The organism is Fodinicola feengrottensis (genome assembly GCF_010993775.1).
GTDB lineage: Bacteria > Actinomycetota > Actinomycetes > Mycobacteriales > HKI-0501 > Fodinicola > Fodinicola feengrottensis.
The window spans coordinates 1-55,661 of record NZ_WOTO01000015.1 but is presented as its reverse complement, the minus strand read 5'-3'; the positions used below and the strand labels follow the sequence as shown (position 1 = coordinate 55,661).

At 67.8% G+C, this 55,661-nt stretch carries 54 protein-coding genes, 1 tRNA gene and 14 pseudogenes (1 of these 69 running past the window's edge); 47 read left to right on the top strand and 22 right to left on the bottom strand.

What is annotated here, in order from left to right; all coding sequences use genetic code 11:
* From GNX96_RS63660 to GNX96_RS15825, 14 genes and pseudogenes are all read left to right on the top strand, one after another.
* A pseudogene (locus tag GNX96_RS63660) lies at window positions 1–49 on the top strand (cytosine permease); its annotated part reaches 215 nt to the left of the window's first position; the annotation flags it as partial.
* Window positions 49–736: pseudogene (locus tag GNX96_RS63655) on the top strand (cytosine permease). The pseudogenes GNX96_RS63660 and GNX96_RS63655, both read left to right, overlap by 1 nt.
* The gene (locus GNX96_RS52180; RefSeq protein WP_279580485.1) at window positions 709–1,227 is read left to right on the top strand and encodes a hypothetical protein; all 519 of its coding nucleotides are present in this window, start codon (window positions 709–711) and stop codon (window positions 1,225–1,227) included. The pseudogene GNX96_RS63655 and the gene GNX96_RS52180 overlap by 28 nt, the downstream one beginning before the upstream one ends.
* Window positions 1,228–1,340: 113 nt before the next feature.
* Window positions 1,341–1,733 carry a DUF485 domain-containing protein gene (locus tag GNX96_RS15870; RefSeq protein ID WP_163568676.1) on the top strand — a complete coding sequence of 131 codons (393 nt, stop codon included), beginning with the start codon at window positions 1,341–1,343 and terminating at the stop codon, window positions 1,731–1,733.
* Window positions 1,730–3,395: pseudogene (locus GNX96_RS15865) on the top strand (solute symporter family protein). Before GNX96_RS15870 ends, GNX96_RS15865 begins: the two are co-directional and overlap by 4 nt.
* A gap of 106 nt (window positions 3,396–3,501) precedes the next feature.
* Entirely contained in the window at window positions 3,502–4,227 is a 726-nt protein-coding gene (locus GNX96_RS15860; RefSeq protein WP_163568675.1) for an alpha/beta fold hydrolase, read from the top strand.
* A 2-nt stretch (window positions 4,228–4,229) separates the two neighbouring features.
* Window positions 4,230–4,391, top strand: coding sequence for an alpha/beta fold hydrolase (locus tag GNX96_RS15855; RefSeq protein WP_163568674.1), 162 nt, complete (start codon window positions 4,230–4,232; stop codon window positions 4,389–4,391).
* On the top strand, window positions 4,392–4,784 hold the full coding sequence (locus tag GNX96_RS15850) for an arginase family protein (protein WP_163568673.1): 393 nt from the start codon (window positions 4,392–4,394) through the stop codon (window positions 4,782–4,784).
* Complete coding sequence (locus GNX96_RS15845) at window positions 4,765–5,067, top strand: arginase family protein (RefSeq protein WP_163568672.1); 303 nt, start codon at window positions 4,765–4,767, stop codon at window positions 5,065–5,067. The genes GNX96_RS15850 and GNX96_RS15845 overlap by 20 nt, the downstream gene beginning before the upstream one ends.
* A gap of 22 nt (window positions 5,068–5,089) precedes the next feature.
* The gene (locus GNX96_RS15840) at window positions 5,090–5,545 is read left to right on the top strand and encodes a GNAT family N-acetyltransferase (protein WP_163568754.1); all 456 of its coding nucleotides are present in this window, start codon (window positions 5,090–5,092) and stop codon (window positions 5,543–5,545) included.
* Between the two features lie 171 nt (window positions 5,546–5,716).
* Complete coding sequence (locus GNX96_RS52175) at window positions 5,717–6,190, top strand: DUF4140 domain-containing protein (RefSeq protein ID WP_279580483.1); 474 nt, start codon at window positions 5,717–5,719, stop codon at window positions 6,188–6,190.
* Window positions 6,187–7,209: a DUF4139 domain-containing protein gene (locus GNX96_RS52170; protein WP_279580482.1), complete on the top strand. Its 1,023-nt coding sequence runs from the start codon at window positions 6,187–6,189 to the stop codon at window positions 7,207–7,209. The genes GNX96_RS52175 and GNX96_RS52170 overlap by 4 nt, the downstream gene beginning before the upstream one ends.
* Before the next feature lie 255 nt (window positions 7,210–7,464).
* Window positions 7,465–8,901, top strand: a pseudogene (locus GNX96_RS15830) (magnesium chelatase).
* 1 nt (window position 8,902) lies between these two features.
* Window positions 8,903–10,839: pseudogene (locus GNX96_RS15825) on the top strand (vWA domain-containing protein); the annotation flags it as partial.
* 1,202 nt (window positions 10,840–12,041) lie between these two features.
* On the opposite strand, the gene GNX96_RS15820 reads toward GNX96_RS15825, so the two are convergent.
* Complete coding sequence (locus GNX96_RS15820; RefSeq protein WP_279580481.1) at window positions 12,042–12,479, bottom strand: hypothetical protein; 438 nt, start codon at window positions 12,477–12,479, stop codon at window positions 12,042–12,044.
* 637 nt (window positions 12,480–13,116) lie between these two features.
* Here GNX96_RS15820 and GNX96_RS15815 point away from each other — a divergent pair.
* On the top strand, window positions 13,117–13,452 hold the full coding sequence (locus tag GNX96_RS15815; protein WP_279580480.1) for a hypothetical protein: 336 nt from the start codon (window positions 13,117–13,119) through the stop codon (window positions 13,450–13,452).
* Window positions 13,453–13,723: 271 nt separating this feature from the next.
* Here the strand turns inward: GNX96_RS15815 and GNX96_RS15810 are convergent, their stop codons facing one another.
* The gene (locus GNX96_RS15810) at window positions 13,724–14,707 is read right to left on the bottom strand and encodes a hypothetical protein (RefSeq protein ID WP_163568669.1); all 984 of its coding nucleotides are present in this window, start codon (window positions 14,705–14,707) and stop codon (window positions 13,724–13,726) included.
* Between the two features lie 113 nt (window positions 14,708–14,820).
* Between GNX96_RS15810 and GNX96_RS15805 the strand changes: the two genes are divergently transcribed.
* From GNX96_RS15805 to GNX96_RS15800, 3 genes are all read left to right on the top strand, one after another.
* On the top strand, window positions 14,821–15,195 hold the full coding sequence (locus GNX96_RS15805) for a sigma factor (RefSeq protein ID WP_279580479.1): 375 nt from the start codon (window positions 14,821–14,823) through the stop codon (window positions 15,193–15,195).
* Entirely contained in the window at window positions 15,192–15,362 is a 171-nt protein-coding gene (locus GNX96_RS52165) for a sigma factor-like helix-turn-helix DNA-binding protein (RefSeq protein WP_279580478.1), read from the top strand. Before GNX96_RS15805 ends, GNX96_RS52165 begins: the two co-directional genes overlap by 4 nt.
* Window positions 15,363–15,959: 597 nt before the next feature.
* Window positions 15,960–16,415 carry a hypothetical protein gene (locus GNX96_RS15800; protein ID WP_279580477.1) on the top strand — a complete coding sequence of 152 codons (456 nt, stop codon included), beginning with the start codon at window positions 15,960–15,962 and terminating at the stop codon, window positions 16,413–16,415.
* On the opposite strand, the gene GNX96_RS15795 is transcribed toward GNX96_RS15800, so the two are convergent.
* Both GNX96_RS15795 and yczE read right to left on the bottom strand, forming a co-directional pair.
* The gene (locus GNX96_RS15795) at window positions 16,412–17,560 is read right to left on the bottom strand and encodes a cystathionine gamma-synthase (protein WP_163568667.1); all 1,149 of its coding nucleotides are present in this window, start codon (window positions 17,558–17,560) and stop codon (window positions 16,412–16,414) included. The two genes, GNX96_RS15800 and GNX96_RS15795, sit on opposite strands and share 4 nt — an antisense overlap.
* A 10-nt stretch (window positions 17,561–17,570) precedes the next feature.
* Window positions 17,571–18,194 carry a membrane protein YczE gene (gene yczE / locus GNX96_RS15790; RefSeq protein ID WP_279580476.1) on the bottom strand — a complete coding sequence of 208 codons (624 nt, stop codon included), beginning with the start codon at window positions 18,192–18,194 and terminating at the stop codon, window positions 17,571–17,573.
* A 62-nt stretch (window positions 18,195–18,256) separates the two neighbouring features.
* Between yczE and yczR the strand changes: the two genes are divergently transcribed.
* The 7 genes and pseudogenes from yczR to GNX96_RS15755 all read left to right on the top strand — a co-directional run bounded on the left by yczR (window position 18,257) and on the right by GNX96_RS15755 (window position 22,726).
* Window positions 18,257–19,714, top strand: coding sequence for a MocR-like transcription factor YczR (yczR, locus tag GNX96_RS15785; protein ID WP_163568665.1), 1,458 nt, complete (start codon window positions 18,257–18,259; stop codon window positions 19,712–19,714).
* Window positions 19,715–19,805: 91 nt separating this feature from the next.
* Window positions 19,806–20,459 carry a peptide-methionine (S)-S-oxide reductase MsrA gene (msrA, locus tag GNX96_RS15780; protein WP_279580475.1) on the top strand — a complete coding sequence of 218 codons (654 nt, stop codon included), beginning with the start codon at window positions 19,806–19,808 and terminating at the stop codon, window positions 20,457–20,459.
* Between the two features lie 61 nt (window positions 20,460–20,520).
* A complete protein-coding gene (locus GNX96_RS15775) occupies window positions 20,521–20,811 on the top strand; it encodes a type II toxin-antitoxin system Phd/YefM family antitoxin (protein ID WP_279580474.1) in 291 nt (96 codons plus the stop codon).
* A 3-nt stretch (window positions 20,812–20,814) separates the two neighbouring features.
* Window positions 20,815–21,336: a type II toxin-antitoxin system RelE family toxin gene (locus GNX96_RS15770; protein WP_163568663.1), complete on the top strand. Its 522-nt coding sequence runs from the start codon at window positions 20,815–20,817 to the stop codon at window positions 21,334–21,336.
* Window positions 21,337–21,547: 211 nt separating this feature from the next.
* Window positions 21,548–21,724 (top strand): hypothetical protein, encoded by a 177-nt coding sequence (locus tag GNX96_RS15765; RefSeq protein ID WP_279580473.1) that lies wholly within the window; start codon window positions 21,548–21,550, stop codon window positions 21,722–21,724.
* 46 nt (window positions 21,725–21,770) lie between these two features.
* Window positions 21,771–22,199: pseudogene (locus tag GNX96_RS52160) on the top strand (DUF222 domain-containing protein).
* Window positions 22,172–22,726 (top strand): DUF222 domain-containing protein, encoded by a 555-nt coding sequence (locus GNX96_RS15755; RefSeq protein WP_390624020.1) that lies wholly within the window; start codon window positions 22,172–22,174, stop codon window positions 22,724–22,726. Before GNX96_RS52160 ends, GNX96_RS15755 begins: the two are co-directional and overlap by 28 nt.
* Window positions 22,727–22,882: 156 nt before the next feature.
* On the opposite strand, the gene GNX96_RS15745 is transcribed toward GNX96_RS15755, so the two are convergent.
* Complete coding sequence (locus tag GNX96_RS15745; protein WP_279580472.1) at window positions 22,883–24,196, bottom strand: DUF4037 domain-containing protein; 1,314 nt, start codon at window positions 24,194–24,196, stop codon at window positions 22,883–22,885.
* A 123-nt stretch (window positions 24,197–24,319) separates the two neighbouring features.
* On the opposite strand from GNX96_RS15745, the gene GNX96_RS15740 reads away from it, so the two are divergent.
* The 5 genes and pseudogenes from GNX96_RS15740 to GNX96_RS15725 all read left to right on the top strand — a co-directional run bounded on the left by GNX96_RS15740 (window position 24,320) and on the right by GNX96_RS15725 (window position 28,034).
* Entirely contained in the window at window positions 24,320–24,775 is a 456-nt protein-coding gene (locus GNX96_RS15740) for a universal stress protein (protein ID WP_163568660.1), read from the top strand.
* Window positions 24,775–25,779 (top strand): adenylate/guanylate cyclase domain-containing protein, encoded by a 1,005-nt coding sequence (locus GNX96_RS15735; protein ID WP_163568659.1) that lies wholly within the window; start codon window positions 24,775–24,777, stop codon window positions 25,777–25,779. Before GNX96_RS15740 ends, GNX96_RS15735 begins: the two co-directional genes overlap by 1 nt.
* Before the next feature lie 204 nt (window positions 25,780–25,983).
* Window positions 25,984–27,313: pseudogene (lat, locus tag GNX96_RS15730) on the top strand (L-lysine 6-transaminase).
* A gap of 124 nt (window positions 27,314–27,437) precedes the next feature.
* Window positions 27,438–27,563, top strand: coding sequence for a hypothetical protein (locus GNX96_RS52155; protein WP_279580471.1), 126 nt, complete (start codon window positions 27,438–27,440; stop codon window positions 27,561–27,563).
* Between the two features lie 114 nt (window positions 27,564–27,677).
* Window positions 27,678–28,034, top strand: coding sequence for an O-methyltransferase (locus tag GNX96_RS15725; protein WP_390624029.1), 357 nt, complete (start codon window positions 27,678–27,680; stop codon window positions 28,032–28,034).
* On the opposite strand, the pseudogene add reads toward GNX96_RS15725, so the two are convergent.
* Window positions 27,977–28,833, bottom strand: a pseudogene (gene add, locus GNX96_RS15720) (adenosine deaminase). The gene GNX96_RS15725 and the pseudogene add overlap by 58 nt on opposite strands.
* 399 nt (window positions 28,834–29,232) lie before the next feature.
* On the opposite strand from add, the pseudogene GNX96_RS15715 reads away from it, so the two are divergent.
* The 5 genes and pseudogenes from GNX96_RS15715 to GNX96_RS15695 form a co-directional block, all read left to right on the top strand.
* Window positions 29,233–30,135 (top strand): annotated as a pseudogene (locus GNX96_RS15715) (cytochrome P450); the annotation flags it as partial.
* An 89-nt stretch (window positions 30,136–30,224) separates the two neighbouring features.
* A complete protein-coding gene (locus tag GNX96_RS63650; RefSeq protein ID WP_390624019.1) occupies window positions 30,225–30,416 on the top strand; it encodes a hypothetical protein in 192 nt (63 codons plus the stop codon).
* Window positions 30,413–31,303: an SDR family oxidoreductase gene (locus tag GNX96_RS67240; protein ID WP_279580468.1), complete on the top strand. Its 891-nt coding sequence runs from the start codon at window positions 30,413–30,415 to the stop codon at window positions 31,301–31,303. Before GNX96_RS63650 ends, GNX96_RS67240 begins: the two co-directional genes overlap by 4 nt.
* A gap of 194 nt (window positions 31,304–31,497) precedes the next feature.
* Entirely contained in the window at window positions 31,498–31,848 is a 351-nt protein-coding gene (locus GNX96_RS15700) for a Rossmann-fold NAD(P)-binding domain-containing protein (protein ID WP_163568657.1), read from the top strand.
* The gene (locus GNX96_RS15695) at window positions 31,806–32,252 is read left to right on the top strand and encodes an FAD-dependent oxidoreductase (RefSeq protein WP_163568656.1); all 447 of its coding nucleotides are present in this window, start codon (window positions 31,806–31,808) and stop codon (window positions 32,250–32,252) included. Before GNX96_RS15700 ends, GNX96_RS15695 begins: the two co-directional genes overlap by 43 nt.
* A gap of 238 nt (window positions 32,253–32,490) precedes the next feature.
* On the opposite strand, the pseudogene GNX96_RS15690 reads toward GNX96_RS15695, so the two are convergent.
* Window positions 32,491–33,862, bottom strand: a pseudogene (locus tag GNX96_RS15690) (cystathionine beta-synthase).
* Between the two features lie 224 nt (window positions 33,863–34,086).
* Here GNX96_RS15690 and GNX96_RS52150 point away from each other — a divergent pair.
* Both GNX96_RS52150 and GNX96_RS15685 read left to right on the top strand, forming a co-directional pair.
* On the top strand, window positions 34,087–34,785 hold the full coding sequence (locus GNX96_RS52150) for a hypothetical protein (RefSeq protein WP_279580467.1): 699 nt from the start codon (window positions 34,087–34,089) through the stop codon (window positions 34,783–34,785).
* A complete protein-coding gene (locus GNX96_RS15685; protein WP_279580466.1) occupies window positions 34,701–36,230 on the top strand; it encodes an N-acetylmuramoyl-L-alanine amidase in 1,530 nt (509 codons plus the stop codon). The genes GNX96_RS52150 and GNX96_RS15685 overlap by 85 nt, the downstream gene beginning before the upstream one ends.
* Before the next feature lie 70 nt (window positions 36,231–36,300).
* On the opposite strand, the pseudogene GNX96_RS15680 reads toward GNX96_RS15685, so the two are convergent.
* A pseudogene (locus GNX96_RS15680) lies at window positions 36,301–37,550 on the bottom strand (IS701 family transposase).
* Between the two features lie 278 nt (window positions 37,551–37,828).
* Window positions 37,829–38,668, bottom strand: coding sequence for an MmyB family transcriptional regulator (locus GNX96_RS15675; RefSeq protein ID WP_163568655.1), 840 nt, complete (start codon window positions 38,666–38,668; stop codon window positions 37,829–37,831).
* 104 nt (window positions 38,669–38,772) lie between these two features.
* On the opposite strand from GNX96_RS15675, the pseudogene GNX96_RS63635 reads away from it, so the two are divergent.
* The 4 genes and pseudogenes from GNX96_RS63635 to GNX96_RS15660 all read left to right on the top strand — a co-directional run.
* Window positions 38,773–39,093 (top strand): annotated as a pseudogene (locus tag GNX96_RS63635) (NAD-dependent epimerase/dehydratase family protein); the annotation flags it as partial.
* 163 nt (window positions 39,094–39,256) lie between these two features.
* A complete protein-coding gene (locus tag GNX96_RS52140; protein ID WP_279580464.1) occupies window positions 39,257–39,616 on the top strand; it encodes an NAD-dependent epimerase/dehydratase family protein in 360 nt (119 codons plus the stop codon).
* Between the two features lie 243 nt (window positions 39,617–39,859).
* Window positions 39,860–40,846, top strand: a complete 987-nt coding sequence (locus GNX96_RS15665) for an SGNH/GDSL hydrolase family protein (RefSeq protein ID WP_163568750.1) — start codon at window positions 39,860–39,862, stop codon at window positions 40,844–40,846.
* A gap of 97 nt (window positions 40,847–40,943) precedes the next feature.
* Window positions 40,944–42,158, top strand: a complete 1,215-nt coding sequence (locus tag GNX96_RS15660; RefSeq protein ID WP_163568654.1) for an acetyl-CoA C-acetyltransferase — start codon at window positions 40,944–40,946, stop codon at window positions 42,156–42,158.
* Between the two features lie 43 nt (window positions 42,159–42,201).
* Here the strand turns inward: GNX96_RS15660 and GNX96_RS15655 are convergent, their stop codons facing one another.
* Together GNX96_RS15655 and GNX96_RS15650 are read right to left on the bottom strand one after the other, a co-directional pair.
* The gene (locus GNX96_RS15655; protein ID WP_163568653.1) at window positions 42,202–42,501 is read right to left on the bottom strand and encodes a hypothetical protein; all 300 of its coding nucleotides are present in this window, start codon (window positions 42,499–42,501) and stop codon (window positions 42,202–42,204) included.
* Window positions 42,498–43,382, bottom strand: coding sequence for a Bax inhibitor-1/YccA family protein (locus tag GNX96_RS15650; protein ID WP_279580463.1), 885 nt, complete (start codon window positions 43,380–43,382; stop codon window positions 42,498–42,500). Before GNX96_RS15650 ends, GNX96_RS15655 begins: the two co-directional genes overlap by 4 nt.
* Window positions 43,383–43,659: 277 nt before the next feature.
* Between GNX96_RS15650 and GNX96_RS15645 the strand changes: the two genes are divergently transcribed.
* From GNX96_RS15645 to GNX96_RS15635, 3 genes are all read left to right on the top strand, one after another.
* Window positions 43,660–43,896: a VOC family protein gene (locus GNX96_RS15645; RefSeq protein ID WP_163568652.1), complete on the top strand. Its 237-nt coding sequence runs from the start codon at window positions 43,660–43,662 to the stop codon at window positions 43,894–43,896.
* A gap of 307 nt (window positions 43,897–44,203) precedes the next feature.
* Window positions 44,204–44,545: a hypothetical protein gene (locus GNX96_RS15640; protein WP_163568651.1), complete on the top strand. Its 342-nt coding sequence runs from the start codon at window positions 44,204–44,206 to the stop codon at window positions 44,543–44,545.
* 163 nt (window positions 44,546–44,708) lie between these two features.
* Window positions 44,709–45,029 carry a hypothetical protein gene (locus GNX96_RS15635; protein WP_163568650.1) on the top strand — a complete coding sequence of 107 codons (321 nt, stop codon included), beginning with the start codon at window positions 44,709–44,711 and terminating at the stop codon, window positions 45,027–45,029.
* Between the two features lie 172 nt (window positions 45,030–45,201).
* Here the strand turns inward: GNX96_RS15635 and GNX96_RS15630 are convergent.
* The 4 genes from GNX96_RS15630 to GNX96_RS63625 form a co-directional block, all read right to left on the bottom strand.
* Window positions 45,202–45,285 (bottom strand) — tRNA-Leu (locus GNX96_RS15630).
* Window positions 45,286–45,336: 51 nt separating this feature from the next.
* Window positions 45,337–46,449: an NAD(P)/FAD-dependent oxidoreductase gene (locus GNX96_RS15625; RefSeq protein ID WP_390624026.1), complete on the bottom strand. Its 1,113-nt coding sequence runs from the start codon at window positions 46,447–46,449 to the stop codon at window positions 45,337–45,339.
* Window positions 46,389–46,613 carry a hypothetical protein gene (locus tag GNX96_RS52135; RefSeq protein WP_279580461.1) on the bottom strand — a complete coding sequence of 75 codons (225 nt, stop codon included), beginning with the start codon at window positions 46,611–46,613 and terminating at the stop codon, window positions 46,389–46,391. Before GNX96_RS52135 ends, GNX96_RS15625 begins: the two co-directional genes overlap by 61 nt.
* A gap of 205 nt (window positions 46,614–46,818) precedes the next feature.
* Entirely contained in the window at window positions 46,819–48,123 is a 1,305-nt protein-coding gene (locus GNX96_RS63625; RefSeq protein WP_163568649.1) for an SbtR family transcriptional regulator, read from the bottom strand.
* A gap of 80 nt (window positions 48,124–48,203) precedes the next feature.
* Here GNX96_RS63625 and GNX96_RS15615 point away from each other — a divergent pair, with 80 nt between their 5' ends.
* Together GNX96_RS15615 and GNX96_RS52120 are read left to right on the top strand one after the other, a co-directional pair.
* A complete protein-coding gene (locus GNX96_RS15615) occupies window positions 48,204–48,848 on the top strand; it encodes a Clp protease/crotonase-like domain-containing protein (RefSeq protein WP_279580546.1) in 645 nt (214 codons plus the stop codon).
* Window positions 48,730–49,014 carry an enoyl-CoA hydratase/isomerase family protein gene (locus GNX96_RS52120; protein ID WP_279580536.1) on the top strand — a complete coding sequence of 95 codons (285 nt, stop codon included), beginning with the start codon at window positions 48,730–48,732 and terminating at the stop codon, window positions 49,012–49,014. The genes GNX96_RS15615 and GNX96_RS52120 overlap by 119 nt, the downstream gene beginning before the upstream one ends.
* A gap of 88 nt (window positions 49,015–49,102) precedes the next feature.
* Here GNX96_RS52120 and GNX96_RS15610 read toward each other — a convergent pair whose 3' ends face one another.
* The 7 genes and pseudogenes from GNX96_RS15610 to eno all read right to left on the bottom strand — a co-directional run bounded on the left by GNX96_RS15610 (window position 49,103) and on the right by eno (window position 54,836).
* The gene (locus GNX96_RS15610) at window positions 49,103–50,161 is read right to left on the bottom strand and encodes a beta family protein (protein ID WP_163568648.1); all 1,059 of its coding nucleotides are present in this window, start codon (window positions 50,159–50,161) and stop codon (window positions 49,103–49,105) included.
* Window positions 50,162–50,288: 127 nt separating this feature from the next.
* The gene (locus tag GNX96_RS15605) at window positions 50,289–50,954 is read right to left on the bottom strand and encodes a dienelactone hydrolase family protein (RefSeq protein ID WP_163568647.1); all 666 of its coding nucleotides are present in this window, start codon (window positions 50,952–50,954) and stop codon (window positions 50,289–50,291) included.
* A 220-nt stretch (window positions 50,955–51,174) separates the two neighbouring features.
* Entirely contained in the window at window positions 51,175–51,354 is a 180-nt protein-coding gene (locus GNX96_RS52115; RefSeq protein ID WP_279580460.1) for a hypothetical protein, read from the bottom strand.
* A gap of 142 nt (window positions 51,355–51,496) precedes the next feature.
* Window positions 51,497–52,427, bottom strand: a pseudogene (locus GNX96_RS15600) (Ppx/GppA phosphatase family protein).
* Window positions 52,428–52,460: 33 nt separating this feature from the next.
* Window positions 52,461–52,970 (bottom strand): DUF501 domain-containing protein, encoded by a 510-nt coding sequence (locus tag GNX96_RS15595; protein WP_163568646.1) that lies wholly within the window; start codon window positions 52,968–52,970, stop codon window positions 52,461–52,463.
* The gene (locus tag GNX96_RS15590; RefSeq protein WP_163568645.1) at window positions 52,967–53,545 is read right to left on the bottom strand and encodes a septum formation initiator family protein; all 579 of its coding nucleotides are present in this window, start codon (window positions 53,543–53,545) and stop codon (window positions 52,967–52,969) included. Before GNX96_RS15590 ends, GNX96_RS15595 begins: the two co-directional genes overlap by 4 nt.
* A pseudogene (gene eno, locus GNX96_RS15585) lies at window positions 53,545–54,836 on the bottom strand (phosphopyruvate hydratase). Before eno ends, GNX96_RS15590 begins: the two are co-directional and overlap by 1 nt.
* A gap of 225 nt (window positions 54,837–55,061) precedes the next feature.
* On the opposite strand from eno, the gene GNX96_RS15580 reads away from it, so the two are divergent.
* Window positions 55,062–55,661 (top strand): cupin domain-containing protein (locus GNX96_RS15580; RefSeq protein ID WP_452124479.1); only part of this gene is annotated, 600 nt, incomplete at its 3' end.

Here is a 55,661-nt window from a genome sequence, read left to right as displayed (position 1 = left end):
GGTCGGGCTCGCGTCGCTGGCCGGAAAAAACGCGGGTCGGCGCCGACCATGGTGTTGTCGAGAGCGGCTTTTGGGGTACGTGGCAACGCTTTGCCGGCGGCTGTGTCGTACTTGCTCCTGGTGGGCTGGGAAATCGTTCTCGTGTCACTCGCGACACTGGCTACCGCGACGGTTTTCCAGCGGCTCGGAGGATTCACCGGCACGCTGCCCAAGGTGCTGGCTTTTGTGGTGGTCGCGGTCATCATCGTGGGCGCCGGAGTGCTTGGCTTTGACGCGATCATGAAACTGCAGACCTGGTTGACGATCGCACTCGCGGTCTTCACGGTTGGCTACATTGGACTGACCGTGCACCAGGTCGACTGGGCCAGGCTCGGTGCGCTGCCGGCCGGCGGTTTTGCCGCGCTGGTGGGGGGCTTTTGTGTTGGCCTTCACCGGGTTCGGGCTCGGCTGGGTCAACTCCGGCGCCGACTATTCGCGTTATCTGCCGCGTTCGGCATCCGGCGCCGGGGTGGTCGGCTGGACGACATTCGGGGCCACCGCGGCGCCGGTCGTCCTGCTGGTCTGGGGGACATTGTTGGCTGGGTCGGACAAGAAACTCTCCGACGCGATCGGCCAGGACCCGATCGGAGCGCTCACCACGCTGCTGCCGACCTGGTATCTGGTGCCGTTTGCGATCGTCGCGATCGGCGGCCTGATCGGCGGCGCGGTGTGCTGGACATCTATTCGTCCGGGTTGACGCTGCTCACGCTCGGGGTGAAACTGCCGCGCTGGGCGGCCGCCGGCATCGACGGCGTACTGATGATCCTCGGGACCATCTATGTGGTCTGGTTCGCGCCCAACTTCATCATCCCTTTCCAGGGTTTCCTCATCACCCTGGGAGTGCCGATGGCGGCCTGGTGCGGAGTTTTCCTGGCAGACCTGCTCAGTCGCCGCCGTTCGTACGACGATGCCGACCTCTACCGCCCTGGCGGCCGCTATGGTGTCCTGAACTGGCCGGCTGTAACGATCATGATCGTGGCAACCGTGATCGGTTGGGGCATGGTGGTCAATACCAGCGCGGCGGCTTTCGGCTGGCAGGGTTACCTGCTCGGGCCGCTCGGTCTCGGGCCGCGCCTTGGCGGCCCCTGGACGTACGCGAATCTTGGCGTCCTGGTCGCGTTTTTGCTGGCTGCGGGCGGCCAAGCGGTGTTCGCAAGGGCCCGGATCCGGCGCCAGGAAGCGGCCTGACAGCACTGTCGTGGGCCCTTGAGAGGCGGCGACCTCAAGGACGCGGTAAATTCCCGCGGCGAATCGTTGACTGTTCCACCATCGGTCGACCACGATCGACACACCTCGACGTGATGGCTACCGGTGGCGGCTGTCCAACGTGCGCTGAAGGCGTGTCTAAGGAGGACGGCGTGAGCGAAAGCCCGGCGAAACCACCCGCGATCGACTGGGAGGCAGTGGAGTCCACGAAGGAGTTCAAGGAACTACGCCGCAAGCGACGCGGTTTTGTGCTGCCAATGGCGGCGCTTTTCCTACTCTGGTATCTGCTTTATGTCCTGCTCGCTGACTACGCACACGACTTCATGGCGTACAAGCTGCTCGGCAACATCAACGTCGGGCTGGTATTGGGCCTGCTGCAGTTCGTCTCCACCTTCGTGATCACCGGGCTGTACGTCCGGTTCGCGAACCGGAATCTGGACCCGGTCGCCGACCGGATCCGCGAGCAGATCGAGGGGACCGGCAAGTGAAAGACTTCCTCGCCGAGGCGGCCGGGCCCGCCAGCAACAATCCCATCCTGAACATCTGCATTTTCGCCGCGTTCGTCATCATCACCCTGGTGATCGTGGTGGTGGTCAGCCGGCGAAACAGCACGGCGGCCGACTTCTACACCGCCGGGCACAGTTTTACCGGTGCCCAGAACGGCATCGCGATCTCCGGCGACTACCTGTCGGCGGCGTCGTTCCTCGGCATCGCCGGCGCGATCGCGCTCAACGGCTACGACGGTTTCCTCTACTCCATCGGCTTCCTGGTCGCGTGGTTGGTGGCGTTGCTGCTGGTCGCGGAGCTGATGCGTAACACTGGCCGCTACACGATGGCCGATGTGCTGAGTTTCCGGATGAAACAGCGGCCGGTGCGTACCGCGGCCGCGGTCTCCACCCTCGCGGTCACCTTCTTCTACCTGCTGGCCCAGATGGCCGGCGCCGGTGGCCTGGTCGCGCTTTTGCTGGGTGTCACCAGCAAATTCGGCCAGGGAATCGTGATCGCCGTGGTCGGCGTCGTGATGATCACGTACGTCCTGGTCGGCGGCATGCGCGGCACCACCTGGGTGCAGATCATCAAGGCGGCACTGCTGATCGTGGGCGCCGCGGTGATGTTCGTGTGGGTGCTGAGCCTTTTCGGCTTCAACCTCTCGGCGCTGCTGGGTACGGCCGCATCCAAGGCCGGCGAGCACGGCGAGGCGTTGCTCAGTCCCGGTAAGCAGTACGGAAAAACCGGATTGACGCAGCTCGACTTCGTTTCGTTGGGTCTTGCCCTGGTGCTCGGTACGGCCGGCCTGCCGCACATCCTGATGCGGTTCTACACCGTGCCGAACGCAAAAGAGGCACGCAAGTCGGTGGTCTGGGCGATCTGGCTGATCGGCATTTTCTACCTCTTCACCCTCGTGCTCGGCTATGGCGCGGCGGCGCTGGTCGGCCCGGCGGCGATCGATGCCGCGCCAGGCAAGGCAAAAACTCGGCAGCGCCGCTGCTCGCCGAGGCGCTTGGTGGACCGGTTTTGCTGGGTCTGATAGCCGCGGTGGCCTTCGCGACGATCCTTGCGGTGGTCGCGGGTCTGACCATCACCGCGTCGGCGTCCTTCGCGCATGACATTTACGCCAACGTCATCAAGAAGGGTGCGGCGGACGACAAAAAAAAGGAAGTGAAGGTCGCCCGGATCACCACCGTGGTGATCGGCATCGTGGCCATTCTCGGTGGCATTCTGGCCAATGGACAGAATGTCGCGTTCCTGGTGGCACTGGCCTTCGCGGTCGCCGCGTCGGCGAACCTGCCGACCATTCTCTACACGCTGTTCTGGCGGCGGTTCAACACCTCCGGCGCGATGTGGAGCATTTACGGTGGTCTGGTGATCACTATCGGGCTGATCATCTTCTCGCCGGTCGTCTCCGGTAAACCGGTTGATCCGAAAACGCACCTGAGAGCGCGTCGATGCTGCAGGGCGTGGACTTCCACTGGTTCCCGCTGGACAACCCGGGCCTGGTGTCCATCCCGCTGTCGTTCCTGCTCGGCTACCTCGGCACGGTGCTGACCAAGGAACGCAACGACAAGAAGTACGCCGAACTGGACGTACGCGCACTGACCGGCGCGCACGCCGAGAAGGCGGTCGAACAGCAGGTCGAGAAAACGGCGTAGAACCACGCGACCGGGACGTACCGCACGTTGGGGTACGTCCCGGTTCTCGTTCGGTCGGGTTTCTGAACAGCCGGCATTTTTCTGGCGTTGATGCCATCCTCGGCTGGTGGATCTCGCTGAGACAGCTCTGCTGCATGTCACCGCGCCCGACGGGCGACGGCTGCGGGTACGAACCGCGGGCGCGCCGGACGGCCCGCTGGTGATCGCCCACCACGGCTCCCCCGGCTCCGGGCTGGCGCTGCCGGCCGCGATCGAGGACGTGGCGGCGCGTGGACTGCGCCTCGCGACTGTCGACCGGGCCGGCTACGGCGGCTCCGACCGGCTGGCCGGGCGGTCGGTGGCGGACATGGCCGGGGACACCGCCGCCGTCGCCGACGCGCTCGGCGTCGAGCGGTTCCGGGTGTGGGGCTGGTCCGGCGGCGGACCGCACGCACTGGCCTGCGCTGCCCTGCTGCCCGACCGGGTACAGGCGGTCGCGACCCTCGGCGGGGTCGCCCCGTACGACAGCGAAGGGCTGGACTGGACCGGCGGGATGGGTGCGGCGAACCTGGAGGAGTTCGGGTTCGCGGTGGCCAGCGCCGCCGAGCTGGACACCTTCCTCGCCGGCGAGCGCGACGGGCTGGTCGACGCCGAACCCGCGCACTTGGCCGAACTGCTGGCCAGCCTGCTGTCGGCGCCAGACCGGGCGGCCTTGGACCGTACGACTGGCGCCTTTTTCCACGCGTCCTTCACCGAGGGCCTGCGGCCGGGGCATTTCGGCTGGATGGACGACGACCTGGCGTTCGTGAAGACTGGGGTTTCCACCCGGCCTCGATCACCGCGCCGCTGCTGATCGTGCACGGCGAGCAGGACCTGATGGTGCCGGTCAGCCACGCCCGCTGGATGGCTCGCCAGGTGCCGCACGCGGTGGCCTGGATCTCACCGGACGACGGACATATCAGCCCATTGCCGAAAATCAGTCGCGTCCACGAGTGGTTGCTGGGGCAAGATCACTGAGTGACTCTCATTCGCTCGCCGTACCACCTCGAAGAACCGATCCCGGCCCTGGCCGACGGCGACATCGCCGCGGCCAGTCTGGCGGAGATTTTTGAGCGAGTGGCTTCGCGCGTACGAGTGGCCGCGCTGCCACCGGTGGTGTTTTCGGCCGACTGCACGACCGCGTTGGGTACGGTCGCCGGGCTGCAGCGCGCGGGGCTGGACCCGGCGATCGTCTGGCTCGACGCCCACGGCGACCTGAACACGCCAGAGACCAGCCAGTCGAGCTATCTCGGCGGGATGGTGCTGGCGGCTTTTGACTGGTCGTACGGACCTCGATGGCCTGTGCTCCGGCCTCGGCCTGCGCCCGGTTGCAGACCGGCGCACTCTGCTCGTGGACGCCCGCGATCTTGACCCCGCGGAACAGGCACTGCTGGACGAGGTCGAGATTTTCCGCTGCACCGTTGAGGAACTCGCCGGTGGTGGCGGCGTTCCGGACGGCTCGATCTACCTGCACCTGGACCTCGACGTATCAGGCGACCTGCCCGGCTTCCGCATCAAGGCTCCCGGCGGCCCGGCCTTTTCGCAGGTCGTAGCCTCGATCGACCGCGTACTGGCGACCGGCGCCGTGGCGGCCTTCGACATCGCCGCAACAGTCGACCCCGCCCCCCGTCGAGGGCTACGGAGAGGCTCTTGACGCCGTCCGCCGCACCGGCTGGATCGACGACGAACCCCTGCTCGTACGCCCCGCCCAGACCTCCGACGCCGACGCCCTGATCGCGCTGTGGAAATCCTGCGATCTGAGCTTCGACGAAACTCGGGTAGCCGCCGAACTTGAGTCCTGCCTGGAATACCAGGACGGCTTGATTTTCGTGATCGCTTCCCAGTCGCAGATCGTGGCGAGCATCTGGGGAACCTACGACGGCCGCCGAGGCTGGATCCAACGCCTGGCCACCGCCCCCGACCAGCGCGGCCGAGGCTTCGCCAAACGCCTGGTGACCTTGTTGGAACAACGCTTCACGGACATCGGCTGCCACAAGGTCAACCTCCTCATAGAACCCGACAACTCCGCCGTCGCGGCGTTCTACGAATCTCTCGACTATTCAACGGACAACCTGACCTTCATGGAGCGTTTCCTGAGCAAAGCCCCAAAACTCACCCCTCGCGGGCTCTGAAACCAGCCCCGTCGGCGCACCGGGACGCCAGGAGACACAGCACGGATCACCCGGCATAGTGACCAGGGTGACCACACAGCTGACCGCTCCGATCGTCGCCGTCACCGTCTACCCCGGCCAGGCGCGCATCACCGCCGCGGCCGCACCGACCTGACCCCCGGGACCCAAACGGTGACCGTGGGCAGCTTACCGTGGGATCTGCACTCGGACTCGGTACGAGTCTCCGGCCGCGGCTCTGCGACGGTCCAGGGCGTCGACATACGAACCGAGCGCCACACCCGCACTCCCGACGCGGCGGTAGCGGACCTGACGGCCCAGCGGCGCGATCTTGAGACGGGCCTGGCCGAGTTGGCTGACTTCGATCGAGTGGAGGGCGACCGGATCGAGTATCTGCAGACGTTGTCGCGGCGGGGCGGTCGGGAGTACGCGGGCGCGGTGGCCAGTGGAGCGGCACCGGCGGAGCGCGCCATCGAGTGGGGGCAGACGATCGCGGCGTCGCTCACCACTGCGCTGGCGACGCGGCGCGAGCTCGTTGAGCAGCGCAGACTCGTACAAGAGGAGCTTGACCGGCTGATACGCGAGATTTCCGCTCGGATCCAGCCGCAGGTGCCGGACCGGCGCGAGGTCGCTATGAGCTTGAGGTGACCGCGTTGGCTGGCGACGAGCCGGCGCCGGTCGAGCTGGAAATCTCGTATCTGGTCGACGGCGCGCATTGGGACTCGGCGTACGACCTGCGGCTGGCCGACAGCGCGCTGACGATGACATGGTTCGGGTTGATCAGCCAAAACACCGGTGAGGACTGGCCGGAGTGCGAGCTGCGGCTGTCGACCGCGCGGCCGGCGATCGCGGTGCACGTACCCGAGCTGGATCCCTGGTATCTGGCCAAATACGAGCCGCCGGTCATGCGACCGCAGATGATGGCGGCCCGCGGCGGACCGATGACGGCATCGCTGCCCGCGCCACAGGCCATGGCATACGGCGCCACCTCCGACGCAATGGCGGGCGCGCCCGAGATCACCTCGGAGATCGCGACCGTCGAGCAGGGCGCGACCGCGACGACTTACACCCCGCGGCGCCCAATCGCGGTGCCCGCCGACGGGACCTCACACCGCGCCACCGTGGCGACGCTCGATCTGCCCGTACGACTCGACCACGTCACCGTACCGTTGCGCGGCTCGGAAGCGTTTTTGCGCGCCACCGCCACCAACAGCTCCGAGCACGCGATCCTGCCCGGACACGCGGCGCTCTTCCATGAAGCCGAGTACGTCGGCAGCACGGAGCTGCCGCCATGGGCGCCGGGCGAGGAAGTGGAGCTGGCGCTGGGCATCGACGACCGGGTCCGGGTGGAGCGCGAGCTGGTCCGCCGGTCGGTCGGCAAGGCCGCGATCGGTGGCACCGAGCGGCGCGAGGTCTCGTACAAGATCACCGTCGGCAACTACGGCCCGGCGCTGGCCAACCTCACTGTGCAGGACCAGGCGCCGGTCTCGCGAGACCCGGCGATCACGGTCCGGGACGTGACCTGCCGGCCGCGCGAGACCGACCGTACCGAGCTGGGTGTCCTGACCTGGAAAATCGAGCTGCAACCCGGCGCCAAGACGGAGATCGTGGTCGGTTTCCGGGTCGATGTCGGCAAGGGCGTCCAGCTGGTCGGCTGGCGGGAGTGACTCACTGCCCGCTCGCGGCGAGCCGCAGACCAAGATCGAAAAAAAAAAAATGCCCGACCCGCCTCTAACCCACCCCCCACCCGGTCACTGGGTGGGGGCAAGAAAACAGTGTCGGTACGACAGTTTTGAGCCGGACGGGACGACACGCCATTCGGACACGCCCGGGCCGGCAGTGGTTGCAACGGTGTAACACCCTGGCAACATCTGCCCCTGTCACGGCGCTCACCCGCGGCGTAGGTTCGAACGCGTGACGGAATTCGCACTCGATTCGCAAGACACCCCCCCGCGCCGAAGGACACCACTTTGGGGGAGCTGCGCGCCAGCGGTCACGTGCACCGTGGCGTGAAGGCCGAGATCCGGGAGAACCTGCTGGCCAGGCTCGCCGCCGGAGCGCCCAGTTTCCCTGGCATCGTGGGCTTCGAAGACACCGTTGTCCCTGAGTTGGAGCGCGCGCTGCTGGCTGGCTGGCCACGATGTGGTTCTGCTGGGCGAACGCGGCCAGGGCAAGACCCGCCTCATCCGTACCATCGTCGGCCTGCTCGACGAATGGACTCCGGTGATCACCGGCAGCGAGATCAACGACCACCCGTATGGCCCAGTCAGTGTGTACGGCCGCAATTTGGTCGCCGAGAAAGGCGACGACACTCCGGTGACCTGGCTGCACCGCAGTGAGCGCTACGGCGAGAAACTCGCCACCCCGGACACCTCGGTCGGTGACCTGGTCGGCGATGTGGACCCGATCAAGGTCGCCGAAGGACGCACGCTCGGCGACCCCGAGACCATCCACTTCGGTTTGATCCCGCGGACCAACCGCGGCGTGATCGCCATCAACGAGCTGCCGGACCTGGCCGAGCGGATCCAGGTGTCGCTGTTCAACGTGCTGGAGGAGCGCGACCTGCAGGTTCGCGGCTACACGCTGCGGCTGCTGCTGGACCTGCTGGTGGTCGCGAGCGCCAACCCGGAGGACACCAACCGCGGCCGGATCGTGACGCCGTTGAAGGACCGGTTCGGCGCCGAGATTCGTACGCACTACCCGATCGAGCTGTCCGACGAGGTCGCGCTGCTGCAGCAGGAGGCGCGGATCGTCTGGGACGGCCACCTGGGCAGCCCGGTGGTGCCCAACCACCTGCTGGAGATCGTCGCCCGCTACACCCGGGCGGTCCGCGAGTCGCCGCAGGTGGACGCCCGTTCGGGGGTGAGCGCCCGGTTCGCGATCGCCGGCCTGGAGACGCTCGCGGCCTCGGCCGTACGACGGGCCGCCATCACCGGCGAACCGCCCGTGGCCCGGGTCTGCGACCTGCCGGCGCTGGTGCCGGCGAGCCGCGGCAAGGTCGAGTTCGAGGACGCCGAGGAGGGCGCGCGAGCTGGAGGTGCTCGACCACCTGCTCCGGCAGGCGACCGCCGCCACGTACCGGGCCCGGATGGCCGGCGCGGACACCAGCGGCCTGCAGGCGGTCTTCGACGACGGGCCGTACGGTCGCGGCCGGCGACACCACCGCGGCCGCGGACCTGCTCCGCCAGCTCGGCACTTTTCCTGGCCTCGCGGCGATCCTGGAACGCAGCGGCGTCGACGACGGCGCCGAGTCCCCCGGCCTCGCCGCCGCGGCGGTCGAGTTCGTGCTGGAAGGCCTGTTCCTGAGCCGCCGGCTGGCCAAGGACTCCGACGGCGGCCGTACCGTTTACGGAGCCTGACATGCCCTTCCGCTATGGCAGATGGACCGGCGGGCCGGACCCGCTGGCACCGCCGTTCGACGTGGCCGAGGCGTTGGACGCGATCGGCGACGAGGTGCTGGAGGGCGGTACGCCGACGGACGCGTTGCGGCGGCTGTTGCGTGACGGCGCCAACGGCCTGCGCGGGTTGGACGACCTGCGCAAGCAGGCGCAGCGGCGGCGCCGGCAGCTGCGCAAGTCCGGGCAGCTGGACGGCACTCTGGAGGAAGTACGCCGGCTGCTCGACCAGGCTCTGGAGGCTGAGCGCCGGGAGTTGTTCGCCGATCCGTCCGACGACGCGCGAATGGAGGAGGCCGAGCTCGACACGTTGCCGGACGAGACGGCGAGCGCGGTGCGCGCGCGCGCGCGACCGGCAGTGGCGCAGTGCCGCGGCCCGCGAGGCGTACGAGAAGATCACCGGCCTGCTGCGCAGCGAGGTGCTGGACAGCCAGTTCGCCGGCATGCGGGACGCGTTGCGCGGTGCCAGCTCGCAGGAGATGCGTCGGGTCAAGGACATGATGTCCGACCTGAACGACCTGCTTGACAAGCACGCGCGCGGTGCGGACACCCAGCAGGCGTTGGACGATTTTCTTGACAAGCACGGGGATTTCTTCCCGGAGAAGCCGTCCAGCGTGCAGGAGCTGATTGACCAGCTGGCCCGTCGGGCCGCGGCCAGCCAGCGCATGATGGCCGGCCTCACCCCGCAGCAGCGCGGGGAGCTGTCCGACCTGATGTCCGACGCGCTCGGCGGCGACCCTGGACCTGGCCGCCCAGCTGGACCGGCTGAACGCCCAACTGCAGTCCGCTCGGCCGGACCTGGACTGGGGCAGCGACCCACGGATGTCCGGGCAGGGCGAGCTCGGCATGTCCGACGCCACCCAGGCGATCGCTGAACTGTCCGACCTGGAGGCGTTGGAACGCGGCTTCAGCCAGTCGTACGCCGGCGCGTCCCTGGACGACATCGATCCCGAGCAGCTGGCCCGGGCGCTGGGCCGCAACGCCGTCGACGACCTCGAAGCGCTCCGCCGGATCGAGCGCGAACTCACCCGGCAGGGCTGGCTGACCAGGCGGGACGGCAAGCTGGAACTGTCACCGCGGGCGATGCGCCGGCTCGGCGCCACCGCGTTGCGGCGGGTCTTCGCCAACCTCGCGAGTACGGGCCGTGGCCAGCACGACGTGACTGGATCCGGCATCGCTGGCGAGCCGACCGGCGCGAGCCTGCGCTGGGAGTTCGGCGACACCCGGCCGCTGGACACTCACTCTCGTACCGTCCGCAACGCCGTCGTACGCACCGGTCCGCGCGCACGGATCTCCTTGGATGTCGAGGATTTCGAGGTGGTGGAGACCGAGCGGCGGACCCGCGCGGCGGTCGCTCTGCTGGTCGACCTGTCGTACTCGATGGCCCTCAACGGCACCTGGGCGCCAGCCAAGCAGACCGCGTTGGCACTGCACTCGCTGGTCACGACCCGGTTCCCGCAGGACTCGATCGAGATCATCGGCTTCAGCCAGTACGCCCGTACGCTGCGGCCCACCGACCTCGCCGGCCTGGACTTCGACGCTGTCCAGGGCACCAACCTGCAGCACGCGCTGATGCTCGCCCGCCGGCATCTGGCCAAGCACTCCGGCGCAGAGCCGGTGGTCATGGTGGTCACCGACGGCGAGCCGACCGCGCACCTGGAGCGAGACGGTTCGGCGACCTTCTGCTGGCCGCCGTTGCCCGAGACGCTGGCGCTGACGATGGCCGAGGTCGATCGATCGGGCACCCGGGCCGGGGTCACGCTGAACATGTTCATGCTCGGCGACGACCCGCGGCTGATCGAGTTCTGTGAGGAGCTGACCAGGCGCAACGGCGGCCGACTGTTCACGTCCAACGGCAGCGACCTCGGCGCGTACGTGGTCCGCGACTACCTTCGCCGCCGCACTGGCGGCACCCGAGGCCCGCCGCGCCTCCTGATCCGTCGTTTTGACCGCATCGACGCGATGCGTGCTCCTGACGCACGCATCGCGTCGATGCGGTCAATCCACCGGTGCGCTGGGGCGGCTGTCGCCGGAGGCGGTCCACGTACCGCGGCGGAAGGTGGCCCGGTGCGGCGCCAAACTGTCGTACGACCGCGGAAGCCTCGAATTCGGGGGCGGCAAAATCAGGCTGGCGGCCGGGGCGGGAGTTGGACGGTCGCGGATTCGGGCGCCGGGAGCTGGACGGTCGGCGGATCTGCCGGCGACACCGGAGCCGGTCGAAGCGGCACCTGGGCGGTCGGACATCGGCAGCCGGATGCACCAGCTGAGCGGTCGGACCGTCGGCCGGCGGGTAGCCGAGCCGAGCGGTCGGATCGTCCGCCGGCGGTCGTGGCAGCTGGGCCGGTGGACCATCGGTGGCAGGAACCGGGAGCTGACCAGCCGGTACGTAGGCCGGCGGCCCCTGAGCGGCCGGGCCGGGAAAGGGCGGGCCGGGAATGGGCGGGAACGGCGGCGCCCAGCCGGGCGCCGGCGGGATCGGAGGCGCCGGTGTGCGGGCGGGAGGCGAGGCCGCCGGCGGACGAGCGGGCGCCGAAGTCGGCGTACGAACAAGGGACGGCGGCGGCGTACGAGCCGGCCCTGGAGTCGGCGTACGAACAAGGGACGGCGGCGGCATACGAACAGGCGACGGCGGGCCTGACGCCGAGGGTGAAGGTGGGCCGGACAGCCCAGCGAGGGTGGTGTCGATCGCGCGCGGGCCAGCGCGATCGTGGCGTCCACTCGGTGCGGGAGTGGCTTGGTGCCACGGCCGAGGTCCTGGTCGTGTACGACGACGGCGGTGCGGTGGATCGCCACCCAACTGCCGCCGAGCGGGAGCAGCGCCCGCCGGACGGTCGGCGAGTTCAACAACCGGGCGGACGCCGGATCGAGCCAGCCGGCGGTGCACTCGTCACCGATCGGCTGGTCGGGCCGTATCGACCCGGGGATCAGCAGCACCGGCCCGATCCGCTGCGGCCGGGTCGGCTGGGCCAGCCGGACCCGGACCGCCCGAAAGGCGGCCCGCTGGTTGGCGCGGACCGCGGTGGGGTTGTCCGATCCGGTCATGGTCCAGCGGAAGGTGAAGACGGGTACGCCGTGAATCAGCCGGTCGCGAGCGGCCAGCACCATCAGCCGGCTGCTGCCGGCGGCCATCGTGCCGGCCACCGCGCGGGCCAGCGGGGCGACCCACTGCGCGCCGACCGCCGGCGGCATCGGTCCGGGACGGCCTGAACGGCCGGGACGCAGTGCCACTTGTAGTGCTCCCTGGATAGTCGGAGGCGTACGCACCTGCAGCGGCGCCTCGGTGATGAAAAAGATGCGCCGAGGGCAAGCACCGCGATCAGGCCGGCGACCATCACCAGGAAGGCTGCCAAGACGACGGCGAACAGCCCCGGCTTGTCCGCCAGGGCCTGCGCGGACAGCACGAAGACGAAGAAACCGGTGACACATCCAGCGGCCGCTCCGGCCATCGCCCACGGCAGCCAGGGGCGCGGCACCGGTCCGTCGGCGAAGGCCGGCGGCCGGACGGCTCGCATTCCTGGTTGATCACGCACGAAGGCAAGCATCGTGGCTCGGCGGCTGGCGTACCGTACCCGGAGGGCGGCTCTGCGGGCAGACTTTTGTGCACCGTCCGGGCACAGGGAGCGACGGGCACCCCCGTCACACGAGACAGTCGGGCGCGACCGTCGCTCCCCGCTACCGAAGGATCCCGACCGAAGACAACCACACCAGACCGGTCGCGGGGAACTGACAAACGTCAGGGATCTAGTACTACAGGGCTGCTCATGCGGATGAGAGTCGAGATCCAAGCGTCGTCTGGCGGTGCGGCGGGGGCCGCCTGGCGTGGCAGCGCCACGTGGGCGGTTTCGCCGTGCCGTCAGGCGGCGTTTGGGCTCGGCTATCGCCGCTTGAGCAGCCCTGTAGTACTAGGCCGGAAAGTACGGACGAACGGTGGATACGCCGCTTCCACGCGGCTCGCCGTGCCCCGCACATGGGTGAGGTCCTAAAGTCTGCCCATGCGCGTATTCCTGCTGACACTGCACATGATCGCCGCTGTCTTCCTGATCGGCCCGCTGGTGCTGGTCCCGATGAACGGCTTGCGTGGCATCCGGACCGGCGACATCGACACCGTCCGCACCTCGGCGCGGCAGACTTTCCTCTACTGCCTGCTGTCCCTGCTGGTTTTTTCGGCTGGGCGCCGCGGTGATCACGGCCAGCACGAAGGTCACCTTCGGCACCGCGTGGCTGACCATCTCCATGACGCTTTACGTGGTCGCCTTCGCGATCATCCTGCTGGTGCTCGTACCAGCCCTCCGACACGCCGTCACCCTGATGGAGGCCGGCCGGCAGGTGGACGACGGCACCGGCCATAAGGACTTCGACAAGGAAAGCAATGTCACCGCGCGCGCCATGGATCTACAGACAAAGGGAAAGCTCGATTCGGTACGCGGCCGGGCCACCGCCTCGGCCGGCGTCGCGTCGTCGCTGCTGTTCCTGGTGATCACCATCTTGATGGTCACCCAACCCTTCGGCGCCTGAGTCGCCGGTGGTCGGCCGTCCAGCGGTCGCCGAAGCAACCCTGTTGCCGACCACTCGCTAGCCGCTGGTCGGCGATCGGCGGTCGCTAGCCGCTGGTCAGCGGTCGCTGGTCGCTGGTCGGCCGTCGCTGGTCGCTGGTCGCCGAAACTGTCGGCCCACCAGCGGATCGTGAAATTCGGGGGCGACTCAATTCGGTCAGCGGAATTTTCAGTTCGCCGGGGGCCCAGCTCCGGCCCGGCGCCCATCAGGTGCAGCAGCGCGCCGGCGGTCATCACCAACGCCGCGCGAGCCACATGGTGAGGCCGCCGCCGCCGAAACTGAGCGACAGGCCGGCGGCTGCCGGCGCGAAGACCGCCGGGTCGAAGACGACCGCCTTCGCGGACACCGCGTAGCCGGACAGGATCAGCAACGCTCCGAACGCCGCCACGACCATCACCTGCCGCGATCCGAGCGGCAGCGGCACGGTCCCGCTCGCCCGGCGGACGCCGGCCACCATCATCAGAACCACCACCACGGCGAGGATCACCGGCAGCACCGACAGCGGGAACATGAACGTACGCATGCTCCACGCCGGATAGGAATCCGGCAGCCGCCGAAGTGTCGCCGCCGGCCCGCCGTACGCCACGAAGGGCGCGAACGACCCGATCACCAGCACGATCGCCCCGAGCGTGGCGATCAGCCCGCCAACCGACAACCGGCGGACCGGCCAGCAGCGCACCCAGCCGACCAACACCGCCGCCATGTCGGGCGAGGCGGGCCACCACGGATCGGGCGCTGACAGCGCCACCCGTACCGGCGGACCGGCCACCTGACCAGCGGAGACCTTCGTCGGTATCGGCCGAGTGGGGTGCTGGATCGGCGGGTGACCATCGAGTACGGGCCGCCCGTTCGGCGCTGGCGGTGACACCGGCACCACCGGCAGCGGACCCATCTGGTGCACCGGACCGCTGGCCTCGGCAGCACCGGCCTCCGCCTCGGCCGGCACGTACGAACGCTTGCCGTCGGCCTCCGGAGCAGCCTCGCCACCAGCGGCCGGCGAGCCGTTCCGAGCCGCCGCCTCCGCGCGCCGGTGCCGCGCCCGAGCGGACCTGGACGACTTGGGTTTGGCCTTGGGGATCTCCGGCAGCGCGTCGGTGTATTGCGCGTCCGGCCCGCCCCACTTCGGCGGCGGCATAGCCGTGCGTACGTCCGGATGACCCTCCGGATCGGCCGGATCTGCCTCGGTAGTCGCCGGCCCCTCGCCGTGCGAACCCATGTGCTGTCTCCTACCCAGTCGTCGACGCCGGTGCGATGATCCTCGCATCGACGGCCGACGGACAGAACCTGCAGCCGCCACAGACCCGTCATGGAAGGTATGAAGGAGATCAGATGCTGACCCCCGGCCCGGACAGCGGGCCGGCGGGAGACGATTTCTCGGCGTTCGTCGGCTCGGCGGCCACCAGGCTGCTGCGTACGGCCGAGCTGCTGACCGGCGATCGGGCCCAGGCAGAGGACCTTGTCCAGACCGCGTTGGAGAAGGCTTACCTGCGCTGGCACCGGATCCGGGCCGACGATCCGTACGGGTACGTCCGCCGAGTGCTGGTCAACGCCCATCACAACTGGTGGCGCCGAAAGCCGTGGCGGGAGCGCACCACCGCGGACGTGCCGGAGCATGCCGTCGCGGCAGACACCACCGAGGACCACGCGCAGCGGGACACGGTCTTTCGCGCGCTCGCGACGCTCACCGACGAGAGCGCTCGGTGATCGTCCTTCGCTACTACGACGACCTGTCCGAGGAAGCCATCGCCGCGGTGCTCGGAATTGCCAACGGTACGGTCAAAAGTACGGCCGCGCGGGCCTTCCGGAAGCTGCGAATCACCCCTGAACTGAACGAGGCCCGCATGGCCCGGCCCGTGGAGGCACAGTCATGAACAGCATCGAGGAATTCCGTAGTTCCCTACACCAGGCCGTCGACGACGAGCCGACGTCCGTCATCGACGCGGCCAGCGTCACCTCCGGCGCCCTTCGCCGGCACCGCCGCCGGATGGCCGCCGGCGCCGCCGGAGTGGCCGGCCTCGCGGTGGTCGCCCTCGGCGCATCAGCGCAGACCGCCGCCACCGTCGCCACCCCAGCCACCAACGTGGCCCAGACGCCGGAAAGCCCCTCCCCCTTCCTTCTCAGCCGGGATTCCACTCCGATAGCTTTCCAAACACCGGACCTGTCTCTGCGGACGAAGACCCAGCCGTTGACTTTCAAGACCGAACGCGGCGACACGATCACGATGGTGGTCAGCAAACTGCCGACCTTGGATAACCCGAAGGCCGACGTGAGTTTGCAGCTTTCTGATGGCCTTCATCCGGCCCAAAACTTTCCGGCTGGGGCAGAACAAATCGTCCACGACATCTCCCGTACAGGCATGGGTGGCTTTGGATCAAAGAAAATCGGCCTCTCACGTAGTCGGAACGGTACCGGTACAAGCCATCCATCTACCGGCGACCACCATGGTCCATACCAGCCACGGGACGTTGATGATCGGTGTCAGCAGCGGCGATCCTGCCTACGCGTCGGCCGCCTTGCATGCGGATCAGAAGGCCATTCAGCCGGCCGTTCCGCAGGGCACTCCGATGCACGGCAAGCACTTCGCTGGCGTTCAGAAAGGCGTCGTCATCTGGGCGTACCTGCCCGACGCCTCGCCCTCTACGACAGGACAGCTAGCGATCGGATACCAGACGGTAGACAGCGGCACCGACACGCCGCCATCGGGCAGCCACTGGGGTACATTCGTGCTCAGCCTGGTGCAGTTCGGTACTCCCAACGAGGCCAACCCGGCGCCGTCAGACTCGCCATCCGCCGACCCGTCCCCCAGCGCATCCGCCCAACCGTCAGCGGCCGCATCGCCTGGTGGGCCACCCAGCGACCCGCCGCCAACCGGTAGCGATCCGACGGCACAGCCCGGAATCGCCCAACCAGACCTGGGAAATTAGCCCAGCGCCTGCAAAAGGTCCGCGCGCAGGTCCTCGACGCTCTCGATCCCCACCGACAGGCGGATCAGGTCGTCGGGGACCTGCAGTTCCGAGCCGGCCACGCTGGCATGCGTCATCAGGCCGGGGTGCTCGATCAACGACTCCACGCCACCGAGAGATTCGGCCAGGGTGAACAACTTCGCCCGGTTGCAGACCTGGACAGCGGCTTGCTGGCCGCCCTTGACCCGGAAACTCACCATTCCGCCGTACCGGCGCATCTGTTTCGCGGCGATCTCATGACCCGGGTGACTTTCCAGCCCTGGATAGAAAATCTCCGCCGCCGCCGAGTGGTTGGAGAGCAGCTCGACGATGCTTTCCGCGTTGTCGCAGTGGCGTTCCATTCGTACGGCCAGAGTTTTCAAACCTCGCAACGCAAGCCAGGAGTCGAAAGGCCCAGAGATCGCGCCCATCGACTTCTGGTGGAATGCCAGGTCCTCGCCCAGCTGCGCATTCCTCACGATGATCGCCCCGCCGACCACGTCGGAATGCCCGCCGACGTATTTCGTCGTCGAATGCACGACAACGTCCGCGCCGAGGATCAGCGGCTGCTGCAGATAAGGCGAAGCGAAAGTGTTGTCCACGACCAGTTGCACACCGGCCTCCCGCGCGATCCCAGCGAGCGCGGTCACGTCCGCGATCCCGAGCAGCGGGTTGGTCGGTGTCTCGCACCAGATGAGCTTGGTGTTCGGGCGAAGCGCAGCCCGTACGCCGTCCACATCGGACAGTGGGACCGCGGTGAACTCCAGGCCCCAGCGGTCCAGCACGCGGGCAATCAGTCTGTACGTGCCGCCGTACGCGTCGTTGGGAATGACGATGTGGTCGCCGGGTTTGCAGACCGTACGCAACAAGGTGTCGGTGGCGGCCATTCCGGACGCGAAGGCGAGTCCGCGCACGCCCCCTTCGAGGGCGGCCAGGCACTCCTCCAGCGCCGTACGAGTCGGGTTGCCGGCCCGGCTGTAGTCGTACCCACCGGGCAGCTCCCCCACCGTGGGCTGCCGGTAAGTGGAGGTCTGGTGGATGGGCGTGATCACCGCGCCGGTCGCAGGATCGGCGTCCTGACCAGCGTGAATCGCCAACGTCTCAAAACCCTGAACGCCATCGGTCATGACGTGAAGGCTACGACGCGACATGCTCAGGTGCCGGCTCGGGTGCGGTGATCTTCATCAGTGGCAGGAAGAAATGCACCAGCGGGCCGATGGCCAGCGCGTACGCGAGCGTGCCCACTCCCACCGAGCCGCCGAGCAGGAAGCCGACCGCGAGCACCGCGATCTCGATGCCCGTACGCACCAGCCGGATCGAGCCGCCAGTACGCGCGACCAGCCCGGTCATCAGGCCGTCCCGCGGTCCCGGGCCGAGGCCGGCGCCGACATAGCAACCGGTGGCGAACCCGCAGAGCACGATCCCGCCGGCCAGGAAGGCGATCCTCGCCGGCAGCCCGGACGGGGCCGGCAGCAGCGCCAGCGACACGTCGACGGACACCCCGACCAGCACCACGTTGCAGAGGGTGCCGATGCCGGGCCACTGCCGAAGCGGGATCCAGCCCAGCATCACCACCGCGCCGACAATGATCGTGATCACCCCGAAACTGAGCCCGGTGTGCTCGACCAGGCCCTGATGGAACACGTCCCAGGGATCCAGGCCAAGCTGCGCCCGGATCATCAGGGCGGAGCTCAGTCCGTAGAGCGCGAGACCGACGAAGAGCTGAACGAACCGGCGGGTCCGGTGGTCGGATGGCAGCATGTCGATCATTGTGGGCAGAAAGTGGCCTGCAAATCTTGGGCCACCTGTGCGACAGTGGTCTGATGGTGACCGGGATCATGCTGAGCAAGGTGCTCGGCGAGTGGTGGCATCGGGGCGACGGCCCGGCGCACCGGCAGCTCGCCGACCGCGTCCAGGTGCTGGTGTTGGACGGCCGGCTGCCGCTGCGTACCCGCCTGCCCGCCGAGCGGGAGTTGGCCACCACGCTCGGGCTCAGCCGCGGCACGGTCACCACCGCGTACGACGCGCTGCGTGAGTCCGGTTTCATCGCGAGCAAGCGCGGCGCCGGCAGTTGGGTGGAGTTGCCGGCGCGGCCCCGGCAGGTCACTCCGTCGTGGTCTCTCACGCCGTACGGCGGCAGCGTCGCTGACACCTTTATCGACATGGCGCACGCGGCGCCCGGAGCGCCTACCGGCGACCTCTATCCAGCCGTCCAAGCCGCGGTCGCCCGGCTGCCCGAATTCCTGCCGGCGCACGGCTATTACGGCAACGGCATCGAGATGCTGCGCGGCGCCATCGCCGACCGCTACACCCGCCGCGGGCTGCCCACCCGGGCAGACCAGATCATGGTCTGCGCCGGCGCGCAGCACGGCATCTCGCTGGTGCTGGCGGCGTTCGTGGCGGCCGGTGACCGGATCGTGGTCGAGCATCCCGCCTACCCGGCGATCTTCGACGCGATCCGGCAGGTGAGCTGCCGGGCGGTGCCGGTCGCGCTCACCGCGCTGGGCTGGGACCTGGACCTGGTGGAGGCCACAGTGGCCCAGACCGCGCCCCGATTGGCCTACTTCATCCCGGACTTCCACAACCCAACCGGTCTCTGCATGGACGCCGAGCAGCGGATCCGCTTGGCCCGGCTGGCGCACCGCCGCCAGACCCTGCTGCTGATCGACGAGTCGATGGTCGAGCTTGGCCTGGAGCATCCCGCGCCGCCCCCGGTCGGCGCCGGACTTCCGTTGTCCGTACAGGAAAATCTCGTCCATCTCGGATCCACCAGCAAGACCTTCTGGGGTGGGTTGCGGGTCGGCTGGATCCGCGGCCAGTCCGAGCTGCTGCACCGGCTGGCGGTGGTACGAGCCGGCACCGACCTCGCGAGCCCGGTGCTGGAGCAGCTGATCACCGTGGAGCTGCTGGAACAGGCCGACGACATCCTGCCGCGCCGCAACAAAGAGCTTGCCGACCGTCGCGACCAACTGACCGCGCTGGTACGCGAGCGGTTCCCGGGCTGGTCCGTACCGCATCCGCCGGGCGGTTTGAACCTGTGGATCGACCTGGCCGCGCCGGTCTCGTCGATGCTGGCGCTGACCGCCGGCCGCTACGGCCTGCAACTCGCCGCCGGCCCGCGCTTTGGCGTCGATGGTGCCTTCGAGACCCGCCTACGACTCCCGTACACACTGAATGCCGAAGACACCGTCACCGCCGTCGACCGGCTGGCCGCCGCCGCGAGCGGCATGGGCGCGCGCCCACGCGCGCCGTCTGTCGCACCGGCCACCGGCCTGGTCTGAGCCGCCGCCCAGGTGTGCGGGTGGCGCTCGTACGGAATCATTGGGGCCGGGCCGTGGTTGACCAGTATGGGTCCGCTAGGAGGAAAAACAGATGTTCGGATTTCGCCGCAGCACCATGGTCGAGCCCGCCGACGCACTGCCCGGCCGGCCGGAACCCATAGTCGCGCCCGAGCGCCACACCGTGCTCGGCACCCCGTTGACCGGCCCATGGCCGGAAGGCCTCCAGGTCGCCGTCTTCGGGATGGGCTGTTTCTGGGGAGCCGAAAGGATTTTCTGGCAGATGCCGGGGGTCTACTCGACCTCCGTCGGATATGCCGGTGGCTACACACCTAACCCGACGTACGAGGAAACCTGCTCCGGCCGTACGGGCCACACCGAAGCGGTCCAGGTCGTCTATGACCCCGCCAGGGTGTCGTACGAGCAACTGCTGAAGGCGTTCTTCGAGAACCACCCCGACGCAGGGCAACCGGCAGGGCAACGACGTCGGCAGCCAATATCGCTCCGGGATCTACACCACCACCCCCCCGAGCAGGAAAAGGTCGCCAAGGTCACCCTGGACGCGTTCCAGCCGATCGTCACCGCGAGCGGCCACGGCCAAATCACCACCGAAATCAAGCCGCTGGACACGTTTTACTACGCCGAGGACTACCACCAGCAGTATCTGGACAAGGTTCCCAACGGCTACTGCAACCACGGCCCCAACGGCCTGTCCTGCCCCATCGGTGTAGCCAAGCTGGAGAGCTAGCGTCCGCCTAGAGATTCTGTACAGACATCTGTATAGTTTGGCTATGGCCATCCTGCATGACATGCATGAGCTGAGTGTCACCGAAGCAGCTCAGCGAGGAGTGGCGGGCCTGGTGGCCGATGCCGAAGGGGGCACAGACCTGGTCGTGACCCGGCGGCATGAGCCGGTTGCCGTGGTCGTCAGCATCGGTCGTCTTCGCGACCTGGAGGAAGCCGCTTCCGACCTGCGCGATCTTGCCCTGGTCTTGGCGCGGATGGGTACAGACTCAGGTCGGCGGACCTCCTTTGACGACGTGCTTGCGGCCTTCGGGCAGACTCGCGAGTCGCTAGCGAGCCTGCCTGAAGAGCAGTAACCGATGGCCGAAATTTCCTTTACGGACGCGGCAATCGACGATCTTCGTCATATTGGACCTGGAGCCGTACCAAAGATCCTCAAGAAAGTTCTGCTACTGCAGGACAATCCGGAGACAGGGCATCCACTGGGCGGCGAGCTGACCGGCTATCGCAAGCTGGTAGTCGGCAGAAACACATGGCGGATCGTCTATCGCATCACCGCGGAGAAACGGGTAGAGATCTGCGAAGTCTGGGCTGTCGGCGCCACCGCGGACGCGGAGATCTATGCAGAGGCCACCACCAGAGTCCGCGCGGCGAGTGACCGGCCGGAGTTCCTCCCACTGGCCGAGGTCATCGAGCGACTCGGCCGCCTGTCCGCCGGCGACCTCACCGCCGTCAAGCAGGAGACAGCAGGTGAACCAGTGCCGGACTGGCTCGCTGACCGCCTGGTCCACACGGCCCGCGTCCCACGCGAGCAGGTTGCGGCGATGAGCTTGGAAGCAGCCGTCGACCGCTGGACCGCGTTCACATCCAGTAAGCGGTAGCGTTTCCTGGGAATGGCTGGATAGAAGCATGATCCACAAGGACATTCCGGTGACCTGTTTCTTATCCACAGAAACGAAATCGGCGACCAGACCGTCGGCGACAGCCGGTAAAAAATCGGGGGTTATGAGCAGAAAATGAAGGCGACCGGAATTCACCGACCCGAACAAGCAGCCGTGGCGCACCATGCCGCCCAGCTGGGTTCCTCTGCAGATGCTGGAGGAACTCGACCGGTACGGCCGGGCCGACGCTGATACCGCGCTGGCCGCGGTCGAGGCGCTGGATAAGGTGATTTCGTATACGCAGGCGATGCAGATGCGGTTCATGGACCGCTTTCACCAACGCCCGACCCGCCGTCGGTGCACCCTTCTCCAAATACGCGGCCGGTGAAATCGCCGCATCACTGACCTGGAGCCTGTCAGCGGCCCAGAAGCGGTTGAATTTGGCGTACCAACTGGTCCATGAGCTGCCGGGCACCATGGCTGGGATGTCTCACGGTGACCTTGACCTGCGTAAGGCGTTCACGTTCGCGGACCAGGTCGGCCACCTCTCACCCGAAGACGCACGGAAAGTCGAAGAATAGGTCCTACCCGGCGCCGACTCCAAGACACCTCGATCGATCCGGGACAGGGCCCGCAGGGAGGTCATCAAAATCGACCCAGCCGCCGCCGAGGCCCGCCGCAAGAAGCTGGTCTCCGAGAGGCGAGTAGAAAAGCAGCCCTGCGAAGACGGCATGGCTCTGCTCGGCGCGTTCCTGCCCGCCGAGTCCGCGGAGGCGATCTACCGCATCATCGACACCATCGCCCGCAGCCTCAAAACCAAAGACGAGACTCGGACGTGGACGCTTTGCGAGCGGATGCGTTGACCGATCTGTGCCTGGGCGTGCCCAGCAACGTACGCACCAAAATCGAACTCCGCGTCGACGCCACCACCCTGATGGGCCTGGACAACAACCCCGCGATCCTGAGTGGATACGGGCCGATGACCGCGCAACGCGCCCGCGAACTCGCCGGCGACGAAAACAGCGAATGGTACCGAATCCTCACCGACCCCGTCAGCGGTGTCGTGATCGACCACGGCCGTACACGCTACCGCCCCACCAAAGCGCTACGCGACCTGGTCAACGCCCGAGACCAACGATGCTGCGGACCCGCCTGCAACCGGCCGGCGGCGACCTGCGAATTCGACCACACCACCCCCCCCCCCTTCCGCGACCCGGAAGGCAAAACCGCGTACGACAGCACCGGACCAGCATGCAAATTCCACAACGACATCAAAGAACACGGCTGGACCGTCACCCAACCAACACCAGGCCGATTCCTCTGGACCAGCCCCACCGGACGAACGTACGACGTAACCCCCAACGACGAATACCCACCACCACCGTTCTAGTGAGGCTTCGCCGATGCCCAAAGCGGGCGTTGGGGTCCGAGCAGGAGGGACGCAGATGATCAAGACCAGCGTGGATATCAATATGGATAGGCTTGGGCAGGCGAAACAGATCTTCTGCACCGAAACTATCCGTGACACGATCGATGCCGCGATTCGTCAGGTCATCAGGCGAGCCGCCGGGCAAGATCTGGTGTCACTGGCCGAGAGCGGCGCCTTCGACGCTCTCCTGGAACCTGGCGCGGAGGAACGTCTGTGGGGATGACGAGGTACCTCGTTGACAAGAGCGCATTGGCACGCCTGCATATCCCGGCGGTCCGGGATGTTCTTACGCCGATGCTCGACCGAGGAAGAAATAGTCGGAAATGGGCCGCATGACGCCGACGCCGAGGGGAGCGCAGGGCGTTCAGAGGCCCAGTGCCGGAGCGAGGGCTCGACAGCGGGGAGGTGCATGAGTACGTCGGTGCTGTCGACGGCTTGGTCGATGGAGCCGGACAGGGAGCCGACCGTGCCGTCCGATCGACGGCCCAGCCGAGCAAGCAGCGCGAGCACTTCCGGATCGGTGATCGCGCTGGTCAGCGTCTCGGTGAAGCGTTCGGCGTCGAGCACCCGTACGTCCCGGTCGTGGAACTGGCGGGGCGCCGGGTCGATCTCGGTGGCGAGGCCGAGGCGGTTCGTGGCGGCGGCGAGCAGGCTGGCGGCGGCGCAGACGGCGGCCTCACGATCTCGCCAGTTCTCAGCATGCAAAGCGTCTCTCAACGGCGGTCCGACGGTTTTCGCCAGCGGTAGGAGCGAAAACGCGGTTCCCAGCCACTTGCTGTAGGGCGCCCACCGGCGCTCGATGAGAAATGCCAACAAAACCAGGTCGCGTACGACCCGAGCCGCGACGATCGCGCTGCCCAGGTCGTCACCGACCCCACCGGTACGGCCGACGAACGCCTCCTGCTGGCCGACCCGCAGCCACTGAGCTGCCAGCACGTACCGCCACACGTCGTCCGGATACCACCGCAGCTTCGACTGCCGAGCAGTCAAGATTTCCAGCGGGTCATGGAAAACAACGCCGTCGACGAGGGTCGCCAGTCGCTGGGTCGGGGACAGCAGCCAGTTGGCCAACGTCAATGCGTCGACCGGGTCGAACCCGAGACGGGCGGTGAAGAAGGCCGGCGCGGTGGTCACCTCCACCTGGTGCGGCGGCTCGCCGCCGTGCCGGTCGATGTCGACGTACGCGACCGGCATGCCTTCGAAAACCGCCGGCAACGCGGTCAATGCCTTCTCGACAGGGTCGGGATCCACCTCCGTGGGCAGGAAAATCTGCGCGCGAGGCCCGAAATCGTGATCGGTCGATACCACGTCGTCGAAACCGAGCACCTCCGAGCCGTCGCCCAGGAGCGCGGCCGCGTGTGGCGTACGAGCCAGCAGCGGACCGACGATCGATGGATGGTAGAAACGCCGACTCAGCTCACGACCGGACATGCCTCCACGCTAAGCCCGCTGACAAGCCAATATCGGCTGGCACGAGGTCGGCGGGCCGGCGAACGTACTCGGCGGTAAGGTACGGACCCTGATCCTTTGCCGTGGCCGAAGGGGTGCAGCCGAATGAGCGCATACCAGACCATTGTGGTGGGCACCGATGGCTCCGAGACGTCGTTGAAGGCGGTCGACCGGGCCGGCGAGATCGCTCGCGCCGGCAAGGGCGCCAAGCTGGTCATCGTCTGCGCGTACGTGCCGTCCGAGCCGCGCGACGTGGACCGGGCGCAGGACGTGCTCGGCGACGACGACGCTTACCAGATCGTCGGATCGACGCCCGCCGAGGACACGTTACGGACGGCCGCGGACCGGGCGAAAGCGGCCGGTGCGCTGGCCATCGAGACGATCGCGGTCCGCGGCGAGCCGGTGAAGTCGCTGAGCGCGGCGGCCCGCAAGCACCACGCGGACCTGCTGATAGTGGGGAACCGTGGCCTCAACACCCTCGCCGGCCGGATCCTGGGCTCGGTGCCGTTGGCGGTCACCCACCGCGCCGAGTGCGATGTGCTGATCGTCCACACCACCTGATGGGGACCGGCGAGCTGGAGACCGGCGCCGACGCGATCGCGGTGCTCGAGCAGGTCCTGCTGGGCGGCCCGCACCGCTACTCCCGGAACCAGGTCGCCGCGGCCGCCGACGTGCCGCTGGAGCGCGCGAAGCGGCTGTGGACCGCGATGGGTTTCGCGAACGTCGGCGACGACCCGGTGGTTTTCACCGACAGCGACGTGATGGCGCTGAAGCTCTGGGACTCGCTGATCGACGGCGACCTGATCCCGGGGAGCGATGAGACCACGCTGGCGCGCGCCATCGCGCAGGCCTTCTCGCGGCTCGCAGACTGGCAGGTGCAGCTTTTCCGCGGTCTTATGGACCAGCGCGGCAACGATGTGGCCGCAGGTGTGGCGCTGGTCGAGGAACTCATCATCCCGGTCGTCGAACGGCTGCAGTCGTACGTCTGGCGGCGCCAGCTCACAGCGGCGATCGGCCGTGCACTTATGGAGACCGGCGACGACCTGGCCACCAGCGAGATGGCGGTTGGCTTCGCGGACATCGTCGGCTTCACGTCGATGACCCGGCGGATCGGGAAGGCCGAGCTGGCCACCCTGCTGGAGGATTTCGAGACCGATGCGGCGCTCGCGGTCACCGAGAACCGCGGCCGCATCGTCAAAACCCTCGGCGACGAGGTGCTCTTCGTCGCTGAGAGCCCGGCCGACGCCGCCGAGATCGCGCTCCGGCTGACCGACCCCGCACGCGAGCAGGACGGCCTTCCCCCGCTGCGGATCGGCCTCGCGTACGGGAGCGTGCTGCATCGCTTCGGCGACGTCTTCGGCTCCGTCGTCAACCTGGCCAGCCGGCTCACCTCGGTGGCCCGCCCGGGCACCGTGCTGGTGGACCGGGAGCTATCCACCCTGCTGCAGCAGCAGAACGACACGTATTCGCTGCGCTCCCGCCGGCCGGTGTCGGTCCGCGGCTATCCGCACCTGCGGTCCTGGGTGCTTCGCCACAACGACTCCTGGCAGAGCCTCAACAGCTGACCGTGGCGCCGGCGCCAGCCGGACGACCTTTTGTCGATCATGAAATTTGTGCCGGTTTTGTCTGGATTCTCGGCGCGTACGGCTGCAAGGTTTCCTTGATCCATTGTGGCCAGCCCTCTCCCCTGGCGACGGATGTTGCTTAAGACGTACCCTCTGAAAGGAATTCTTGCGGACACTCGCCCGGATGGGGGGAAATTTTCAATCATGACGGCAACCATTGGTACGGCCATCGCACCCGCCGACGTACACGACAAGTTGGCCGAACATCTGCTGACCGACGGCTTCAAACTGGTGCTGGACACCCGGGCGAGCCAGGGCTCGTGGATCGTCGACGCCCGGACCGACGAGCGCTACCTGGACATGTACACGTTCTTCGCGTCCGCGCCGCTGGGTCTGAACGTACCGGGCGTCGTCGAGGACCCGGAGTTCATGGGCCTGCTGGCCGAGATCGCCGCGAACAAACCGGCCAACCCGGACATCTACACCACCCATCTCGCCGAGTTCGTCGAGACGTTCGTACGGGTGCTGGGCGACCCGGCGCTGCCGCACCTGTTCTTCGTCGAGGGCGGCGCGCTCGCGGTGGAGAACGCGCTGAAGGTCGCCTTCGACTGGAAGAGCCGACGCAACGAGGCCGCCGGCCGCTCGCCGGAGCTGGGCAGCAAGGTCATGCACCTCAAGCACGCCTTCCATGGGCGTACGGGCTACACCATGTCGCTGACCAACACCGATCCCGGCAAAACCGCCCGCTACCCGCAGTTCGACTGGCCGCGGATCGACGTGCCGGCGCTGACCTTCCCGGTCACCGACGAGGCGCTGGCCGCGGTCGAGGGCGGCCGAGAAGCAGGCGCTCGCGCAGGCCAAGGCGGCTTTCGAGGCCAACCCGCACGACATCGCGTGCTTCATCGCCGAGCCGATCCAGGGCGAGGGCGGCGACAACCACATGCGCGCCGAGTTCCTGTTGGCGATGCAGGACCTGTGCCATGACTACGACGCGCTCTTCGTTCTGGACGAGGTGCAGACCGGCGTCGGTACGACCGGCAAGCCGTGGGCATACCAGCACTTCGGCCTGGAGCCGGACATCGTCGCCTTCTCGAAGAAGGTCCAGGTCGGCGGCGTGATGGCCGGCCGGCGAGTGGACGAGGTCGCGGAAAACGTCTTCACCGTCAGCGGCCGGATCAACTCCACCTGGGGCGGCGGGCTGGTGGACATGGTCCGCTCCCGGCGCTACCTGGAGATCATCGAGCAGGACGGCGTGATCGAGCAGGCCGCGCAGCGCGGTGAGCAGTTCCTGGCCGGGCTGCGCGAGCTCGCCCAGACGCACCCGATCAGCAATGTCCGCGGTCTTGGGCTGATGGTCGCGTTCGACCTGGAGAACGCGGACGTACGGGACGACGTGCTGACCCGGCTGCGCAACGACGAGCACGTGCTGGCGCTGCCCAGCGGCGAGCGGGCGATCCGGTTCCGGCCGGCGCTGACGATTTCCGCGGACGAGCTGGAGTTCGCCTTGACCGCGCTGGAAAAAGTCCTCCCGTAACCGTGTTGCCAATGGGCTCGTTGACTGCATTTTGAGGGGGGCAGTCAACGGGCCCATTGGCATGAGCACGGAGAAATCTCACAGAGTGGGAGCGGCGTACAAAAGCGGCGGGAAGATGAAGCGCATGGACGACGCGCGCAGGCAGCTGCTGAACAAGTTGTACGACGAAGGTCGCGCATGGGACGGCAAGGAGCCGGATCGGCTGAAGCGGCGGCGGAATGTCGATCCGGGCGCGGCGGCTTTTTTCTGATCACCCTGATCCGGGCGATCCCGGCGCCGCGAGTGCTGGAAATTGGTACGTCCAATGGTTATTCGACGATCTGGCTGGCGGACGCGTGTGCCGCGGTCGGCGGTCGGCGGTCGGGTGACCACAGTGGACACCGACCCGGTCACCCAGGCCGACGCGGCCGCGAACATCGCCGCCGCCGGCCTCGCCGACCGGGTGGACCTGAAAATCGCCGACGGCGGACAGTTTCTCGCCGACCTCCCGGACGACTCGGTCGACCTGCTTTTCCTGGACGCCGAGCGGACCGAATATCCGCGCTGGTGGCCGCATCCGCTGCGGGTGATCCGCCCGGGTGGGCTGCTGGTCGCGGACAACGCGACCTCGCACCCGGACGAGATCGCCCCGCTCGCGAAGCTGCTGGCGGACGCCCCGAACTGCTATTCGACGCTGGTGCCGGTCGGGTCCGGTGAATTGGTCGCAGTGCTCGACAGGTAGTTGTCGATCTCCGCGGTCAGCTGGTTTTTCGTTGACACATCGGCGAAAGACGCGGACACCGCGTTTTTGGCCAGGGCCGCGACGCCGGCCGCGTCGAGCGAAAGCAGGTCGGCGGCCACCTCGTACTCATGAGTGAGCGTGGTGCGAACATCGGTGGGTCGTCCGAGTTGATGGTGACCAGCAGGCCGGCCTCGACCATCCGCGGCAGCGGGTGCTGGGCGTACGACTCGACCACCCGGGTGCACACGTTCGAGGTCGGCGACACCTCCAGCGGGATCTGCCGCTCGGCGAGATGCTCGACCAGCTTCGGGTCCTCCATGCAGTGCGTGCCGTGCCCGATCCGCTCGGCACGCAGCAACGTCAGCGCGTCCCAGATCGTCTGCGGCCCGGTCGACTCACCGGCGTGCGGCACCGAGTGCAGGCCGGCCGCGATGGCCTGGTCGAAGTACGACTGGAAGGTGCCCCGCGGATGCCCGATCTCCGGCCCGCCGAGCCCAAACCCCAGCAGCCCGTCCGGCCGCTGCCCCAGCGCCGCCGCCAGCGTGACATCCGCGCTCGGGATGCCGTATTCGCCGGGGATATCGAAAATCCACCGCATCTGAACGCCGAACTCGCGGGCGGCGATGGCTCGTACGTCCTCGATGACCGCACACAGGTCCTGGGTCGCGATGCCGGCGAGGAAGTGCGTGTACGGCGTGACCTGCAGCTCGACATAACGGACCTGCTGCGCGGCGAGGTCGCGCGCCACCTCGTACGTCAGCAGGTGCAGGTCCTCGGTGGTGCGGATCAGCGCGACCACGCTCTGGTAGACCTCGATGAAATGCGCGAAGTCGCTGAACGTGAAGTAGTCGGCGAGCGCGGCGCGGGTCAGCCGGCACCGCGGTGGTGCCTTCGTGGCGGGCGGCGAGCGCGGAGACCGCTCGCGGCGAGGCCGACCCGACGTGGTGTACGTGCAGCTCAACCTTCGGTAGGCCGGCGATAAACGCCTTCAGATCTGTCATGGCCGAACATTACCATCACCGTGTCAATCTTTCCGTCAGGCTGCCCATAGCGGGCCTCACGGACGCCAAATGGGCGATCACTTGACACGGCCGCGTCAGACTGCCCTCTCGGACACACTCTCTTGACGCTTAACCACTACGGGCATAGTGTCAACGTATCACTACAACCGTAGTATTACGTCCTTGGAGAGGTTGGGATGAACATCGACCCAGTGTTCGGAGCTGACAGGTACGCGCGATACGCGAACCTCCGCGCGGACGCACCGGTGGAGCGGATCAAGACCCCGCCCGGCACCCCTGGCCCCGCCGAGTTGTGGCTGGTCAGCCGGCACGACGACGTGGTCGCCGCACTGCACGACGCCCCCCTGCACCTGGAACAGCCGCCGCAATATCAGTTCGGCATCCGTACGCTGCTGAACACCGATCCGCCCGACCACACGCGGTTGCGGCGGGTGGTCAGCGGCCTGTTCACCCGAAAGCGGATCCAGAGCCTGCGGATCGCCGTCCAGGCCATTGCCGACGACCTGATCGACCACCTGCCGGCCGGCGAGACGATCGACTTCATCGAGCGGTTCGCGGTGCCGCTGCCGATCACGGTGATCTGCCAGATGCTCGGCATCCCGGCCGACGACTGGCGGCTTTTCCGCGAGTGGACACCGAAAATCTTCAACACTGACGAGGAGTCGGTGACCACCCGGCCGGCCGCGGTGGCCCAGCTGATCCAGTACATGGGCGGTTTGGTGCGGACCAAGCGCGACCATCCGGCGGACGACGTCACGACCACGGTGATCCAGAACGGCAAGGACGTACTGTCCGAGCAGGAGCTGCTCAGCACGCTCATGTTGCTGCTCATCGCCGGCCACGAGACCACCGTCAACCTGCTCGGCAACGGCCTGCTGGCGCTGATCCAGCACCCCGACCAGCTGGAACTGCTGCGGTCGGACCCGGCGCGTACGCCGGACGCGGTGGAGGAACTGCTCCGCTACGACAGCCCGGTGTCGCACGCGACCATCCGATACGCGAGCGAGGACCTGACCATCGCCGGCGTACGGATCGCCGCCGGTGAGGGCCTGCTGCTCGCGCTCGGCTCGGCCAACCACGACCCGGCGCTGGTCAGCGAGGCGGACGACTTGAACGTACACGAAACGGCAACCAGCACCTGGCCTTCGGACAGGGCCTGCACTACTGCTTGGGCGCGCCACTGGCCCGACTGGAAGGCCAACTCGCGTTCGACACGCTACTGCGCCGATCCTCCGAGATTTCCCTTGCCGTGGAACCAAAAGAGCTGCAATGGCGGATCAGTCCACTGATGCGCGGACTGCACGCGCTGCCGATCCAGCTCAGCTCGATCGCGCCGGCCGAACTGGCGGCGACCGCATGAGCATCGCGAACGACGACTCCCCGGTCGTACTGGTCACCGGCGGCGGCTCCGGCATCGGCCGGGCAACCGCCCTGCTGCTCGCGCGCGAAGGGTGGCGGGTGGTGGTGACCGGACGCCAGGAAGACACCCTGTGGGAGGTCGCCGACCAGAACCCGAACATCCGCTCGATCACCTCGGACCTCGCGTTCGCGGACCGGGCGACCGTCTCGGTCGACTTCGCGATCAGCGCGTACGGCCGGCTGGACGCCCTGGTCAACAACGCCGGCATGCACGTACGAATGCCGACCGAGGAGACCGATTTCGAGGCGATCACCGAAATGCTCGCCATCAACCTGATCGGGCCGGCCCGGCTGGTGACCGCCAGCATTCCCCACCTGGCCAAGACTGGCGGGTCGATCGTGAACGTCTCCAGCGCACTCGGCCAACTGCCGAGCCTCGCCAGCGGTTTTCTACGGCGCTTCCAAAGCCGCCCTCGACTACCTGACCAGGAGCTGGGCCAGCGAGCTCGCGGACCGCGGAATCCGGGTCAACGCGGTGGCTCCGGGCCCGACCGACTCCGGTCTGTTAGAGCGGCTGGCCCCGGCGGGCCAGCTCGCGGACATCAAGAAGCGCGAAGCGGCCCTGCTGCCGCTGGGCCGGCTCGGCGACCCGGCCGAGGTGGCCGACTGGATCCACCGGCTCATCGATCCGGCCGCGAGCTGGGTCACCGGACAGGTTTTCACCATCGACGGCGGAATGACCGTGACTTCCGCGCGGAAGGACTCCCCCTCATGACCGGCAAGCGCATCCTCATCATCGGCGCCGGCATCGCCGGCCTCGCGCTCGCGACCGGCCTGCGCCGGCGCGGCGCGTCGAAGCGGTCGTCGTCGAGGAGGCCGCCGAACTGACCGCCGTCGGCCTCGCGATCACGCTGTCCGCCCGGCATTACGCGGCGCTGAAGCTGCTCGGTTTCGACGATGCGCCCACCTGGCCGCACCACCGCACCGAACGCAGTTACCTCATCGACGCCGATGGCGGCCACATCCGCTGCAGGACCGGCGTCCTGAACTCGGTCTTCAGTCGTACGGGCCTGCAACAGGCCATGTTGGCGCCGGTCCGCGACCTTGTTCGTACGGGCGTGAAACCAGTCGAGGTCGACGACCGCGGCGACGACGTACTCGTCCGGTTCGACAACGGCGACGAGCAGGTCTTCGACGCCGTCATCGGCGCCGACGGCATCGACTCGTGGACCCGTACGGAGGTCCTGGGCGGCCCGCGCCCCACCTACACCGGCGTCGCGATCACCAGGTTTCGCATTCCCAACAGCGAAAAAATCGACTACACCGGCATCCGTACCGGCCCGGGCGCGCTGCTGGGCTTCAACACCCCCCGGACGGCGACCTGCACATCATGGTCTTCCTGCCCGGTGAGCCGGACAACCGCCGCGAACTGACGGCACCGCAGATCGCCGATCTGTTCCCGGACGCGATCGGGCCCTGGCAGACCGTACGAGAGGGCTTGACGTCCGAGGTCGAAGGCATCTACGTCAACGTCAATCAGGTCGAAACCGACGAGTGGGTCCGCAACCGCGTCGCCCTCATCGGCGACGCCGCGCACGCCATGAGCCCGACCCTGGGTCAGGGCGCCGGCGTCGGCATCGAGGACGCGGCCCTGCTGGCCGACCTGCTGACCATGCCCCACCTGCCCGTCCCGCTGGCCTTCAGCTCGTACGAACGCGCACGCCAGCCGGTCGCCCGCGAGGCCCAGGCCAACGCGCGAACGGATGGCGCTGGCCCTGACCTCCGCCGACCCGGAAACCCGCCGTACCAGCCTGCCCGCCTAGGGCGTGTCTCCTAACTCCAGGTGGATGAGGGTCGAGATCCAAGCGTTGGCTGCCGGTGCCGGGCGGTCACCTTCATACCGTTGTTGTATGGGGGTGATCGCCCGGTGCCGGCAGCCGACGCTTGGGCTTGGCCCTCGCCGCCTGGGGTTAGGAGACACGCCCTAATAGCGGTTTTCGTTGTTAGTTGGCCCGTACAGAAGAGACACTCTGTTATGCGCGGGCCAACTAACCAAGATCTCGTCCCGTCAGGTGCTATTCGTGGACGAGGTAGCCGAGCACGTCCTGCCGCGTCAGGACGCTGGTCGGCAGGCCGCCGTCGTGCACCAGCGCGGCGTCCGCCTTCTCCAGAGCGTGGATCGCGGCCTGCACCGGCTCCCCCACTCCGATCATCGGCAGCGCGGCCGACATGTGCTTCTCCAGCCCGTCGGCGAGCTGCGCCCGACCGCTGAACAAGGCGTCCAGCAGATCTCGCTCGACGACCGTCCCGACCACCTCGGCGGCCATCACCGGTGGCTCCTGGCTGACCACCGGCAGCTGCGACACCCCGTACTCGCGGAGAATGTCGATCGCCTCCCGTACGGTCTCATTGGGGTGTACGTGGACGAGCTCAGGCAGCTTGCCGCTCTTGCGGGCCAGCACGTCCCCGACCGTGACATCGGCGCCACTGCCGAGAAAACCGTAGTCGGCCATCCAGTCGTCGTTGAAGATCTTGGACAGGTAGCCGCGGCCGCCATCGGGCAGCAGCACCACGACCACGTCGTCCGGACCGGCCTTGCGGGCCACTTCCAGCGCGGCGACCACGGCCATCCCGCATGAGCCGCCGACCAGCAGGCCCTCCTCGCGGGCCAGCCGGCGGGTCATCAGAAACGAGTCGCGGTCCGACACCGGCAGGATCTGGTCCGGCACCTTCGGGTCGTACGCGGTCGGCCAGAAGTCCTCGCCGACGCCTTCCACCAGATAGGGCCGGCCCGAGCCGCCGGAGTAGACCGAGCCCTCCGGGTCGGCGCCAATCACTCGTACGCGCCCATCGGAGATTTCCTTGAGATAGCGCCCGGTGCCGCTGATCGTGCCGCCGGTGCCGACGCCGGCGACGAAATGTGTCACCTTGCCATCGGTGTCGTCCCAGATCTCCGGGCCGGTGGAGCGGTAGTGCGACTCGGGGCCTTCCGGGTTGGAATACTGGTCGGGCTTCCAGGCGTCCGGGATCTCCTGCAGCAGCCGGTTGGAGACGTTGTAATACGACTCCGGGTTGTCCGGCGCCACCGCGGTCGGGGCGACCACGACCTCCGCTCCGTACGCCCGGAGGACGTTGATTTTGTCGGTGCTGACCTTGTCGGGGCAGACGAAGACGCACTTGTAACCCTTGCGCTGGGCCACGATGGCCAGCCCGACCCCGGTGTTGCCACTGGTCGGCTCCACGATGGTGCCGCCGGGCGGGCTTGAGTTCGCCGGATGCTTCCGCGGCCTCGATCATCCGCAGGGCGATCCGGTCCTTCACGCTGCCGCCGGGATTGAAATACTCCACTTTGGCCAGCACGGTCGCGGAGATTCCGCTGGTGACACTGGAAAGTCTGACCAGCGGGGTGTTCCCCACCAGGTCGACGAGAGAGTCGTAGACGCGCACGACGCGACGCACCCTTCGATCAAAAAGGCGGGACCGGCCACTATGCCGGGACGACCGCTAGCTCCGAGGATACTGTCCGCCGCACCGGCGACTACCGCCCCGACCTGCGCAAGCGTGCCCGTCCGGCCTCGGACACGTTTTCCACACAACAGCCCATCACTGGTCGAAACGGGCAACCCCTCCAGTAGGATCCTTTCGCTCACGCCCTTGTCAACGGTTAGTTATTGCCGTCCTGGAGGCTTTCCGATGCCCCGACTCCGCCCGATCCTCGCCGCCGCGACGGTCGCCGCCCTCGCGACCGTGCTGGCATCCCAGCCGTCTCGGCGGCACCACCGCCCGCTGCCGGCGACCGGCAGCAGGCCTTCGCCGCGGCCGCTCAGCACTACGGCGTACCAGAAACGGTCCTGCTCGGTGTCTCGTACCTGGAGTCGCGGTGGGACGACCACGCCGGCTCGCCCAGCTCGTCCGGTGGGTACGGGCCGATGAACCTCACCGACGCGCGGTACGTGGTGGACCACGCGCCGGCCGCCTCCGGCTCCGGCTCCAGTTCCGCCTCCAACTCCGGCTCCGGCTCTGGCTCCGGCGACTTCGGCGATGACCCGCGCGGCGACGCGAACCGCCCGGCCGGCCCAGCCGCGCGCGCCCGTGTCGGGCGCCGGCCTCGACGCGCCGGCCCTGCGCACGCTCCCCACGGCCGCCAGCCTGACCGGCATCGGCGCGGACCGGCTGCGGACCGACCCGACCGCGAACATCGCCGGCGCGGCCGCACTGCTGGCCAGTTATCAGCACGCGCTCGACGCACCGGCGACGGGGAACGGCCGGCGACTGGTACGGCGCGGTGGGCCGCTACTCCAGCGCCACCACGACGGCCGGGGCGAAGGAATTCGCCGACCAGGTCTTCGACCTCATCCGTACCGGCATGAGCCGGCAGACCGTGGACGGCCAGCAGGTCACCCTCGCCGCCGCCCCGGGCGTCTCGCCGGCCACCGGTCAGCTGGCGGCACTGCACCTGAGCGCTCCCGCGGCCGGCACCACCCAGCCGGATTGTCCGTCCACTTTGGACTGCGACTTCATTCCGGCGGCGTACCAACAGACCGGGACAAGCAAGGAGGCGTACGGAAACTACGACCTCGCGAACCGGCCGTCGACGTCGAAAATCCAGTACATCGTGATTCACGACCAAGAGGGCTATTACAACGGCACGGTCAGCTGGTTCCAGAATCCGGCGGCCCAGGCCACCTCGAACTACGTGATGCGCTCCAGCGACGGCCATATCACTCAGATGGTGCCGACCAAGGATGTCGCGTGGCACGCCGGAAACTGGTACGTGAACACCCACTCGATCGGCATCGAGCACGAGGGCTTCGCGGCCGCCGGGGCCACCTGGTACACCGAGGCGATGTATCGCCAGTCCGCGAAACTGGTGCGTTATCTGGCTCAGCGTTTCAACATTCCGCTGGACCGTCAGCACATTATCGGCCACGGCAACGTTCCTGGCCTGTCGACCAACAAAATTCGGGGTATGCACTGGGATCCGGGACCGTTCTGGGACTGGAACCACTACCTGGACCTGCTGCACGCCACCCCGCGTCAGGACCGGCACGGCGGCCTGCTGACGATCGCGCCGAACTTCGCCACCCAGCAGCTGCCGGTGTCCGGCTGTGACACCTCGGGCAGCGGCACGCCGTGTGCGGCACAGGGCAGCAATTTCGTCTATTTGCGTACGTCCCCATCCGCCGACGCGCCGCTGGTCACCGACGTCGGCCTACACGCGGGGCCGGCGACCACCGACATCGCCGACTGGGGCGCCCGCGCCGAAGCCGGCCAGCAGTTCGTGGGCGGCGGGGCGGTCCGGCGACTGGAGCGCGATCTGGTACCTCGGCCAAAAAGCCTGGTTCCTGAACCCGCGCAGCACCCCAACGGCGTACTCGTCGGCCGGCTTCGAAATCACCCCGCGGCACGGCCTGGCCAGCATCCCGGTCTACGGCAAGGCATATCCAGAAGCGGCCGCGTACAACGGCAGTCCCGTACCGGTCCAGCCCGACGACGCCCTCGCCTACACGATCGCGGCCGGCCAGCGCTACACCCTCGGCGAGTGGCGAGTGTCGACGGATTACTACTACGCCCCCGACAATCGACTCGTCGTATCCCGGCGACCACACCGTCGTCACCGGCCACACCCGCTACGTGGAGATCCAGTACAACCACCGCATCGCGTTCGTACGCGCCTCGGACGTACAGGTGCTGCCGGCGATCTCTTTCTGACCTGCCCTGTGGAAAAGTCTGGGCTCCCAGGCTTTTCCACAGATTGGTCTCCGCGGCGGCGTTTCCGCACTTTTTTCTGCAAGAATTAGTAGTACTTTGTTAGGTTCGTAGAATTTGGTGGCAGGTATGGCATGCGCCGGCCCAGGTGGCGAGGATGTGCTGGATTTCTCGTATTATTTGGTAAAGGGTTGGGGGTGGGCCGGCGCTGGTGCTTTTTGGTTGGTGAGCCTGGTTTTGGTGATGAACAGGTGTGCCGCGCTGGTGAGGGTGACGTGGTGGTGCCAGCCGAGCCAGGATCGTCCTTCGAAGTGGTCGAGGCCGAGTCCGGTTTTGAGTTCTCTGTAGTCGTGTTCGATGCGCCAGCGGATTTTTGCGAGTTGCACGAGGGTTTTCGGTCGGGTGCTGGGGTGGAGGTTGGATAGCCAGTATTTTGTGGGTTCTTCTTCTTTTGGGGGCCATTCGGCGATCATCCAGGTGATCGGTAGTGTGCCGTCCGATTGACGGGGGATGTGGCGGTTGGCGGGTCGGACTTGGATGATGACGTACCGGGAACGAAGTGGACCGATGGTGCCTTTGCGCCAGGTGATCGTCTGCGCGGCCTGGGTTGAGGCACGTATCGCGTGTTGCTTGAGGCTGAGGGGTTTGGTGCGGTAGCGGGCTGTCGGCGGGCGACCGGACCCGGAATAGGGCGGCATATCGGGTTCGGTGTCCACGGCGTGCGCGCCGGTGTCACCTTTGACGCCGACGACATAAGACAATCCACGGTCGGTCAGTGCCGTGCGAAAATCGCCGCAGTCACCGTAGCCGGGGTCCGCGCATATCACGCCGGGGCGCAGGCCCCATTTCGTTGTTTCGTCGATCATTTCCAGTGCCATCCGCCATTTTTCCCGGTGTCGTTCGGTTGCCGGGATTTTCGCCGCGGCTCGTCGCGCCGCGACCGTCTCGGCATCACCGTCGTCGGCGAGTGAGTCGTCCCAGCGCTCAGGCACGAACAAGCGCCAGTTCACGGGTACCGACGCCACGTCGGTGGCCAGGTGAAGGCTGGCGCGACCTGGCAGTTCCCGACCTTGCCCAGGCTGCCGCTGTACTGCCGCGCCACACACGGGGAATGCTTGCCGTCCTTAGGAAACCCGGTGTCGTCCACGACCCACGCCACCGGGTCGACCAACTCCTGGGCGAGCCGCGCGATTCGCGCGCGAACCGGCTCCACCGGCCAGGTCGAGGACGACACGAACTGCTGAATCTGCTGGTAGTCCACGCCGACCCGCTCCGCCATCGGCCACATCGACTTACGCCGACCATCGGTCAACACGCCACGCAGATACGCGCCCGCTTTCACCCGCTGATCCGAACGCGGCAACGCGCCAAAAACATCCAGCACGTACCGCTCAAGATCCTGACGAATCCCGCGCTTCAGGTTCATGCCACACATTGTCCCGAATAACAACAAAAACTCCGACTCGACACGCCGAAACAACCTAACAAAGTACTATTAGGCCCCCGCCCTTTAAAGGGCGGGGGGTGGGTACGTGGGTTTTAACGTTACGTAAGTAAGCGCGCGCGCGTGGTAAGCGCGTAGAAGCAGACACGCGTACGCACACAAATCGGCGCCGCCTGAGAAAACGCGCCGAGTGCGGGACTTTGTCCCACGCTCAGCGTCGAGTGCGGGATAAAGTCCCGCACTCGACGGCAAACCCAGCCCTACACGGCGGTGGTCTGGGTGCCCAGGACGCGCAGCAGCTCCAGAGCCTGTTCGGCGCTGCTGCCGGGAGCGGCGGAGTGGACGATCAGTTTCTGGCCGGCTTCGGGCAGGTGGAACATTTCGCAGGCCAGCTCGATCTCACCGATTTCCGGGTGGACGAAAGTCTTCGTCATCGAGCGGCGCACGGTCACCTCATGTTCCTCCCACAGTCGGGCGAATTCGGGGCTGCCGGCGCGCAACCGGCGGACCAGCTCGGGGCCGCGGCGGTCGCCAGGGTGGGCGGCGACGGCGAGGCGCAGGTCGGCGACGTGACTTCGCGCGTTCGCCTCGCGGTCGCGGACAGCGAGCCGGGGACGGCCAGAAGGTGGACAGAAGAAGAGCAGGTGGACGTTGCGGTCGGCGTCCGCGAGCTCCGAGTAGTCGCTGCCCAGAGCGGCCGCCACCGGGGTCCACGCGAGGATGTAGCCGAGGTCGTCGAACACGGACGCGGGCAGGTCCCTGAGTCGGTCGAGCATCCGCAGAACGCCGGGGCGTACGTGGTCCGAAGTCATCCCGAGCCGCGGCGCCTCCTCGCCGACCAGGTGAAACAGGTGATCCCGCTCGTCGTCGGTCAGCCGCAACGCGCGCGCCAGCGCGGCCAGCAGCTGCCGGGACGGCCGCGGGCCACGAGCCTGCTCCAGCCGCGTGTAGTAGTCGCAGGACATGCCAGTAAGCGCGGCCACCTCCTCCCGACGCAATCCAGGCGTACGGCGTCGCCGACCGGCCGGCAGTCCCACTGCGTCGGGCTGCAGCGCGGCCCGCCGGCGTCGGAGGAAATCGGCCAGGCTCGGAGCGTCCATAAGAACCCATCTTCGCGAGTTACGCCCAGCTCAGCCAGGGATCGGCAATCCCAGCCTTAGCAGGCCTCTGCCGGCACCGACCGGCTCGCCGCAGTGTCGTACCCATGACCACATTGATCACCGGGGCCACCGGCAAGGTCGGCAGCAGGTTCGCGCGCAGGATGCTCGCCGCCGGCGAACCAACCCGACTGCTCGTACGCAACGACAACATCGACCTCCCCACCGACATCGCGGTCGCGGACCTGCGCGACGAGGCCGCCGTACGCAAATCACTCATCGGCATCACCGCGATCGTCCACATCGCCAGCTCCTTCCGGGCCTGGTCGCCGCAGGAACTGACCGACACAGACATCGCCGGCACCGAAATGCTGGCCAACGCGGCGCTGGACGCCGGCATCACCAAATTCGTCTACACCAGTACGAACCTGGTCTACGACGGCTGCGACTACGGCCGCCCGGCGACTGAGGACGACCCGGTCGGCACCGACCTGTTCGGCTATCCCTCGGCCCAAGGCCGAAGCCGAGCGGCGGCTTCGTACGCTGCACCAGACCCGCGGCCTGGACCTGCGGATCGTCCGGCTGCCCTTCGTGTACGGAGACGGCGACCCACATGTCACAGACGCGGTCCGGCTGGTCGCCGACTGGCCGGCGCATCAGCGGATGACCACCGGCCACCACGCGGACGTGGGCCAGGCGCTCTTGCGCGCGCTGCGTGCCGAAGGAATCGCCGGCCGTACGTACAACCTGTCCGACGATGCCCCGATGACCATTTTCGAGATATTCCAGCTGCACGGCATCGAGCTGCCCGAGCGGGCAGAAAGTGCGGACCGTTCGGTGGAGGCGCGTCCGTGGCTACACACCGTGAGCACCGCGCGGATCCGCCGTGAGCTTGGCTTTCGCCCCCTCTACCCGACGGTAGCCAGTGCCGCGGAGGCCGGCGCACTTTAGTGCATCTCACGTCCTATTGCACGCGTCACGCTGAAAACAACTCCCGCGACACGATTAAATCGCTGATCATTGTGGCATTCCCGTAGTTCACTTAAGTGATCGTTAGGGACTGCGACGAGGGAGTGGGGGTGGTGGGGGGGCGATGAGCAGGGCACGCACAGCACGCAGGATCGCCACCGCCGCCGCTGCGTACGGCGGCGGGGCGGGGCGGGTCTGCTGGGCGCCGGTGTGTACGGGCTGTTAATGGCCGAGGCCAGTTTCGCCCGCCGGGCGATCCAGCCACTCCCGTACGGTGAGCCGCCCACCGGCGCAGGTCTTTATGGCACCCAATATTCCGGCAAGCCGGTCGTATTAGCCGTGCTGGGCGACTCCAGTGCGGTCGGTTACGGAGTGCAGTTGGCCGCCGAAACGCCCGGCGCGCTGCTCGCGACCGGGATCTCCCAGACGCTGCACCGGCCGGTGCGGGTGATCGTCGCGGCCGTCGTCGGCGCGGTGTCCGCCGACCTGCCGCCGCAGCTCGAGCGGGTGCTGCCGGAGCGCCCGGAGGTCGCGATGATCATGATCGGCGGCAACGACGTGACCACCCGGGCGCGGATCTCCGACGCCGTCCGCTACCTGTCCGAGACCGTCCAGCAGCTGGTCGCCATCGACTGCCAACCGATCGTCGGCACGTGCCCTGACCTGGGCACCATCGAGCCGATCCGGCCGCCGCTGCGCTGGGTTGCCCGGCTGGACAGCCGCCGACTGGCGGCCGCCCAAACCATCGCCGTCGTGGAGGCTGGCGGGCGTACGGTCTCGCTCGGCCACCTGCTCGGCCCGCAGTTCGCCCGGGCCCGCGACCGGATGTTCTCGCCCGACCGGTTCCACCCGTCCGCACTCGGCTACGCCACCGCGATCGCCGCCATCCTCCCGTCCGTCATCGCCAGCGTCACCGGCACCGAGCCGCAGACCGACGTGCCGCACCGCCGGCTCGGCGACGGCATCCTGCCGCTGCCCAAGGCCGCCGTGCACGCCGTCGACACCGCCGGCACGGAGGTGTCCGGCGCGGCCGTCAACAGCTCCGAGCGGGGCCGCCGGGGTCGCTGGGCACAGCTGCGCCAGCGGATCCGGCTCCCCCGCTGGCCGATCAGCGCCGGCCACCCGGCCACTCCGGCAGCGGTCGCGGTTGCCGAGGCCGCACCCATCTCGCCGATCGAGCGCACCGCTCGCGTACCAGCCGCCCGTTCCTGAACCTGCTGGGCAAGTGGCCCGAACCACACTCTGGTGAACCGATCACGCGCGTACGCAGGGGATGACCGGACGCCAACGGTGGGTTACTTTCGAGTACATGACTGACGCTGTGATCGTCGCGACCGCCCGCTCCCCGATCGGCCGGGCTGGCAAAGGTTCCATGACCGAGGTACGGCCGACCGACCTGACCGCCACCATCGTCCAGACGGCGCTGGGCAAGGTCCCGCAGCTGGACCCGAACACCATCGACGACCTGCTGCTGGGCTGCGGGCTGCCGGGCGGCGAGCAGGGCTTCAACATGGCCCGGGTGGTGGCCGTGCAGCTCGGGTACGACTCGCTGCCGGGCGCCACGATCACCCGCTACTGCTCGTCGAGCCTGCAGACCACCCGAATGGCCTTCCACGCCATCAAGGCCGGCGAGGGCGATGCCTTCATCTCCGCCGGCGTGGAGTGCGTGTCCCGGTTCGGCAAGGGCAGCTCCGACTCGTGGCCGGACACCCGCAGCCCGTTCTTCGCCGACGGCGGGGCCCGCAGCGCACTGCTCCCGCAGGGCGGCACCCAGTGGCACGACCCGCGCGAGGACGGCGTTGTCCCGGATGTCTACATCGCGATGGGTCAGACCGCGGAAAACCTGGCACAGCTCAAAAACGTGAGCCGCGCGGAAATGGACGAATTCGGCGTACGGTCGCAGAACCTGGCCGAGAAGGCCATCAAGGACGGCTTCTGGGCCCGCGAGATCACCCCGATCACACTGCCCAACGGCAACGTCCTGGACCGCGACGACGGCCCGCGGCCAGGCGTCACGGTTGACGGCGTTTCCGGCCTGAAGCCGGTGTTCCGACCGGACGGACGGGTCACCGCCGGCAACTGCTGCGCGCTCAACGACGGCGCCGCCGCGGTGGTCGTGATGAGCGACACCAAGGCCCGCGAGCTCGGCATCAAGCCGCTGGCCCGGATCGTCGCGACCGGAGTTTCCGGGCTGTCGCCGGAAATCATGGGCTACGGGCCGGTGGAGGCATCCCGGCAGGCGCTCGCGCGAGCCGGCATGACCATCGACGACATCGACCTCGTGGAGATCAACGAGGCCTTCGCCGCGCAGGTCATCCCGTCGTACCAGGACCTCGGGATCCCGCTGGAGAAACTGAACGTCAACGGCGGCGCGATCGCCGTCGGACACCCGTTCGGAATGACCGGCGCGCGGATCACCACCACGCTGCTGAACTCGCTGGAGTGGCACGACAAGCGCTTCGGCCTGGAGACGATGTGCGTCGGCGGCGGCCAGGGCATGGCCCTGATCCTCGAACGCCTCTAATCCCTTCGGAGCCCTCGGTGGCCCGCTCATGGGCCATCGAGGGTTACCGGCGGATAGACGTCACGATGTCGGCGGCGCGCGCGAGGGCGTCGTCGGACGCGCTCGTACGCAGCAGGTCGTCCACCAGGACGGCGAGCTGCATCGGCAGGATCTCCTGGTTGTCCACCGCCGGCAGCGGCCGCCGCTCGATACCTTCGGCGTCTGCGTCGAGGTCGGCGAGCGCCTGCAGAGCGGCGCGCATCCGCGGCTCGTACGGGCGCCACCGACGCGCCGACCAGCCGGCTGTCGCGTTCAACAGCCGGTCGGTCTCGACCCGGAGGCGCTGGCCGTCGGGACGCGTCACGCTATCGCCGGGCGTAGCCGAGCAACCTCAGCAACTCCAGGTAGAGCCAGATCAGCCCGACCAGGATGCCGAAAGACGCATACCAGGCGAACCGCCGGTCGACGCCCCGCGCGACCCCGTCCTCCACGACCGCGAAGTCGAGGATGAACGTCAGCGCGGCGAGCCCCCACACAGATCAGGCTGAACACGATCGGCAGCCAGCCGGCCTTCGCGGTCGGATCATATTCCCGCAGCCCGAGGCCATTGCCGCCGTTCACGCCAAAGATCGACAGGCCGAAGTTGACGAGCATCAGCACGCCCACGCCGATCACCGCGCCGGTTACCCAGCGGACAAACCCAGGCGTGGCCCGCAGGATCCGGAACCGGTAGAGCAGCGTCATCCCGCCGAACACCGCCAGCGTGCAGACAATCGCCTGCAACACGATGCCTGAGTAGAGATTTTCGAAGACCCTGCTGAAAAGTCCGAGCAGAACGCCTTCCACCACGGCGTAGCCGATGATGGCCACCGGGTTGGTGATCCGACCCAACGAGATCACCAGGCCCAAGACCAGGCCGATCACCACGGCCCCGATGAGCGCGAAGTTCGCCAACGCGCCGGCCGGCAGCAGAATCCACGCGGCGGCCGCGGCGGCCACCGTGATGGCCAGCAGGCCGAGCGTACGGACCACCACGTCCTCGACGGTCATCGCCGCCAGCGACCGCGGACCCGGATGCGCGATGACGCCGTAGTCGGGGTCACCGTACGTGGGATCGCCGGCCGGCCCGTACCCGTACGGACTCGAGCCGCCGTAACCGACAGGTTGCTGCCGGTCGCGGGCCCGCCCGCGGCCCCGGTTCTCGCCCCACGGGTCCCGCCCGAAGACGGGGTTGCTGCTGTTCACACTGACCTCCCGAAAGCCGCCCAAAACGCGCGACGCCCCGAGAATAACGCGACGAAGCGTCCCGGGGCTGGTCCGCGAGGATGATCCTTTCCTTAAGTCTGCGGTGGCCACGACAATTTTGTCCAAGCGACCCGACCAGCCGGGTACGTACGGTTGCCGCCATGACAACGGACGTACGCCGCATCGTTCCCGACCTCAGCACCGAAGACCCGGAGCAGACGATCGACTTCTACACCGGCCTTCTCGCCCTCGACGTCCACCGCGACCCCAGCGGGGGGTGACGTTCCTCGTTTCGAGGGCGAATCCCACCGCCCAGATCATCGTGTTGCCGGCCAGCTCGCCCACCGCCGACTTCAGCATCGAGGTCGCCGACGTGGACGCCGCCCACGAAGCCGCGGTCCGGCGCGGCGACCAGATCGTTTACGAACTCCGCGACGAACCGTGGGGCGTACGCCGATTCTTCGTCCGCGACCCCAACGGCCACACCGTCAACATCGTCAGCCACCGCTCCTAGACCACCATTTCACCGCGGAGAATTACTGACATCCATTCGTACGCGAGTATTTGACCCGTCGCACGCGGTCCGTCGCAAAATCATCATGCGCCGATGACAAAAGTCAGATCCGAACCCGTCATTGATTCCCTCGCGAGTGACCAATCTTCGGTGTGTATCTCGATTTCCCACCACGGCCCTGCCTCATTTCACATGACATGACAAGTGTGTATTGATTTTTCCGGAAAGCTCAATCATTATCTACACGGCCGAGATCGCGAGGCGACTGCGGCGGCATGACCAACCCCGGGATTTGAGGAGGCACCGTATGAAAATGCCTGCCCTTTTGGTGGCCGCGACAGCCGTCGTCGCGCTCAGCGCCACGGCCGCACCAGCGGCGGCCGCGCCGGCATCGGGAAACAAGTCGTGCACCGGCACCCCGTCATGTGTGCTTTCGTTCAACGCGCCACGCGGACAGATGTGGGTCGACTACGACGCGCTTGGCGGCGCGAACACTCAGATCAGCTGGTCAGTCGGCACGTGCGGCGGCATAACCACCGTCAACGCGCCGCCGCAAACCCACATATACAACATCGGAAACGGCGGCCCGGTCACCTTGACGGTCCAAGGCACCGGCGAGATCCACAACTGGACCATCGGCTGGCACTGACCATATTCCCAGTCGATTTCTGACCCGTAAGCATTTTTCCCGACTACCTCGAACAAAGCCGTGGCGGCCGCGTACGCATTCATCTGCGCACACCCTGGAAAATTCTGCCGGCTCGAATTCCAGCTACAACCGCGGTCACCCACTCAAACAAAGGAGAACTTGAATGCGATCGCACCGTCGGATCGTCGCCAGCTCACTCGTCGGCTTCGCCGCCCTCGCTGGACTGGCGTTTTCGACACCATCAGCGGCCGCGCCGGCGGTTCATGCGCAGCCCAGCGACATCGGCCACGACTGCCCGGGGTTCAGGGCCAGCCTGCCAGGCTGGCAGGAATGGACCGCCTTCCAGGATCCAACGGCTGGGGCGAGCTGCGCGCACTGCGCCGAACAGGGCGTGGACATGTATCGCAACAACCAGGCCGGTGACTGGGACTGCTACCAGGACCCGTTCCATTCCAACCTCGTCCGGCTGTACGTCCTGCGCTGACGAGCCCCGCCGGGTTGGGCTCCATGGTCCGGCTGAATATGAAGTGACAAATAGTGCCCGCCACGGTTTCGTGGCGGGCACTATTTGTTGGCATACCTCTACGGCCGTCGATATGGGCCAAAGCAGGCCTTCCCGAGATCACACCGCAGCGCGTTTACCCTGCTCAGGATAGTGCCCGGGGCGGGACTCGAACCCGCACGCCTTACCAAGGCAGTCGTGTTTAAGACGACCGTGTCTGCCATTCCACCACCCGGGCCCAACCCCGGTCACGTTACGCGACCGGGCGGTGTCGTGGGGTCATAACCTGTTAGCTTGTGACGGCTGCCTCTCGAGTGTGCTCCCGGGCCACCGGACGGGCCGGCGCCGGGGTGGCTGCCTCGGTGAACTCCACCCGCGGCGAGTGCAGCTGGCCGAGCGAGACGACCTCGCGTTTGAGGAACAGCGCTAGCGTCCAGTCGGCGACCACTCGGACCTTGCGGTTCAGGGTGGGGACCCCGCTCATGTGGTACGTGCGGTGCAGGAGCCAAGCGGCCAGCCCAGTGAAGTTCATCCCGAAGATCCGCGCGGCACCCTTGTGCAGCCCGAGGCTGGCGACCGACCCGACGTATTTGTGCTTGTACGGGACGGGGGGGGCGCCGTGCACGACCAGCGCGATGTTGGTGCCGAGCTGGGCCGCCTGGCGTACGGCGTGCTGTGCGTTGGGGGCGCAGGTGACGGTCGGGTCGTCGGCGGTGAGGTCCGGCACGGACGCGCCGTCGCCGGCCGCCCAGGCGCCCGGCACGACGGTGCCGTCGGCGGTGATGACCTGCATGGTCGCGGCGCAGGTGACCCGGCCGCGGGAGTCCAGCGGGAGGTCGGTGAGCTGCAGGACCGGGTTGGCTTTCACGCCGGCGGTCCAGACGATGGTGCCGGCGTCGAAGACATCGCCGTCGGACAGCATCACGAGGCCGTCCACGCACGAGTCGAGCCGGGTGTTCAGCCGCAGGTCCATGCCGCGTCCGAGCAGCCGCTGGACCGTGTACGCGCCCATCTCGGCGCCGACCTCGGGCAGGATCCGCTGGGCCGCCTCGACCAGCACCCAGCGCATCTCGCCCTGCTTGAGCTCCGGGTAGTAGCGCAACGCGTCGCGGGCCATGTCCTCCAGCTCGGCCATCGCCTCGATGCCGGCGTAACCGCCGCCGACGAAGACGAAGGTCAGTGCCCGACGGCGTAGGTCCGCATCGTCGGTGCTGGCCGCCGCGTCGAGCTGGGCAAGCACGTGATTGCGCAGGTAGATGGCCTCACCGATGGTCTTGAAGCCGACCGCGTTCTCCTTGAGCCCGGGGATCGGCAGGGTCCGCGAGATCGAGCCGGGGGCCATCACGATCTGGTCATATTTGATTTCCCGTACGGGACCCACCGGCGGCTGCACGAAGGCGATCTTGCGGGTGTGGTCGACGCCGACCCGACCGACGCGGTGACAACCGTGGAATGCCGCAGCACCTTGCGCAGCGGCGCGACCACGTGCCGCGGCGAGATGTTGCCGGCGGCGGCCTCGGGCAGGAAGGGTTGATATGTCATGTGTGGTTGCGGGTCCACCACCATGATCTCGGCTTCCCGGCGGGACAGTTTCTTCTGGAGACGTAAGGCGGTGTGTACATGCCCACATAACCGCCACCGACGATGAGAATTCGCGACCGTCCGTTTCGCATATCTCAAGCGTACGGCCGCATCCGGACCTCGGAGATCAATAGCGATCCCCGTCATACGTAACCCCGGACACATGTTTTCCAGCACACTGCGCTGCCTTTCAGGCAGCCACGATTTCGTTCGCACGGCGGAAAATATCATCCAACATCGACTCGGTCAGCTTGCCGGTGAAAGTGTTCTGTTGGCTGGGATGGAAACAACCCACAATGGTGAGCCCGGACGCGTCGACCTCCACGCCGTGGCCGAAGGTGGGCCGTGGTCTGGGGATCTCGATACCCAGGGCGACCAGCGACGGCCACAGCGCCGCCCAGCCGAAGCCGCCGAGGACGACCACGACCCGCAATGTCGGTCGCAGCAAAGCCAATTCGCGTACCAGCCAGGGCTGGCAGGTGTCCCGCTCGGCAGGCGTCGGCTTGTTTTCGGGCGGTGCGCAGCGTACGGCCGCCGCGACGATGCGGGCGTCGATGAGCCGCAGGCCGTCGTCGGCACGCACCGAGGTCGGCTGGTTGGCGAGGCCGGCGCGGTGCATGGCGGCGAAAAGCCAGTCGCCGGACCGGTCGCCGGTGAAGACCCGGCCCGTACGATTGGCGCCGTGCGCGGCCGGCGCCAGGCCGAGCACCGCGATTCGGGCGTCTGGCGGCCCGAAACCCGGCGCCGGACGGCCCCAATAGGTCTCCCCCACGTACGCCGCGCGTTTCTCGACGGCAACCCGCTCGCGCCACGCGACCAGCCGGTCGCAGGCCCGGCAGCACGCGATCGCGTCGTCCAGGGCGGGCAGATCCGTTGCCTGCCGGGAAAATCGGCGTACGGCGGCCGCTGTCCCGGCCACCGGCACGCCGTCGCGTTCCGGTGCGGTGAGATATTCCGGCGCTGTCACCGTTTGCCGCCCATGCCCTCCATCATCAACGCCAGCAGTCGGCCGGTCGCCGGCGCGGGTGCCGGCTCGTTCGGCGGCGAGCGCGACGGCGGTGGTGAGCGTCAGCACCTCGGTCGCCGTCACGTCCGGCCGGACCGCGCCGACCTCCTGCGCGCGGACCAGCAACGCCGCCCCGGTCGTACGGATGGCGTCCCGGCACGACGACAGGTCCTCGTCCGCCTCCAACAGCGCCGCCGCGAGTCCTTTGTACGCACCGACGTGGTCAGCGAGCGAGCGCAGCCACTCCAGAAGCGCGCTCTCCGGGTCCGCTGCATGCCGGTCCGCCTTCGCGCACAACGCCTCCACTCGATCCCGGAAGACGGCGTCTATAAGCGCGTACCGACTGCGAAAATGCCGGTGCAAGGTCGCTGACCCCACATCCGCCTCGGCGGCGATGTCCTCCAACGACGCGCCGGTGCCGAACCGCTCGAACGCGGCCCGGGCACTGTCCAAGACGCGCTGATAGTTGCGCTGGGCATCGGCCCGCATCAGTCACCTTGCCTAACTGGGGTTGGCCCCCGTATCGTACCGGAAGATAATTGGGGGCAGCCACCAGTTAGAGGAGAGGCATGAGCGAGAGTCTGCGAGAGTGGGACGACCAAGTCGGCGGCTTCGTGGCGCCGGCGGACCTGGGAGAGTACGCGGCTCGGTACGCCGAGCATTTCGCGATCCAGCGCCACGACGGGATCGTCGAACTGCGGATGCACACCGCCAATGGACCGGCGGTTTTCTCACTGGGGTTGAAAAACACCTGGAGCCAGGTGCTCGCGATGATCAGCGCGGACCCGGCGAACGAGGTGCTTATCATCACCGGCACCGGGGATCGCTGGATCGGCGGCATCCATCCACCGTCGTTCGGGCAACCGGTGCCGAGCTGGCCGGCCGACGCGGCGTACCAGCACGCCTACCTGGATGGCCTGAAAATGCTGGAAAACCTGGTGTTCGGAGTGGACATCCCGACTATCGGGGCGATCAACGGACCGGGCATCAGGACCGAGCTGGCTTTACTCTGCGACCTGACCTTGTGCACGCCGAACAACGCTGGGAGACGGAAATTTCGCCGCCGGCGGCCAGTCGCCCGGCGACGGGATGCACCTGGTCCTGCAGGAACTGGTCGGGCAGAAAAGGGCGGCCGGCTATCTCTACTCGGGCGAGCGGATCGACGCCCAGACCGCCCTGCGACTCGGACTTGTCAACGAGGTCACCGAAAATGATCGGCTACTGCCGCGAGCGCGGGAAATCGCCGAGGAGATCATGAAAAAGCCGCGCACGACTCGCCGGATGACTCACGCGATCATCCAGCGGCCGTGGCGGCGCCGCCTCACCGAGGACCTCGGCTATGGCCTCGCGCACGAACAGTTCGCCGCCCGCCTCATCTGAGGGGGTAGTTAGGCGACGAGGGCGGGTCTGCGGGCGGAGTCCGCGAGGTGGGCGCAGTGGTGTGAGGTGGCGATGGCGATCCAGCGGGTCACCGTACCGACGTTTCGCACGTTTCCGGCGGCACAGCCGGCGAGCTCGGCGTCGCGCCCCACGAATAACGCGGGCCAGCGAATTCGCTGAGCCGGGCCAGCTCGGTGGAGATCTCCCGGAACTTGGTCGCACCGCCGCCGCGGGCGATCTTTCTGTTCTCGTCGCGGGGAAGTTGCCGGCTCAGGTAGAGCGAGCCGCGGCCGGCCGTATAGAACAAATACGGGTTGGTGGAGACCGGGCCGGCGAGTTGGGTGTCGGCCTGCAGCGGATGGACCACGCCATAGTCGCCATAGCGCAACTCGCCGGAGAGCGAGCCCGCGCAGGCAGACCACAGCTCCATCTCATACCGTGGCTTGATCATCGTCTGGGTGACGAACCGACGCGGCGGCACCGACCCGGCGAGCAGCGTGACTGATCGTACGGGCATTGCCTGATGGACCGCGGCCACCACGTCACAGACCTGATCAACTCGCCGTTCCTGCACAGAGTCCACATAGGACGCGTCGACGACCACATCGACGCGTTGCGGCGCGATTCCCAGTGATGCGGTGGTTTTGCCGAGGTGCTCGGCCCAACCAGCGGGCGTTTGTCGGGTCAGGCCGGCGATCCGGATCACCGCGCCACGCCCGTCCCGCCCGTCCAGTCGCTGCGCGGCCAGCACATCCGGCCGGTCATTTTCGCCGTCTGCCGAGAAAACCGGCAACAGGGTGGGCAACGCACTGCCCAGCGGGCCGTGTTTTTCCTCCAACGCCTCGCGAACCACGTTGTCAAGGAAGTCGTACGCACCCAGCGGCTCGGCCCGCAGCGGGTGCCCTGCCGGGATTCGGGCCAGGTCGACCATCAGCGGCCGGCCATATTCGGCGAGCGCGGTGGCGGCCGCCACAAAGCTGACCATCAACCGACTCTGCGGGGCCAGCCGGGGCATCGCGATCGCCAGCGGCTGGATGGCGGCCGCGTCCGGGCGGCTCAGGTGGGACAGCGCGGCCAGCTCACCGGACTTGGTGTGCGCGGCCAGCACGACCTGGAACCGCCCGTGCAGGGCATCGAGAAAAGCCATGGCATCTCCTTCGGCCAGAACGATTTCTGGCTGCCATAGCCATTGCTGTAATCGTACATATGTTCGAACGCCGAAGCAAGGCCTAGCGTTGTCCGCCAAGAGGGCTTCTACCTGCGAAAATGCCCGATCAGGCGGCCCGCGCCAACAGGGTCGGGCGTAGCAGTTCGAGAGTGCGCGCCCAGGCCGTACGAGCGTCTTCGGGGTGGTAGCTGCCGGGTCGGTCGTCGTTGAAGAAATCGGGCTCGGCGTCCGCGTACTCGTACACCCGACAGGACCCGCCGGCCTCGGTGATCCGGCGCTGCACGGCGGCGGAGGCGGTGTCCATGCGGCCGGATTGGTGGACGATCGCGGCCTTGCCACGGAACCGCGCCCAGGGCACGTCGGCGAGGCCTTCCAGCTCCGGATAGAACGCGACCATGGCGGACGCCGACGCCAGCTCCGCGGCCGCCGCCAGTGCGAGCCCGCCGCCGGCACCGAATCCGACCACCCCGAGCTGGCCGGAGAACTCCGGCACGCCGTCCAGGTGGTGGGCCGCGCCGACGAGGTCGGCGAGGACGTTAGGCAGCGCGACCGCGGTCGGGAAGGGCTCGCCATCGGCGGCGGGGTGGTAGAGATCGGGCGCGAACGCGACGAAACCCTCGGCCGCGAACCGGTCGACGACGCTGCTCACGTGGCCGGTCAACCCAGCTGTCCGGCCAACCACCAGCAGGCCGGGGCCGGACCCGGTCTCGGGCACCGCCAGATATCCCTCGGCGACCGAGGCCGCCACCGTGAACGCCACTTTCCGACCCATCAGCGGCCCTTTCGCCACGACCCCTGGTCAGGGTCTTTTCCGGCTCACGGCAGCAGGACCTCCCGGGGTGGGGTCGGCCCGGCACCGCGATCGCTTGGTCCCGGAACCCAATCACATCGGGCAGCGCTGAGTAAAGGCGTCAATACGCTAAATCACAGTTCCCAGCCCAGAAGCAGAGGTCGCCCTCACACTTTCTCGATTCACCAAGGTCATCTCGGTCTCACCAGCGAAGTTTTCGCGCCGACTCGACGATGTCACCGGCATCGTCGTACGCATCAGTCGTACGCATCAGGCAAGGACGGCGAAAACTGTCCGACCACCCTGGAAGTCTCGATTCGGGGGCGGCATTTGTTGCGGGTGACCAGTCGCTGGCGTCCGGATTCCAGCGAGTGCGGGACATTGTGCCGCACTCGACGTCGAGTGCGGGATTTTGTCCGGCACTCGACGCCGGCGCCACGCCCGGGCGAAAATGCCGCCCCCGAATCGAGGCTCCGCGCCACCTCCGACAGTTTCGCGCCGGACTGACCGGATGGGTGGAAGAGTTAGGCGAGCGAGTACGCGATGCCGTCGAGGATGTCGTGTTCGCTGGCGACCACGGAGGCGGCGCCGACCTCCGACATCAGGACTCGCAGGACGGTCGCGCCGGCGCCGATCACGTCGACGCGGCCCGGGTGCATGACCGGGAGCGCGGCCCGCTCCTGCCGGGTGGCCAGCAGCATCCGGGTCACCGCGTCGACCTGCTCATAAGTGGCGGTGGCGTGGTGGATCCGCGTGGAGTCGTACGAGTCGAGGCCGAGCGCGATCGCCACCACCGTCGTGACGGTGCCGGCGAGGCCGATGAGCGTACGGGCCTGCGCGAACGGCACGGTCTGCCGGGCCTCGGCGATCGCGGCCACCACGTCGGCCTCGGCGGCGGCGATCTGGGCGGCGGTGGGCGGGTCGTCGTGCAGGTGCCGCTCGGTCAGTCGTACGCACCCGACGTTGACCGACTTGGCGGCCGTGACGGTCGTCGACGCCGAGCACCAACTCGGTGGAGCCGCCGCCGATGTCGGCGATCAGGTACGGCGGCTGGCCGATCGTGGGCGGCAGGTCCCGGATCGCGCCGGCGAAGGACAGCCGGGCCTCCTGGTCGCCGCTGATAACCTCCGGGTCGATGCCCAACACGGACCGCACCATCGACGTGAATTCGTTGGCGTTGCTGGCATCGCGGCTGGCCGAGGTGGCCACCATCCGGACCCGCTCGGCGCCGGACGCGGCGATTTCGCCGGCGTAGTCACGCAAAGCCGCCTCGGTACGAGCGATCGCGGCCGGCGCGAGCATGCCGCTGCGGTCGACACCCTCGCCGAGCCGGACGATCCGCATTTGCCGGGTCACGTCCGACAACAGTCCGCCCATCGCGCTGATGCTCTCCACATCGGCGATCAGCAACCGGATCGAATTGGTGCCGCAGTCGATCGCCGCCACCCGGGTCATCGGCTCTCCTCCACACCGTCCACAGTGGACGAATTATGCACCCTGGGCCGCGCAGGCCGGCCCCGGCCAGCGGTCCGCGATGGCGGCCAGCGCCTCGTCGCCGAACGGGTTGACGCCGGGACCCGCGGCCAGCGCGTGGCCGACCAGCACATGCAGGCACTTCACTCGGTTTGGCATCCCGCCGGCGGAAATCCCGTGGATTTCCGGCACGTCACCGAGCTCGTACCGGCGGGCCAGATAGCTTTCGTGCGCTTTCTGGTACGCCGCCGCCACCTCCGGCTCGACGGCGAGCCGCTCGGTCATCGTACGCATGATGCCGGTCGACTCCAGCGTGCTGACCGCACTCACCGCGTGCGGGCAGGTGAGGTAGTACAACGTCGGGAAAGGCGTCCCGCCAGCGACCCGCGGATTCGTCTCCACCACGGCGGGATGTCCTGCGGCACAACGGAAAACCACCTTGCGGGCGCCTCGCGGCGGGCGGCCGATCTGCTCGCCGACCAGCGCCAGGTCGGCGGCGCTGATCGGGTCCACCGAGGCCGTCACCGGCCGGCCGGGCGGTCCGCGCCGGCCAGGCTGCCGGCGAGTTTTCCGTACCAGGGACCAGCTCCCGCCGCCGTACCAGCCGGACCGCCGCTCGCCGCGGTGGACCGGTCACCGCCGACCACCACGAAAGTGGAGTCGCCGGGCTCGACGTACTGCAGCCGCTGGCGGGCCTGCGCCTTCACGTAGTTCGGGTCGTTCCACTGGGCCTTTTGCTTCGCCAGACCGGAAATCCGTTGCTGTTGGGTGGCTTGGGCCTGCTCCAACTGGGCGATCTGGCTGCGCTGGGACAGGTATTTCTGGGTGGGATAAGCCAAAGTCAGCACCAGCAGGCAGACCACCACGGCCAGGATGGCCGAGCGGCCGGTCAGCCGGCCGCCCCGGCGGGGCAGCGCGGAGGCGATGCTCGCGCTGGTCCGCCGCTGTCGTGCAGGCCTCGCCGCCGACGGCACCCGTGCGGTCCCGCGCGCCGACTCGCCGCGGCCCCGGCCGGCCCGCGGGCCACCCGGCTGCTGGCTGCCGGGCGTACGACGGCCGGAGCCTGCGGTCGCGCGGCGGGTCGGGCGTGGGGTGGACACTACGAACGCGCCTCCGGCTCGAAGCGGGGGAAGGCGCTGAAGCCGGCGTACGCGGCCGCGTCGTCCAGCTCCTCCTCAATCCGCAGCAGCTGGTTGTATTTGGCGACCCGCTCGGACCGGGCCGGCGCTCCAGTCTTGATCTGGCCGGCGTTCACCGCGACCGCGAGGTCGGCGATAGTGGTGTCCTCGGTCTCGCCGGACCGGTGGCTCATCATCGTAGTGTAGCCGCTGCGTTGCGCCAGCGAGACGGCGTCGAAGGTCTCAGTCAGGGTGCCGATCTGGTTGACCTTGACCAGCAGCGCGTTCGCCGCGCCGGCGTTGATACCGCGGGCGAGCCGCTCCGGGTTGGTGACGAACAGGTCGTCGCCCACGATCTGGATGGTGTCGCCGAGCTTGTCGGTCATCGCCACCCAGCCCTCCCAGTCCTCCTCGGACAGCGGGTCCTCGATGGAGACGATCGGGTACGAGGAGACCAGGTCGGCGTAGTACGCGGTCATTTCCTCGGCAGTGTGCGGCTTGCCTTCCAGCGTGTAGACGCCGTCCGCGTACAGCTCGGTGGCGGCCACGTCCAGCGCGAACACGATGTCCTGGCCGAGCGAGAAGCCGGCCTTCTGGACGCCTCGGCGATCAGGTCCAGCGCTTCCCGGTTGCTGTCCAGGTTCGGCGCGAAACCGCCCTCGTCGCCGCCCAGGCCGGTGGACAGGCCGCGGGCCTTCAGCACGGACTTGAGCGAGTGGTACGTCTCGGCGCCCCAGCGCAGCGCCTCGGCGAAGGTCGCCGCGCCGGCCGGCGCGATCATGAACTCCTGCACGTCGACGTTGGAGTCAGCGTGCGCGCCGCCGTTGACGATGTTCAGCATCGGCACCGGCAGCAGGTGCGCGTTGGGTCCGCCCAGGTAGCGGAACAACGGCAGGCCCGCGGAGTCGGCGGCCGCCCGCGCGACGGCCAGCGAGACGCCCAGGATCGCGTTGGCGCCCAGGTTGGACTTGTTGTCCGTGCCGTCCAAGTCAATCAGCTCGTAGTCGATCATCCGCTGCTCGGACGCCTCGTAGCCGACCAGTTCCGGCTCGATGGTGTCCACGACGGCCCGTACGGCGCCTTCGACGCCCTTGCCGCCGTAGCGGTCCTCACCGTCGCGCAGCTCGACCGCCTCGAACGCGCCGGTCGAAGCGCCGGACGGCACCGACGCGCGGCCGACGGTGTCGTCGTCGAGCACCACCTCGACCTCGACGGTGGGGTTGCCGCGCGAGTCCAGGATCTCGCGGGCGGTGATGCCGGAAATGGTGGCCACTCGGGTCGCTCCCCTTACTCAAGGAATCTGCTGTCAGCCGCTCTCTACCCGCGAGACTAACGAATCGGAATCGGTTCACCTGGACGGCCCGCCCGGCACGCGCGCCATCGTGTCGGCCATTTCCCGTACGTGCTGCTGAACCGCCGCTCATAAGGACGTACGCACTATCATGCGTGTGTGGTCCCGGGTTGGACCCACGATCGGCCAGTGCCAGGAGCGTCCGCCATGACGGTTCCCCAGCGGGATGCGAGCCAGCGTCCACTCTCCACGTTCCAGGTGCTGCGCTCGGCCGATGTCGGGGCCGTCGAGACGGTGGCGAGCCGGGTGTTCTCACCGCATCTGATCCGGCCGGGCCGCTCAGCGCCGCTGGACGCCCGGCTGCACAGCGCCGACCTCGGGGCGTTGCGGTTCATCTACCTCGAGTGTGGCGCGGCGGTGACCATCGACACCCGGGCACCACTGGACTACTACGCGGTGAACCTGCCGTTGAGCGGGGCCGCGCGGATCCGCTGCGGGACCGCCGACGTCGCGATGACCCCCACCACGGCGTCGGTGTTTTCGCCGGTCGAGCACGTGACCATGACCTGGAGCGGCGACCTGCGGCAACTCTGCGTCAAGATCGACGCGAAGGCCCTGCAGGAACACGCACGACGGCTGACCCCAAGACCGTTGCGGCCGGTACGCTTCGAGCCCCGCCTCGCGGTGAACGGCCGGCCAGCGCGATTCGTGGGTCGAGGTGGTACTGCTGGCAGCACCAGACCCTGCGACTTTCCCCTGGCGGCATTGTTCCGCTCCGGTGGCCCGGTCATATCGAGCAGATGGCGA

Bases quoted from the DNA above. Each gene is read 5' to 3' on its own strand.
- GNX96_RS15870 (WP_163568676.1), top strand. From the start codon at position 1,341: ATGGCTACCGGTGGCGGCTGTCCAACGTGCGCTGAAGGCGTGTCTAAG.
- GNX96_RS15820 (WP_279580481.1), bottom strand. From the start codon at position 12,479: ATGCTTGCCTTCGTGCGTGATCAACCAGGAATGCGAGCCGTCCGGCCG.
- GNX96_RS15810 (WP_163568669.1), bottom strand. From the start codon at position 14,707: ATGGGTTCGCACGGCGAGGGGCCGGCGACTACCGAGGCAGATCCGGCC.
- GNX96_RS15805 (WP_279580479.1), top strand. From the start codon at position 14,821: ATGCTGACCCCCGGCCCGGACAGCGGGCCGGCGGGAGACGATTTCTCG.
- GNX96_RS15800 (WP_279580477.1), top strand. From the start codon at position 15,960: ATGATCGGTGTCAGCAGCGGCGATCCTGCCTACGCGTCGGCCGCCTTG.
- GNX96_RS15795 (WP_163568667.1), bottom strand. From the start codon at position 17,560: ATGACCGATGGCGTTCAGGGTTTTGAGACGTTGGCGATTCACGCTGGT.
- yczE (WP_279580476.1), bottom strand. From the start codon at position 18,194: ATGCTGCCATCCGACCACCGGACCCGCCGGTTCGTTCAGCTCTTCGTC.
- yczR (WP_163568665.1), top strand. From the start codon at position 18,257: ATGGTGACCGGGATCATGCTGAGCAAGGTGCTCGGCGAGTGGTGGCAT.
- msrA (WP_279580475.1), top strand. From the start codon at position 19,806: ATGTTCGGATTTCGCCGCAGCACCATGGTCGAGCCCGCCGACGCACTG.
- GNX96_RS15775 (WP_279580474.1), top strand. From the start codon at position 20,521: ATGCATGAGCTGAGTGTCACCGAAGCAGCTCAGCGAGGAGTGGCGGGC.
- GNX96_RS15770 (WP_163568663.1), top strand. From the start codon at position 20,815: ATGGCCGAAATTTCCTTTACGGACGCGGCAATCGACGATCTTCGTCAT.
- GNX96_RS15765 (WP_279580473.1), top strand. From the start codon at position 21,548: ATGCTGGAGGAACTCGACCGGTACGGCCGGGCCGACGCTGATACCGCG.
- GNX96_RS15745 (WP_279580472.1), bottom strand. From the start codon at position 24,196: ATGTCCGGTCGTGAGCTGAGTCGGCGTTTCTACCATCCATCGATCGTC.
- GNX96_RS15740 (WP_163568660.1), top strand. From the start codon at position 24,320: ATGAGCGCATACCAGACCATTGTGGTGGGCACCGATGGCTCCGAGACG.
- GNX96_RS15735 (WP_163568659.1), top strand. From the start codon at position 24,775: ATGGGGACCGGCGAGCTGGAGACCGGCGCCGACGCGATCGCGGTGCTC.
- GNX96_RS52155 (WP_279580471.1), top strand. From the start codon at position 27,438: ATGGACGACGCGCGCAGGCAGCTGCTGAACAAGTTGTACGACGAAGGT.
- GNX96_RS67240 (WP_279580468.1), top strand. From the start codon at position 30,413: ATGAGCATCGCGAACGACGACTCCCCGGTCGTACTGGTCACCGGCGGC.
- GNX96_RS15700 (WP_163568657.1), top strand. From the start codon at position 31,498: ATGTTGGCGCCGGTCCGCGACCTTGTTCGTACGGGCGTGAAACCAGTC.
- GNX96_RS15695 (WP_163568656.1), top strand. From the start codon at position 31,806: ATGGTCTTCCTGCCCGGTGAGCCGGACAACCGCCGCGAACTGACGGCA.
- GNX96_RS15675 (WP_163568655.1), bottom strand. From the start codon at position 38,668: ATGGACGCTCCGAGCCTGGCCGATTTCCTCCGACGCCGGCGGGCCGCG.
- GNX96_RS15665 (WP_163568750.1), top strand. From the start codon at position 39,860: ATGGCCGAGGCCAGTTTCGCCCGCCGGGCGATCCAGCCACTCCCGTAC.
- GNX96_RS15660 (WP_163568654.1), top strand. From the start codon at position 40,944: ATGACTGACGCTGTGATCGTCGCGACCGCCCGCTCCCCGATCGGCCGG.
- GNX96_RS15640 (WP_163568651.1), top strand. From the start codon at position 44,204: ATGAAAATGCCTGCCCTTTTGGTGGCCGCGACAGCCGTCGTCGCGCTC.
- GNX96_RS15635 (WP_163568650.1), top strand. From the start codon at position 44,709: ATGCGATCGCACCGTCGGATCGTCGCCAGCTCACTCGTCGGCTTCGCC.
- GNX96_RS52135 (WP_279580461.1), bottom strand. From the start codon at position 46,613: ATGGTGGTGGACCCGCAACCACACATGACATATCAACCCTTCCTGCCC.
- GNX96_RS63625 (WP_163568649.1), bottom strand. From the start codon at position 48,123: ATGCGGGCCGATGCCCAGCGCAACTATCAGCGCGTCTTGGACAGTGCC.
- GNX96_RS15615 (WP_279580546.1), top strand. From the start codon at position 48,204: ATGAGCGAGAGTCTGCGAGAGTGGGACGACCAAGTCGGCGGCTTCGTG.
- GNX96_RS15610 (WP_163568648.1), bottom strand. From the start codon at position 50,161: ATGGCTTTTCTCGATGCCCTGCACGGGCGGTTCCAGGTCGTGCTGGCC.
- GNX96_RS15605 (WP_163568647.1), bottom strand. From the start codon at position 50,954: ATGGGTCGGAAAGTGGCGTTCACGGTGGCGGCCTCGGTCGCCGAGGGA.
- GNX96_RS52115 (WP_279580460.1), bottom strand. From the start codon at position 51,354: ATGTCCCGCACTCGCTGGAATCCGGACGCCAGCGACTGGTCACCCGCA.